General features: G+C 35.3%; 57 protein-coding genes, 6 tRNA genes, 2 riboswitches and 1 other annotated feature (1 of these 66 running past the window's edge). Of the genes, 6 read left to right on the plus strand and 57 right to left on the minus strand.

Annotated features, from left to right (window positions below; translation table 11 throughout):
- Positions 1–337 precede the first annotated feature (337 nt).
- Positions 338–412: transfer RNA gene (locus AC4CVH_RS10395), tRNA-Gln, on the plus strand.
- Between the two features lie 79 nt (positions 413–491).
- Positions 492–704: a binding site (T-box leader), on the plus strand.
- 111 nt (positions 705–815) lie between these two features.
- On the plus strand, positions 816–3248 hold the full coding sequence (gene leuS / locus AC4CVH_RS10400; RefSeq protein ID WP_490787695.1) for a leucine--tRNA ligase: 2433 nt from the start codon (positions 816–818) through the stop codon (positions 3246–3248).
- A 51-nt stretch (positions 3249–3299) separates the two neighbouring features.
- Here the strand turns inward: leuS and AC4CVH_RS10405 are convergent, their stop codons facing one another.
- Positions 3300–4088 carry a GTP pyrophosphokinase gene (locus tag AC4CVH_RS10405; protein WP_490787696.1) on the minus strand — a complete coding sequence of 263 codons (789 nt, stop codon included), beginning with the start codon at positions 4086–4088 and terminating at the stop codon, positions 3300–3302.
- Positions 4089–4221: 133 nt separating this feature from the next.
- On the opposite strand from AC4CVH_RS10405, the gene AC4CVH_RS10410 reads away from it, so the two are divergent.
- Complete coding sequence (locus tag AC4CVH_RS10410; RefSeq protein ID WP_490787697.1) at positions 4222–4926, plus strand: DUF2225 domain-containing protein; 705 nt, start codon at positions 4222–4224, stop codon at positions 4924–4926.
- Positions 4927–4986: 60 nt separating this feature from the next.
- Here AC4CVH_RS10410 and AC4CVH_RS10415 read toward each other — a convergent pair whose 3' ends face one another.
- The 5 genes from AC4CVH_RS10415 to AC4CVH_RS10435 all read right to left on the minus strand — a co-directional run bounded on the left by AC4CVH_RS10415 (position 4987) and on the right by AC4CVH_RS10435 (position 10872).
- Complete coding sequence (locus AC4CVH_RS10415; protein WP_490787698.1) at positions 4987–5673, minus strand: metallophosphoesterase; 687 nt, start codon at positions 5671–5673, stop codon at positions 4987–4989.
- 23 nt (positions 5674–5696) lie between these two features.
- Positions 5697–5963 carry an EscU/YscU/HrcU family type III secretion system export apparatus switch protein gene (locus AC4CVH_RS10420; protein ID WP_490787820.1) on the minus strand — a complete coding sequence of 89 codons (267 nt, stop codon included), beginning with the start codon at positions 5961–5963 and terminating at the stop codon, positions 5697–5699.
- Positions 5964–5975: 12 nt separating this feature from the next.
- Entirely contained in the window at positions 5976–7679 is a 1704-nt protein-coding gene (locus AC4CVH_RS10425; protein ID WP_490787699.1) for a hypothetical protein, read from the minus strand.
- Positions 7680–7823: 144 nt separating this feature from the next.
- Positions 7824–8438, minus strand: coding sequence for an ECF transporter S component (locus AC4CVH_RS10430; protein WP_490787700.1), 615 nt, complete (start codon positions 8436–8438; stop codon positions 7824–7826).
- Between the two features lie 106 nt (positions 8439–8544).
- A riboswitch (FMN riboswitch) is annotated at positions 8545–8664 on the minus strand.
- 42 nt (positions 8665–8706) lie between these two features.
- Entirely contained in the window at positions 8707–10872 is a 2166-nt protein-coding gene (locus AC4CVH_RS10435; protein WP_490787701.1) for a Tex family protein, read from the minus strand.
- A gap of 114 nt (positions 10873–10986) precedes the next feature.
- On the opposite strand from AC4CVH_RS10435, the gene AC4CVH_RS10440 reads away from it, so the two are divergent.
- Complete coding sequence (locus AC4CVH_RS10440; RefSeq protein WP_490787702.1) at positions 10987–12336, plus strand: M28 family metallopeptidase; 1350 nt, start codon at positions 10987–10989, stop codon at positions 12334–12336.
- A gap of 46 nt (positions 12337–12382) precedes the next feature.
- Here the strand turns inward: AC4CVH_RS10440 and prfB are convergent.
- The 21 genes from prfB to AC4CVH_RS10545 all read right to left on the minus strand — a co-directional run bounded on the left by prfB (position 12383) and on the right by AC4CVH_RS10545 (position 30672).
- Positions 12383–13490, minus strand: a protein-coding gene (gene prfB, locus AC4CVH_RS10445) for a peptide chain release factor 2 (protein ID WP_490787703.1) whose coding sequence is annotated in 2 segments (ribosomal slippage) — positions 12383–13411 and positions 13413–13490 — 1107 coding nt in all. Because the reading frame shifts where the segments join, the coding sequence is not laid out codon by codon here.
- Between the two features lie 12 nt (positions 13491–13502).
- A complete protein-coding gene (gene secA, locus AC4CVH_RS10450; RefSeq protein ID WP_490787704.1) occupies positions 13503–16064 on the minus strand; it encodes a preprotein translocase subunit SecA in 2562 nt (853 codons plus the stop codon).
- Between the two features lie 164 nt (positions 16065–16228).
- Positions 16229–16759: a ribosome hibernation-promoting factor, HPF/YfiA family gene (hpf, locus tag AC4CVH_RS10455; RefSeq protein WP_490787705.1), complete on the minus strand. Its 531-nt coding sequence runs from the start codon at positions 16757–16759 to the stop codon at positions 16229–16231.
- Between the two features lie 231 nt (positions 16760–16990).
- Positions 16991–17152, minus strand: coding sequence for a DUF1540 domain-containing protein (locus AC4CVH_RS10460; RefSeq protein WP_490787706.1), 162 nt, complete (start codon positions 17150–17152; stop codon positions 16991–16993).
- A gap of 110 nt (positions 17153–17262) precedes the next feature.
- Positions 17263–17457 carry a hypothetical protein gene (locus AC4CVH_RS10465; protein WP_490787707.1) on the minus strand — a complete coding sequence of 65 codons (195 nt, stop codon included), beginning with the start codon at positions 17455–17457 and terminating at the stop codon, positions 17263–17265.
- Between the two features lie 131 nt (positions 17458–17588).
- Entirely contained in the window at positions 17589–17822 is a 234-nt protein-coding gene (locus AC4CVH_RS10470) for a hypothetical protein (RefSeq protein ID WP_490787708.1), read from the minus strand.
- A 232-nt stretch (positions 17823–18054) separates the two neighbouring features.
- Entirely contained in the window at positions 18055–18828 is a 774-nt protein-coding gene (locus AC4CVH_RS10475; protein WP_490787709.1) for an SDR family NAD(P)-dependent oxidoreductase, read from the minus strand.
- A 68-nt stretch (positions 18829–18896) separates the two neighbouring features.
- The gene (locus AC4CVH_RS10480) at positions 18897–19727 is read right to left on the minus strand and encodes a PTS system mannose/fructose/sorbose family transporter subunit IID (protein WP_490787710.1); all 831 of its coding nucleotides are present in this window, start codon (positions 19725–19727) and stop codon (positions 18897–18899) included.
- Positions 19728–20540 (minus strand): PTS mannose/fructose/sorbose/N-acetylgalactosamine transporter subunit IIC, encoded by an 813-nt coding sequence (locus AC4CVH_RS10485; protein WP_490787711.1) that lies wholly within the window; start codon positions 20538–20540, stop codon positions 19728–19730.
- 43 nt (positions 20541–20583) lie between these two features.
- On the minus strand, positions 20584–21063 hold the full coding sequence (locus AC4CVH_RS10490; RefSeq protein ID WP_490787712.1) for a PTS sugar transporter subunit IIB: 480 nt from the start codon (positions 21061–21063) through the stop codon (positions 20584–20586).
- A gap of 2 nt (positions 21064–21065) precedes the next feature.
- On the minus strand, positions 21066–21494 hold the full coding sequence (locus AC4CVH_RS10495) for a PTS sugar transporter subunit IIA (RefSeq protein WP_490787713.1): 429 nt from the start codon (positions 21492–21494) through the stop codon (positions 21066–21068).
- A 324-nt stretch (positions 21495–21818) separates the two neighbouring features.
- Complete coding sequence (locus AC4CVH_RS10500; protein ID WP_490787714.1) at positions 21819–24473, minus strand: sigma-54-dependent transcriptional regulator; 2655 nt, start codon at positions 24471–24473, stop codon at positions 21819–21821.
- Positions 24474–24848: 375 nt separating this feature from the next.
- Positions 24849–25532, minus strand: coding sequence for a ComF family protein (locus AC4CVH_RS10505; protein WP_490787715.1), 684 nt, complete (start codon positions 25530–25532; stop codon positions 24849–24851).
- A complete protein-coding gene (locus tag AC4CVH_RS10510; RefSeq protein WP_490787716.1) occupies positions 25505–26500 on the minus strand; it encodes a hypothetical protein in 996 nt (331 codons plus the stop codon). Before AC4CVH_RS10510 ends, AC4CVH_RS10505 begins: the two co-directional genes overlap by 28 nt.
- 10 nt (positions 26501–26510) lie before the next feature.
- A complete protein-coding gene (recD2, locus tag AC4CVH_RS10515; protein WP_490787717.1) occupies positions 26511–28745 on the minus strand; it encodes an SF1B family DNA helicase RecD2 in 2235 nt (744 codons plus the stop codon).
- A gap of 85 nt (positions 28746–28830) precedes the next feature.
- Positions 28831–30006 (minus strand): methionine adenosyltransferase, encoded by a 1176-nt coding sequence (gene metK, locus AC4CVH_RS10520; protein ID WP_490787718.1) that lies wholly within the window; start codon positions 30004–30006, stop codon positions 28831–28833.
- Between the two features lie 69 nt (positions 30007–30075).
- A riboswitch (SAM riboswitch) is annotated at positions 30076–30174 on the minus strand.
- Positions 30175–30217: 43 nt separating this feature from the next.
- A tRNA-Tyr gene (locus tag AC4CVH_RS10525) sits at positions 30218–30302 on the minus strand.
- Between the two features lie 5 nt (positions 30303–30307).
- Positions 30308–30383, minus strand: a tRNA-Thr gene (locus AC4CVH_RS10530).
- Between the two features lie 39 nt (positions 30384–30422).
- Positions 30423–30498, minus strand: a tRNA-Val gene (locus tag AC4CVH_RS10535).
- 8 nt (positions 30499–30506) lie between these two features.
- A tRNA-Tyr gene (locus tag AC4CVH_RS10540) sits at positions 30507–30591 on the minus strand.
- A 5-nt stretch (positions 30592–30596) separates the two neighbouring features.
- A tRNA-Thr gene (locus AC4CVH_RS10545) sits at positions 30597–30672 on the minus strand.
- A 289-nt stretch (positions 30673–30961) separates the two neighbouring features.
- Here AC4CVH_RS10545 and yyaC point away from each other — a divergent pair.
- A complete protein-coding gene (gene yyaC, locus AC4CVH_RS10550; protein ID WP_490787719.1) occupies positions 30962–31504 on the plus strand; it encodes a spore protease YyaC in 543 nt (180 codons plus the stop codon).
- Positions 31505–31554: 50 nt separating this feature from the next.
- On the opposite strand, the gene AC4CVH_RS10555 is transcribed toward yyaC, so the two are convergent.
- The 29 genes from AC4CVH_RS10555 to AC4CVH_RS10695 form a co-directional block, all read right to left on the minus strand.
- Positions 31555–32580, minus strand: a complete 1026-nt coding sequence (locus AC4CVH_RS10555) for a rod shape-determining protein (protein WP_490787720.1) — start codon at positions 32578–32580, stop codon at positions 31555–31557.
- Between the two features lie 97 nt (positions 32581–32677).
- On the minus strand, positions 32678–32932 hold the full coding sequence (gene spoIIID, locus AC4CVH_RS10560; RefSeq protein ID WP_490787721.1) for a sporulation transcriptional regulator SpoIIID: 255 nt from the start codon (positions 32930–32932) through the stop codon (positions 32678–32680).
- A 109-nt stretch (positions 32933–33041) separates the two neighbouring features.
- On the minus strand, positions 33042–33752 hold the full coding sequence (locus AC4CVH_RS10565) for a peptidoglycan DD-metalloendopeptidase family protein (RefSeq protein WP_490787722.1): 711 nt from the start codon (positions 33750–33752) through the stop codon (positions 33042–33044).
- A gap of 116 nt (positions 33753–33868) precedes the next feature.
- A complete protein-coding gene (gene spoIID, locus AC4CVH_RS10570) occupies positions 33869–34891 on the minus strand; it encodes a stage II sporulation protein D (protein ID WP_490787723.1) in 1023 nt (340 codons plus the stop codon).
- Positions 34892–34970: 79 nt separating this feature from the next.
- On the minus strand, positions 34971–36227 hold the full coding sequence (murA, locus tag AC4CVH_RS10575; RefSeq protein ID WP_490787724.1) for a UDP-N-acetylglucosamine 1-carboxyvinyltransferase: 1257 nt from the start codon (positions 36225–36227) through the stop codon (positions 34971–34973).
- 59 nt (positions 36228–36286) lie between these two features.
- Positions 36287–37045: a hypothetical protein gene (locus AC4CVH_RS10580; protein ID WP_490787725.1), complete on the minus strand. Its 759-nt coding sequence runs from the start codon at positions 37043–37045 to the stop codon at positions 36287–36289.
- Between the two features lie 208 nt (positions 37046–37253).
- Positions 37254–37652: a F0F1 ATP synthase subunit epsilon gene (locus AC4CVH_RS10585; RefSeq protein WP_490787726.1), complete on the minus strand. Its 399-nt coding sequence runs from the start codon at positions 37650–37652 to the stop codon at positions 37254–37256.
- Positions 37653–37678: 26 nt separating this feature from the next.
- Positions 37679–39067: a F0F1 ATP synthase subunit beta gene (gene atpD, locus AC4CVH_RS10590; RefSeq protein ID WP_490787727.1), complete on the minus strand. Its 1389-nt coding sequence runs from the start codon at positions 39065–39067 to the stop codon at positions 37679–37681.
- A 12-nt stretch (positions 39068–39079) separates the two neighbouring features.
- Entirely contained in the window at positions 39080–39931 is an 852-nt protein-coding gene (atpG, locus tag AC4CVH_RS10595) for an ATP synthase F1 subunit gamma (protein ID WP_490787728.1), read from the minus strand.
- Positions 39932–39962: 31 nt separating this feature from the next.
- Positions 39963–41471: a F0F1 ATP synthase subunit alpha gene (gene atpA, locus AC4CVH_RS10600; protein ID WP_490787729.1), complete on the minus strand. Its 1509-nt coding sequence runs from the start codon at positions 41469–41471 to the stop codon at positions 39963–39965.
- A 10-nt stretch (positions 41472–41481) separates the two neighbouring features.
- Positions 41482–42021, minus strand: coding sequence for a F0F1 ATP synthase subunit delta (locus AC4CVH_RS10605; RefSeq protein ID WP_490787730.1), 540 nt, complete (start codon positions 42019–42021; stop codon positions 41482–41484).
- Positions 42022–42023: 2 nt separating this feature from the next.
- On the minus strand, positions 42024–42503 hold the full coding sequence (locus AC4CVH_RS10610) for a F0F1 ATP synthase subunit B (RefSeq protein ID WP_490787731.1): 480 nt from the start codon (positions 42501–42503) through the stop codon (positions 42024–42026).
- A gap of 45 nt (positions 42504–42548) precedes the next feature.
- Entirely contained in the window at positions 42549–42800 is a 252-nt protein-coding gene (atpE, locus tag AC4CVH_RS10615; protein WP_490787732.1) for an ATP synthase F0 subunit C, read from the minus strand.
- A gap of 75 nt (positions 42801–42875) precedes the next feature.
- The gene (locus AC4CVH_RS10620; RefSeq protein WP_490787733.1) at positions 42876–43562 is read right to left on the minus strand and encodes a F0F1 ATP synthase subunit A; all 687 of its coding nucleotides are present in this window, start codon (positions 43560–43562) and stop codon (positions 42876–42878) included.
- A gap of 5 nt (positions 43563–43567) precedes the next feature.
- A complete protein-coding gene (locus tag AC4CVH_RS10625) occupies positions 43568–43936 on the minus strand; it encodes an ATP synthase subunit I (protein WP_490787734.1) in 369 nt (122 codons plus the stop codon).
- A 420-nt stretch (positions 43937–44356) separates the two neighbouring features.
- On the minus strand, positions 44357–45538 hold the full coding sequence (locus tag AC4CVH_RS10630) for an acetyl-CoA C-acetyltransferase (protein ID WP_490787735.1): 1182 nt from the start codon (positions 45536–45538) through the stop codon (positions 44357–44359).
- 186 nt (positions 45539–45724) lie between these two features.
- A complete protein-coding gene (gene wecB, locus AC4CVH_RS10635; protein ID WP_490787736.1) occupies positions 45725–46891 on the minus strand; it encodes a non-hydrolyzing UDP-N-acetylglucosamine 2-epimerase in 1167 nt (388 codons plus the stop codon).
- Between the two features lie 43 nt (positions 46892–46934).
- Positions 46935–47963, minus strand: coding sequence for an MraY family glycosyltransferase (locus tag AC4CVH_RS10640; protein ID WP_490787737.1), 1029 nt, complete (start codon positions 47961–47963; stop codon positions 46935–46937).
- Between the two features lie 3 nt (positions 47964–47966).
- Positions 47967–48404 carry a deoxycytidylate deaminase gene (locus AC4CVH_RS10645; protein WP_490787738.1) on the minus strand — a complete coding sequence of 146 codons (438 nt, stop codon included), beginning with the start codon at positions 48402–48404 and terminating at the stop codon, positions 47967–47969.
- Between the two features lie 132 nt (positions 48405–48536).
- Positions 48537–49166, minus strand: a complete 630-nt coding sequence (gene upp / locus AC4CVH_RS10650) for a uracil phosphoribosyltransferase (RefSeq protein ID WP_490787739.1) — start codon at positions 49164–49166, stop codon at positions 48537–48539.
- A 33-nt stretch (positions 49167–49199) separates the two neighbouring features.
- Positions 49200–49649 carry a ribose 5-phosphate isomerase B gene (gene rpiB, locus AC4CVH_RS10655; protein WP_490787740.1) on the minus strand — a complete coding sequence of 150 codons (450 nt, stop codon included), beginning with the start codon at positions 49647–49649 and terminating at the stop codon, positions 49200–49202.
- Between the two features lie 82 nt (positions 49650–49731).
- On the minus strand, positions 49732–50190 hold the full coding sequence (locus tag AC4CVH_RS10660) for a low molecular weight protein arginine phosphatase (protein ID WP_490787741.1): 459 nt from the start codon (positions 50188–50190) through the stop codon (positions 49732–49734).
- 37 nt (positions 50191–50227) lie between these two features.
- On the minus strand, positions 50228–51280 hold the full coding sequence (locus AC4CVH_RS10665) for an L-threonylcarbamoyladenylate synthase (RefSeq protein ID WP_490787742.1): 1053 nt from the start codon (positions 51278–51280) through the stop codon (positions 50228–50230).
- Between the two features lie 29 nt (positions 51281–51309).
- Positions 51310–51972 (minus strand): ZIP family metal transporter, encoded by a 663-nt coding sequence (locus AC4CVH_RS10670; protein WP_490787821.1) that lies wholly within the window; start codon positions 51970–51972, stop codon positions 51310–51312.
- 110 nt (positions 51973–52082) lie between these two features.
- Complete coding sequence (locus tag AC4CVH_RS10675; RefSeq protein ID WP_490787743.1) at positions 52083–52724, minus strand: hypothetical protein; 642 nt, start codon at positions 52722–52724, stop codon at positions 52083–52085.
- 51 nt (positions 52725–52775) lie between these two features.
- Positions 52776–53846 carry a peptide chain release factor 1 gene (prfA, locus tag AC4CVH_RS10680; RefSeq protein ID WP_490787744.1) on the minus strand — a complete coding sequence of 357 codons (1071 nt, stop codon included), beginning with the start codon at positions 53844–53846 and terminating at the stop codon, positions 52776–52778.
- Positions 53847–53925: 79 nt separating this feature from the next.
- Entirely contained in the window at positions 53926–54789 is an 864-nt protein-coding gene (gene prmC, locus AC4CVH_RS10685) for a peptide chain release factor N(5)-glutamine methyltransferase (protein ID WP_490787745.1), read from the minus strand.
- A gap of 44 nt (positions 54790–54833) precedes the next feature.
- On the minus strand, positions 54834–55754 hold the full coding sequence (locus AC4CVH_RS10690) for a DUF1385 domain-containing protein (protein WP_490787746.1): 921 nt from the start codon (positions 55752–55754) through the stop codon (positions 54834–54836).
- Complete coding sequence (locus AC4CVH_RS10695; RefSeq protein ID WP_490787747.1) at positions 55754–56377, minus strand: thymidine kinase; 624 nt, start codon at positions 56375–56377, stop codon at positions 55754–55756. Before AC4CVH_RS10695 ends, AC4CVH_RS10690 begins: the two co-directional genes overlap by 1 nt.
- Before the next feature lie 182 nt (positions 56378–56559).
- On the opposite strand from AC4CVH_RS10695, the gene rpmE reads away from it, so the two are divergent.
- Positions 56560–56772: a 50S ribosomal protein L31 gene (rpmE, locus tag AC4CVH_RS10700; RefSeq protein ID WP_490787748.1), complete on the plus strand. Its 213-nt coding sequence runs from the start codon at positions 56560–56562 to the stop codon at positions 56770–56772.
- 59 nt (positions 56773–56831) lie between these two features.
- Here the strand turns inward: rpmE and rho are convergent, their stop codons facing one another.
- A protein-coding gene (gene rho, locus AC4CVH_RS10705) for a transcription termination factor Rho (RefSeq protein WP_490787749.1) crosses the window boundary here: on the minus strand, positions 56832–57671 show its 3' portion. Its footprint extends 708 nt past the window's final position; only the last 840 of its 1548 coding nucleotides appear in the window; its start codon lies off the right edge, out of view; it ends in the stop codon at positions 56832–56834.

Genomic DNA, 57671 nt, shown 5'->3' on the forward strand with positions numbered 1-57671 from the left:
CCTTTTTCCTTATATCCCTTAATCATTCTGTTTATATGTCTAACAGTGCAGCCTAACTCAATTGCAGCTCTCTGCTTGTTACCATTACTATCTATTAACTTCTTAATAACTTTATATTTTAATTCTTCATTCATTTTTAAATATACCTTTCTAATCATGTCCACCTCATTTCTTTGTCATGAGGTTTATTATATTATAAATTTGCTTTTTGGGACATAATCAACTTTGGTATACTAAGACATTATCATCTTTCGTTCATAAAATATTTATTAAATTTTGCATTTGCTATTGACATATTATCTTAAAATGATATAATATTTTATGTCGATTGCAGTAATGCCCATTCGCCAAATGGTAAGGCACCTGTCTCTGGAACAGGCATCTGTTGGTTCGAATCCAGCATGGGCAGCCAAAGAACTCTTTTAGAGTTCTTTTTTTAAATTGTTCTTGACAAAATGTTTATATATATTATAAAATTTGAGATAAGTTAATAATTGGCTTTGAATAAGGAATAGTAATATTTATATCACTAAAGAGAGCTGTTGCCAGGTGAAAGACAGTGTTGATTTTAAAATATGAACTCACCTTAGGAGCTTATCTGATAAAAAGCAGGTACGGTGGTAAAATCCGTTATATTTTAAGGGAAATCATTTTGTTGATTTAACTAGAGTGGTACCGCGGGAATCAAACTTTTCGTCTCTTTTTAGAGATGGAAAGTTTTTTATATTATCCCTACAATATTAATTCTATTTGTAATTATACCTTATAATACCTGTCACACTACAGCAAATCAATATAAACAAAGGAGAGATTTTATGTATAGTACCAAGATTGATAAGAAGTGGCAAGACAAGTGGGAAAAAACAAAACTCTATAAATTTGATGATACAAATCTTGATAAAAAACTTTATACACTGGAGATGTTTTCCTACCCTTCCGGCAGCAGACTTCATGCAGGTCACTGGTTCAATTACGCTCCCGTAGACTCCTGGGCACGACTTAAAAGAATGCAGGGATATAATGTATTTCAGCCAATGGGCTTTGACTCATTTGGACTTCCTGCTGAAAATTACGCTATAAAAACAGGAATACATCCAAGTGATTCAACTGAAAAAAATATAGAAACAATGGAAAAACAGCTTAAATCCATGGGTGCAATGTTCAATTGGGAAAATGAAGTAATAACCTGCCGTCCCGACTACTATAAATGGAATCAGTGGCTGTTTCTCGAGCTATACAAACACGGTCTGGCATACAGAAAAAATGCACCTGTAAACTGGTGCCCAAGCTGCAAAACCGTACTTGCAAATGAACAGGTTCAGGAAGGCTGCTGTGAAAGATGCGGAACAGAGGTAACAAAGAAAGATCTTACACAATGGTTCTTTAAAATAACGGACTACGCTGAAGAACTTCTTAAAGACCTAGACAATCTTGACTGGCCTGAAACTACAAAAGCAATGCAAAAACACTGGATAGGCAAATCAACAGGTACAAATGTAACCTTCAAGGTAGCAGATTCCGATTTGGAATTCAGCGTTTTTACAACAAGGGTAGATACATTGTTCGGAGTTACCTACGTAGTACTTTCACCTGAAAATACTCTGGTAGACAAGTTAACAAAAGCTGCATATAAAACACAGATTGAGGAATACAAAGAGTCTGCCAAAAAGCAAAGTGAAATCGAAAGGCAGTCTATCACAAGGGAAAAAACCGGTGTATTCACGGGTTCTTATGCAATAAACCCTATAAACGGCAGAAAAGTGCCTATATGGGTCGGTGATTATGTATTGAATACATACGGTACAGGTTCAGTAATGGCTGTTCCTGCACATGATGAAAGAGATTTCGATTTTGCAACAAAATATAATCTTCCTATTGAAAGAGTAATCGAAGGAGGAGACTCCCTTCCATACGTAAAACACGGCAAGATGATAAACAGCGGTGAATTCGACGGTTTGACAACAAATAAGGGCAAAAAAGCAATAACTGAAAAACTTGAAAGTATTGCTCTTGGCTCCGGCAAAGTAAATTACAGACTTAGAGACTGGCTTGTATCGAGACAAAGATACTGGGGTACTCCAATCCCTGTAGTTTACTGTGAAAAGTGCGGCGTGGTACCTGTTCCGGAAGATAAACTTCCTGTAGAGCTTCCATACAATGTTGAATTTTCTCCTGATGGAAAATCGCCTCTTTTAAAGTCGGAGGAATTCATGAACACAACATGCCCACACTGCGGCGGACCTGCAAAACGTGAAGCGGATACTCTCGATACCTTCGTATGTTCTTCATGGTATTATTTAAGGTACGTTGACAATAAAAACAACAGCGAAGCATTTAACAAGGAAAAAATAGATAAAATGCTTCCTGTCGACATGTATGTCGGAGGCAGAGAACATGCCTGCATGCACCTTTTATATGCCAGATTTATAACAAAAGCCTTAAGGGACATGGGCTTCCTTAACTTTGACGAACCTTTTCTATCTTTAAGACATCAAGGTATAATACTCGGTCCGGATGGTCAGAAAATGAGTAAATCAAAAGGCAATACAGTATCCCCGGATGATTGCATAGAAAAATACGGTGCTGATGTATTCAGAATGTATCTCATGTTCGGATTTGACTACTCCGAAGGTGGTGCATGGAGCGATGACGGAATTAAATCCATGAGCAAATTTGTAGACAGAGTAGAAAGATTAATTGAGAAGTCGAAAGATATTGTTCAAAGTGGTAAAAACAGTAAAGATTCCATGGATGAACCGGAAAAAGAATTGAACTATGTGAGAAATTTTTCAATAAAATCAGTTTCAGAGGACACAAACAAATTTCAATTCAACACATCCATAGCAAGAATAATGGAATTTACAAATGCACTTTCGAAGTATCTGAAGAATACTACAATAAATACATCTTTGCTGAAGGACACTATAATTGACTTTTTAAAGATACTTGCACCTTTCGCTCCACATTTTTCAGAAGAACAATGGGAATCACTCGGTTTTGATTATTCTATATTCAATAACAAGTGGCCTGAATTCCACAAAAACGCACTAGTAAAATCAAGCATTGAAATTGCATTGCAGGTAAATGGTAAAATCAAATGCAAGATAAATATTCCTAGTGACATGTCTGAAGATGACATCAAGACAGAGGCCCTTGCAGAGGAAACTATAAAAACTGCAGTTTCAGGAAAATCAATTAAAAAAGTTATAGTAGTAAAAGGCCGTCTCGTAAACATAGTTGCAAAATAGATCATAATAAGCCGTCAGAGCTATAAATACATACCCTGACGGCTTGTTTTATTAATTATACATTTTTATTATTTTTTCAGTTTCTTCAAGAAGATCCACAAGTTCATAAATCTCACCTTCCTCAAGAAGCTTGCTCAATTTTTTCTGATATCTTGTGGAATCTGAAAATTTCCCCATGGAAGATAAAGTAATTGTATTGTTCATTATATCTGATACAAGGCTTGATTTTACCTCGAATAATTTTTGAGCATCTTTTATTTCGTCTTTTATCCCAAGCATTTGTTCATCAAGCTTAAACGTCAAATCTGCTGTACTCTTCAGTTTATCTTTTATAAATGCAGGTATCTCATGCTTATATTTATAATTAAGAGAGTGTTCTATGGTTGCCCAAAAATTCATTGCAAGAGTTCTTATCTGAATTTCCGCAAGTATTTCCTGCTGTCCTTCTGCCATATTTATAGGGTATTTTATTATAACATGATAACTTCTATATCCACTGCGTTTAACATTTGTCACATAGTCTTTTTCATATACTATGCTCATGTCTTTCCTATTCCTAAGTATTTCAACAACTCTTCCTATGTCATCCACAAACTGGCACATAACCCTTATCCCTGCAATGTCCTCCATTTCATATTTTATTCTGTAAAATGGCATGTTGAATTTATGTGCCTTTTCAAGTATGCTTGAAACCTCCTTCACCCTTCCAGTTACAAACTCTATGGGTGAGTACTCATTTCTTCGCCTATACTCCCGTCTTATGCTCTTTATCTTTACTTTCAATTCTTCAACCGCCTGCTGATACGGTATCAAAAATGTTTTCCATTCTCCTATTGCCATATTTTTCACTCCCATGATAACATATCCTATATTGCACTCTTTATGGTAAATCAAAATCAAAGTTATGTTAAATTTATATTTTTTTTGCTATAATTAAATTATACTATTATTTATAATAAAGGTGGAATCCTAGATGTCTAAAAAAGAAGACAATATAATTTTATTTAACCCTGAAGAGCAGATATCTATGTTATATAATAAAAACTTAGTATGCCCAGTATGTGGAACACAATTCAAAGCAAAGGCTATAAAAAAAGGTTCTTACAGAATACTCGAGAAGGACTCGGATTTCTTCATAAGATACTCCAGAATCAGTCCTTACTTTTATGATGTATGGTTATGTGACAACTGCGGCTATGCTGCAATAAAAACAGACTTTGAAAATTTAAGTGAGTATGATGCCCAAACAATAAAGAAAAAAATCTCATCTAAATGGCAGTCTAAAAATTATCCTGAAGTATATGATATAAATATTGCAATTCAAAGATATAAAATGGCCCTTTTAAATTACTATGTAATCAATTCAAGAAGCAGTAAAAAAGCAATCAGCTATCTAAAAATCGCATGGATGTACAGACTCAAAAATGATTCAGAAAACGAACAAACTTTTCTAAAAAAATCACTTGATAATTTTTCTTCTGCATATTACAATGAAAATTTTCCAATATGCGGTATGGACAACTATACTACCATGTATCTCATAGGTGAACTTACAAGACGTTGTGGAAATCCAGAAGGATCCACAATATGGTTCAGCAGAGTCATAACATCAAAAATGGGTTCTGAAAAAATAAAAGATCTGGCCCGAACCCAAAAGGATATTATAAAGCGGCTGTAGATAATGATTTTAGGGAAACAAGCCTTTTCAAAGAACTTGTTTCCCCAGTTTTTATAAAAATCACAGTATTTTTATAGGATCAAATTTCAAATAATCCGCTGATGTAAGTATATATTCGACATTATCGATTTTACCTACAACCGCTTTTGAAATAGCCTCTCCGTGAATATGCCCGTATATAACTTTTTCAACAGCATATTCCTCAAATATATGTGTGAACTCGGAACTCATAAATTTCTCGCCTATTGGCGGATAATGCATTGACACAATGATCTTCTCATAGCCGGCTTTTCTTGCTGCATCCAAAGAATTTTTAAGTCTGAGCGCTTCTCTTTTATAAATTTTCTCATCATGCGGAGTAAAATTCTCACTTTGTGGGCAATTCCATCCTCTCGTACCACACAGCGCATAATCTCCATATGTAAAAAAGTTATTCTGTATAAAATCCATATCGGGATAAAGTCCATTTAGTTTTTTTATTCCCGTCCACCAGTAATCATGATTACCTTTTACAAGTATCTTCCTTCCAGGAAGACCGTGAATCCACTCAAGATCATCCAATCCACCCGTCATATGCATGGCCCAAGATATATCACCGGATATAATCACTGTATCCTCATCGCATATTTTATCAGTCCAGTTTTTTCTTATTCTTGTATCGTGCTGAAACCAATCTGCTCCAAACACATCCATCGGTTTGCCCCCACTTGCATCCAGGTGCAAATCAGATATAGCAAATAATGCCACTTAATCACCTTCTATACAACTAACTACTTTTTGTTCATCTTGTCATCTACACCTACTATATAGGCTATTACTCTGGCGACTGCATCATATAGTTCAAAAGGTATGCTGTCACCTACGTCTATGTTTACTAAAAGGTCTGCAAGCTCCTTGTCATAAACCACCGGTACATTTGCCTCCGATGCCTTCTCCAATATATTGTCAGCTATCTGTCCCACACCAGCGGCACTTACTATAGGTGCTTCATACCCATCATCATATTTCAAAGCTGCTGCCTTTTTCTTATACATAATCAATACCTCACATTACGCTCTAGTATTTATTGTTCCCATATTGGAATTTTGAAAAAAGTCCCTGCATGTGGATATACTCATCTCTTCTTCTTTTTCATCAAAATCGACATCTATATTATATCCTAACTCCGACAGGCTCTCCAGTATTTTTTTGCTGTAATTTTCTAAAATTCCTACAAAGGATTTATAACTTTTGATATTTACATGCATGTTATTGTTGTTCACTGTCAGATAGGCATCTACAGTTCCAAGATTTTGCGTGTTTACAGACGCAGCTATCTTTACATTTTTGCTGTCAATTTTTTTTCCCCTTTTTCTATCGTCCTTTATAATAAGCTTGCACCCATAATCACTATCCTGAAGTTTAAAAGGCAAATCCATGTAATAATATGAATTTGAAACTGTATTGAATACCTTGAAATCATTCATATTATTTTTTAACACAGATGCAAGATTGGTATTTTTAACATGACCTGAATCACTGGTATTATCAATGTCACTGATAATCCGCTGTATGGTATCCGCCATCTCTTTGGTTTTCAAATTCACCTGTTTTTTTATATTGTTTGCCATGTCCTTTATAAAATCCCCGGACATATCTTTTGAATTGTCCTTCATTCCATATTCACTGATCATATTCTTTATTATAGATGCTGCCTTGTCAAACTTGGTATTTTCTTTTGCCGAGGATATCTGCTGTTTTGGCTCATAGTCATCAGATTCAACTTTCAGCTCAACTTTTGATTGAGACTTTGATTCAATCTTTGATTCGATTTGATCTTTAGATATTTTTTCGCTGCTTAATGAATCTTTTTTTTCACTTGTTTGTAATTTATCATCTTTACTTGTCTGAATCTTGTCCTGTACTTTAATTTCTTCTTCACCTAAATTTGCAGTCACATTTTCAACACCGTTCTTACTATTTACAGGCCCTGAATTATCTCCCTTTACTTCTTCCTGCTTTACCGAAGCTATTTCCTTAAACCCCTGTTCAATTTCAAACTTGCCAATAGCTTTCTCCAAATTCGATATTTCACCATATATAGCCGAAGGCTTCTTGAACACTTTATTGAAACTTTCTATATTTTCTGTGTTGAAATCTATATTGTTCTCAATAAAAGTAAATACATCTTTAGTATCAAGTTTAGAAAAATCGTCAAAAAATTTTCCAAGAGTTCGTGAAATATCCTTTCCCTCAATGCTTTCAGGATTTATATTTTTGCTTGATAAATATTTTTGTATAAAATTATTTTTTTCACCATCATCCGCCTGTAACTTCTGTGAAAATTCAACAAGTGTTTTTATATTTGAAATGTTCTCTTTTGTAAGTGGAATATTGTGCTTTACCATATTCCTTATAATGTCATAATCCTTGTCGGTCAAGTTTGCTGAATTTTCCTTTATAAACAACTCTACAGCATCATTTATATTCTGGGATGATTTTTCATCTCCAACCACAATACTCAACTTGAGTTTTCCATCTTCAAAACCTTCAACTTTAAACTTTAAAAGATCGCTAAGGGATATTTCTCCCGGATTGTCTATACTGGCTGAAAATTGCCAGCCGTCAAGAAGTCTTAAAAGCAAACTGCCTGAATCTTTGTTGAGTTCTACCACTCTTGCTAGAAATTTTTCTCCGATTTCAAATGAAAGTTTTGTGGATACTCTTTTATTTTCAACATTATAGGCACTGTTTATATTCCATATACCTGCCACATCAACCACCCTTTACACAAAATACTTTTTTTGCGAACAAAGCATACTTATTTATCGTACACAAATTAGATTTCATAAACAAAAATTCAGTACTTCATAAAACAAAGTACTGAATTTTTCAGATGAACAATTTTTTCGCAAAAGCTATGCAGCTTGTTTTCCATTTCTATGTTCCCTCTTAAGCATAGGTGCAACACTTTTATACAATAAGAGTGTAAGCCCTGTAAGTATCACTCCTTTAAGCAAATTAAAAGGTGCAATTGACCAAAAGAGCAACGTTTTTACTCCCGTTACATTCCCATTTAGCTTTGAAGCTATTTCAACCATCTGGCTTATAGGAAAATTAAATGCCTTCTCGTAAAGCGGAAGAAGTATAAAATAGTTTGATACACACGCTGCAGCAGTCATCATAATTGTACCCGCTATCAAACTTAAAACTGCAGTGGTCTTTGATTTTCGAAGTTTATAAATAACTCCCACCGTAACTACAAAAACCGAACCTACTATAAAGTTTGCAAGTTCTCCCACAAATGCCGTCTGACTTGCAAATATTCCGTGAAGCAAGTTTTTCAAAAATTCTATAATTATTCCTGAAAGCGGACCGAATGCAAAAGTTCCAATCAAAGCAGGAAGATCGCTTATATCTATTTTCATAAATGATGGGAAAATCGGCAGTGCGAACTCAAAGAACATTAGAACCGTAGCAATTACGCTTAAAAGTGATATTTTAACCAATCTGTTTAATTTTACATCTTTCATAATCATGCCTCCTATTTTGAAGTATAATCTCCTATGATAATACCTTAAGAGGTTGAAGTACAATAAAAAAGCTCTGACATAAAGTCAGGGCTACCTAAAATCATACTTTATACTTCTCCCATCCAGACTATACTGTCGGCCTCGGAATCTCACCGAATCATACCACATAACATGGCTCGCGGGCTATACCGCCGGTGGGGAATCTCACCCCGCCCTGAAGATTATCTTTTAATTTATGATTTTATTATAATACTTTTTTAGTATATAATCAATAATTTTTCTGTTTCATGCTAAGTGAAATTCTTTTTCTTTTTTCATCTACTTCAAGAACTGTAACATTTATTACATCACCGACTTTTACAACATCAAGAGGATGTTTTATAAACTTATCCGACATCTGGCTTATGTGTACAAGTCCATCCTGATGAACCCCTATATCTACAAAAGCACCAAAATCAGCTACATTTCTAACTGTTCCAGTAAGTGACATTCCAGGTTTCAATTGCTTCATATCAACTATTCCTGTCTTTAGAACAGGTTTCGGCATCTCTTCTCTAGGATCTCTCCCCGGTTTTTTTATTTCACTTATTATATCTTTTAAGGTCGGAACTCCACAATCAAGTTTTTCGGCCAGACCTTCTATACCCACTCTCTCAATTCTTCCATCTATGTCGGAAAGTTTTGATTGTTTCAAATCCTCTATAGTATATCCTATACAGTCAAGAAGCTGTCTTGCCGCATCATATGACTCAGGGTGAACCGATGTATTGTCAAGAGGCTCACTGCTCTCCATAACCCTCAAAAAACCTGCACACTGCTCAAATGCTTTCCCTCCAAGTCTTTTTACCTTCATAAGCTCTTTTCTGTTTTTAAACTTTCCATTTTGTTCTCTGTATTCTACTATATTGCCTGCTATTGATGTATTTATTCCTGATACATAGGAAAGAAGCGATGGCGTTGCTATGTTTAGATCCACCCCCACGCTGTTGACACAATCTTCAACCACGCCTTTCAATGATTCATCCAGCTTTTTCTGGGTTACATCATGCTGGTACTGTCCAACACCTATTGATTTAGGATCTATCTTAACAAGTTCTGCAAGCGGATCCTGAAGTCTTCTTCCTATGGATATGGCTCCCCTAAGAGAGACATTCACATCCGGATAATCTTTTGCCGCAAGCTCCGATGCGGAATATACCGATGCTCCTGCTTCGGACACTATTACATAATAAAGATCCATGCCTTTTTCTTCTTTTACCTCTTTTATAATCTTCGATATGACTTCTTCTGATTCTCGGCTTGCCGTACCATTTCCAAGTGAAACCACATCCACATTGTATTTGTATACCATGTCTTTAAGTTTTCTTACAGTTCCATCCACATCGTTCTGCGGTGCTGTGGGATAAACTATTTCCGTTCCCAAAAGTTTTCCCGTATCATCAAGTACTGCTATTTTACATCCATTTCTAAAACCCGGATCATATCCCATTACATTTTTTCCTTTTATAGGCGGCTGCATAAGGAGTGCCTTCAAATTCGCCTTGAATATTTTTATGGCGCCTTCTTCACCCATGCAGGTAAGTTCTGATCTTATTTCCCTTTCTATTGAAGGGTATATAAGTCTCTTTAGTGAATCATCGACGCTTTTTTCTATATAAACATCTGTAATTCTGTTATTTTTCCTGCACCTGTTCTTTAAATAATCTGAAATTGTATCCATGTTGCACTTCACTTTTACCGACAGAATCTTGTCATTCTCTCCCCTGTTTATAGCCAGTACTCTATGAGGTGGAATGGATTTTACATTTTCACGATAATCATAATACATTTCATAAGGGGTAGGTTCCTTGCTTTCACCTGAAGTTTCAATAATCCCGTTGTCATGTACAAATTTTCTTATCCACTTTCTATATTGTGCATTGTCGGATATTACCTCACTTATTATATCCATGGCACCATTTAATGCATCTTCCCCGGATTCAACCCCTTTTTCCGGATTTACAAACTTCTCTGCAAACATGCTTATGTCACCATCGAACTTTCCATCAAAAATAGCCTCGGAAAGCGGTTTCAGACCCTTTTCCTGCGCTATAGTGGCCCTAGTTCTCTTCTTTGGTTTGTATGGTCTATATATATCTTCAACTTCAGTAAGTGTAACAGATTTTTCTATAGATGCCTTAAGCTCACTTGTGAGCTTTCCCTGTTCATCTATTATCCTCGTTACATCATCTTTTCTAGTTTGAAGATTTCTAAGATAGGAAAGCCTCTCTGAAAGTTTTCTAAGTGTTACATCACTCATACTTCCAGTAAGTTCCTTTCTGTATCTTGCTATAAACGGCAGTGTATTGCCGGAATCTATCAATTCAATTACATTGTTTATGTACTTTTCATTAACTCCCAATTCCAATGATAAAGTTTTTACTATATCTGTCATATCTTCCTCCCAGTTATAAATAATCAACTAAAAATATATTACAACAGTTATATGCACTTTTGCAAATTAATATATATTTATGTATAAACCATTATTTCGGGAGCACAATCGTAAATGAGAAAAACGGTGTTTTATATAATCATAATCCAGCTTTGTCTTTTAAGTTCATTGAGTTTCGATAACCTATGTTCGACATCACCTCCAAATATGCAGGATATCAAAAATACAGCGTCCTATCTGTCCTCGGACAAATTTAACGGAAGACTCGCAGGCACACTAGAAAATTATGAAACAGCAGACTTTATAAAAAACTCTTTCAAGGAAGAAGGTCTTGTACCCTATAGCAAAAATTATCTTGAAAAATTCAATGTACTCTATCCCAAGAGAACAGAGGGTGAACCTATACTTTCAATAAAAGACAGAAATGGTTCCCCAATAAAAGAATATACCTATGGAAGAGACTATAAAGAAGACATGCTTAATTTCAGGGAAAATTCGGTATCTTTCAGCAAAAATAATATTTCACTATGGAGGGACAATTCTTTTCAAGTAAAAAAGGGAAGCAATGAATTTTTATTCTACAATCCTCCTGAGGACAATCTAAACTTCAGAAGTTCATTTATTGCAAACTCACCCCAGTCAATGTATATAATGATAACCAAAAAAACTGCACAGGATATAAATAAATATATTAAATCCGGGTATATCGTAAATTGTTTTATACCTTTTAAAAACAGCTTTACATCCATATACAATGTAGTAGGACGCATAAAAGGCGAGGACCCTTCCCTTCCACCGCTTGTCCTAAGTGCTCACTTTGATCACCTTGGCAGTGATGCTGCCGGTACAGTTTATGACGGTGCCCTGGACAATGCTTCGGGAACTTCCTTCCTGCTTGGCCTTGTAAAATATATAAAATCTCTCGGCCAGCCTAAACGAGACATAATAATCGCCTCTTTCAATGCCGAAGAATTCGGGTGCCTTGGTTCAAAGAACTTTGCACGTAAATATAAAAATTATTTAAAAGGTGCAAAAGTTATAAATTTTGACATGATAGGCAGTAATAAAAATGTCCCTGTTTCTATTATGTCTGGAAAGTGGGACAATAAAGACTACCTATTTGTAAATGAGATTGCCGACATATGCACACAAAAGGGCACGAATTTTAAATATGAATTTCAAAATTCAAGTGATCACGAGTATTTTAGAGCTTATGGAATAGATGCCGTTACCTTGTCTGATGCGGATACTTCGAGAATTCACACTCCTTATGATAAATCACTTTTTATAAATACAAAATCCATAGACAGGTCATTTGACATAGTCTCAACTGAAATACTCGACTTTGCCTTTTACAATTCTCCACTTTTAATTTACTGCAGGGAAATCTGCTTAATTTCTTCTATTTCTCTTTTAATATTAAGTTTTTTATATATAAAATTTTGTAAATTAAAGCGCACTTAAAAAACGAAACGGAGATTTTAAATCTGCGTTTCGTTTTTTTCACATATTATTTTACTTTACCTTTCAGGTATGCAATTATAAAATTATCTATATTACCGTCCATTACGGAATCTACATTTGTATTTTCCTCTCCGGTTCTATGGTCTTTTACCATATTATATGGATGAAATACATAAGACCTTATCTGACTTCCCCAGCCCATATCCTTAAGTTCTCCTGTAAGGTCTTCCACCTTTTCCTTATGGGCTCTTTCCTTAAGTTCTACAAGCTTTGATTTTAACATGAGAAGCGCAGTCTCCCTGTTTTGATGCTGACTTCTCTCATTTTGGCATTGGACTACTATACCTGTAGGAACATGAGTTATTCTAACCGCAGATTCAGTCTTGTTGACATGCTGTCCCCCCGCTCCGCTGGACCTGTATGTATCTACTTTCAGATCCTCGGGTCTTATTTTTATGTCCTGGTCTTTTGTAAGTTCGGGAAGAACTTCAGCCGATGCAAAGGAAGTCTGTCTCTTTCCATTCGCATTAAATGGAGATATTCTCACAAGCCTGTGTATTCCTTTTTCCGCCTTTAGATATCCATAGGCAAACTCACCTGTTACCTTGAGTGACACACTTTTTATTCCTGCGTCTTCTGCAGGAAGCATATCAAGGACTTCTACTTGATATCCGGATTTTTCCGCCCATCTTGTATACATCCTGAGAAGCATGCTGGTCCAGTCCTGTGCATCTGTACCTCCTACTCCTACGTGTAAATTCAATATAGCATTGTTTCTGTCGTATTTTCCTGAAAGCAGCATCTGTATCTTGAACTTTTCAACAGAGTTTTCTATGTCATCCACTTCATCTTGTATATCCTTCACAGAAGTTGTGTCATCCTCTTCCAGCGAAATTTTAGAAAGTATTTCCACATCCTCTATTCTTTCATGCAGTTTGGAATAAAAATTTATCTTTTCCTCAACCATCTTTTCTTCTGCACATATTTTCTGCGCACTTTCAGGATCATCCCAAAAATCCTGCTCCTGCATTTTCATTTGAAGTTCCTGTATTTTCAGTCTGCAATTATCCAGGTCAAAGAGACTCCTTTACTTCAACCAAAGATTTTTTCAATAAATTTATCCTAGACATTACTTCTTCCAATTCAACTATCATGCAATCAACTCCCTAATCATTATCCGCTGCTTTTTTTCCACAGCAATTCTTGTATTTCTTGCCGCTGCCGCAAGGACATGGATCATTTCTGCCAACAGTCTTCTTTTTTCTTATAGGCGTTCTCTTCTGAGGTTCAGCATCGCCCTGATTGGTGCTTAAATTTTTCGCAACCCTTTCTCTTTCAGGCGCCCTTTCAATCTTGACATGGAAAAGATATTTAACAGTATCCATTTTTATATTATAGATCATCTCGTCAAACATCTTACTTCCCTCAAACTGATATGCCTGGGCAGGTTCCTGCTGTCTGTAGGCTTTAAGGCCTATGGCACGCTTCAAATGTTCCATGTCATCTATATGATCCATCCATTTTGTATCAACTACCTTGAGAAGTATTACCCTCTCTATCTCCCTCATCTGTTCGGACGTGAACTCTTCTTCCTTCTCATCGTATATCCTGTTTCCAAGTTCAACATATTTATCTATTATCTCTTCATCTGAAAGATCCGCTATATCATCAAATTTAACTTCACCTTCCGGAACATATATCTCTTCCATATAGCTTATAAGCTTCTTTATCTCTTGATCAAATTCATCCTCTTCTTCAGATATATGTGATTTCACAATATCTTCAACAAGGCTCTCAAACATATTTTTAATCTGATCTTTGAGGTCTATTCCTTCAAGTACTTCCGATCTCTGTCTATAAATTATCTCCCTCTGTTTACTTACTACATCATCATATTGGAGAAGAGTCTTTCTTATATCAAAGTTGTTTCCTTCAACCTTCTTCTGGGCATTTTCTATTGCATTTGTAACAAGTTTGCTTTCTATGGCCTCATCATCGGCAAGGCCCAGTTTATCAACCATGCCCTGAAGTCTGTCAGAACCAAATATTCTCATAAGGTCATCTTCAAGGGAAACATAAAATCTTGACTGTCCCGGATCACCCTGACGTCCTGAACGTCCTCTGAGCTGATTATCAATTCTCCTTGATTCATGTCTTTCAGTTCCTATTATTTTAAGTCCTCCAAGGGCTACGACCCCTTTGCCGAGCTTTATGTCGGTACCACGGCCGGCCATGTTTGTTGCAATTGTCACTGAATTTTTTTCACCGGCATGTGAAATTATTTCTGCTTCCTTTTCATGATACTTGGCATTCAAAACCTGATGAGGAATTCCTCTCTTTTTCAGCATGTCGGATAGAAGTTCTGACTTTTCTATGCTGACTGTTCCTACAAGAACCGGCTGACCTTTCTTGTAAGTTTCACTTATTTCATCTGCTATGGCATTAAACTTGCCCTTTGCCGTTTTATATACAAGATCCGGAAGATCTTCCCTTATTACAGGCTCGTGAGTAGGAATTACAATTACATCAAGGCCATATATCTCCCTGAATTCATTTTCCTCTGTCTGTGCAGTACCTGTCATACCTGAAAGTTTATCAAATATTCTAAAATAATTCTGATATGTTATTGTAGCCAGTGTTTTGGACTCTCTCTCTACTTTTACTCCCTCTTTTGCCTCTATTGCCTGATGAAGACCATCGCTGTATCTTCTTCCCTCCATCATTCTTCCTGTAAACTCATCTACTATAAGTACTTCTCCGCCTCTAACCATATAGTCCTTGTCGCATCTCATTATATAATTCGCTTTCAATGCCTGAACTACATGATGCTGAAGTTCCATGTTTTCCGGATCAGCATAATTTTCGAGATGGAAAAACTGCTCAGCTTTTTCAATACCCCGAGCTGTAAGTAGCACTGCATTTGCCTTTTCATCTACGGTAAAATCTCCCTTGTCTTTTTCATCTTCTATTTTCTCATCAACATCTTTTTGTTTTTTCAATGTCTTTGCAAAGTGATCTGCAACTTTATAGAATTCAGTTGATTTTTCTCCCTCTCCTGAAATTATAAGAGGTGTTCTCGCCTCATCTATCAAAATCGAGTCAACCTCATCGACTATGGCAAAGTGCAGTTTTCTCTGGACCCTTTCTTCTTTGTAAACAACCATGTTGTCCCTCAGATAATCAAATCCAAACTCACTGTTCGTTCCGTATGTTATATCACAATTGTAGGCTTCCTGCCTCTGGGATTGATCCATATCATGGAGTATAACTCCAACCTTGAGTCCCAAAAACTCATAAACAGGAGCCATTGAATCTCTATCTCTCTTTGCAAGGTAGTCATTTACTGTAACTATGTGGACTCCCTTTCCTTCAAGTGCATTCAAATACGCAGGTGCCGTTGCAACCAACGTTTTACCTTCACCTGTTTTCATCTCAGCTATTCTTCCCTGATGAAGTACAACTCCACCTATAAGCTGTTCTTTATAATGTTTAAGACCTATGGTTCTTGATGCGGTCTCTCTAACTACTGCAAAAGCTTCAGGCAATATATCGTCTAAAGTCTCTCCTTTGCTCAATCTTTCTTTAAATTCATCAGTTTTGGCTCTAAGATCCATATCACTTAATTTCTGCATTGTCTCATCAAATTTATCTATCTTTTCCACCAAAGGAACAACCCTGTTTACCTCTCTGTCGCTATATGAGCCAAATATTTTTCGAAAAAGTTTCATTATTTTCATCCTCACATGTGTTTTTATATATATTTATACTTTATAAATTATATCACCTAATTATAGGGTCTTCAACTAATTAGAAAATAGTTTACTTAAGCTTAAAATTTATCCTCTACATAAAAAAAAAGAGGAAGATATTACTTCCCCTTTAAATATGCATTTTAAAACTCCGGTTCTATAAGCCCATAATTTCCATCTTTTCTTTTATAAACTACATTTACCTCTCCACTTTCAGCAGCTTCATAAACAAAAAAATTATGTCCTAAAAGTTCCATTTGAAGAACTGCTTCTTCTGCCGACATTGGCTTTATTGCAAACTTTTTAGTCCTAACTATTTTATTTTCATCTTTTTCATCATCCCTCTGATCAGGTATAAACTGGAATCTTAATGATTCTGAAGAACGTTTTCTTTTAAGAAGTTTTGTTTTTTGTTTCCTTATCTGTCCTTCGATTTTATCAACTACCAGATCAATAGAAGCATACATATCGTTGTTTCTTTCTTCACCTCTAAGTATAACTCCTCCAACGGGAATAGTAACTTCAACGATCTGAGAATTTTTCTGTACACCTAACGTAACATGCGCTTCCACATCCGGCTTGAAATATTTCTCAAGTTTTGAAAGTTTCTTGTCTACAGCACCTTTCAGCGCATCAGTTACCGCTATGTTTTTTCCATTTACAGTTATCTTCATGTTCCCAGCCCCTCTCTGTTTACCTATATGTTTATTTATATTCTAATACTGTTTGACACAAAATACAATACCACAACACAGAGTCTCTTGAATTCTAACAAAAACATACAACAGAGTCTAAAAATTAGGTTTTGTTGTATGTTTGCAGTTCCTGTTTTTTGAATGATTTAAATAGAAATGCAGTTCCAATCCAGAAAGGCTGGGTTGAAACTGCATTAACCTCAGTTGAAACTATCTACAGGGTTTAAAAGTCTTACAACATGTATCATCACTTGTATTTGCATTTTTCCCAGACATAGGGTTTACTTCAACTGCATCGGCATTACAACAGTTGCTCTTCCAATAATGACATGAATCCACACTACATTTTATTTTCATATTAGGAGTATCCATAATTAAAAACCACCTTTCTTTTATATAAGTTTACACAAATTAGTATGGCTCAAAATGCAAACATTATTCCTCTCTAAATTAATTTCTAATAAAACATTGCACTAAACTTCCTAATCTGGATTATTTTTTTGGAACTCCTCATAGATGTTTTTAAAATCTTCACTGTCCTTTTCAACAAAAACACATTTGTCTGGCTCGTCCTTTATTATGACTGCACCTGAAGTATCATCAAATATACAATACCTTGAATCTCCATAATCCATTTTTTTGCATCCACACTGCCAGCATTCACCACTTATTTTCATTATGTCATCTCCATTTTTTATTTATAATTTTTATAATCTATTATAAATAAAATTCTTGTAAATGTTAACACCAAATTTCAAAAAATAAAAACCTTGGAACTTAGCCAAGGCTGCAATTAAAAGATTCAAAGTCACACCTGAATATTTTTTACTTTATCCTGCTTGTAAATATCTCCACAGTCATGCAAAAATTCCATTTTATTCAAGCTCAAAAAATTAACATATGAAAGTAAAAAGCTTATACCGATAAGAAGCACCGCAAATGAACCTGTTATTGCAGCCAATCCAGCACCTGCATTTAAACACACGGTTATAAAAGATCCGAGCAACCCGGCCAAAGTAAAAATTATGCCTATGATTTTCATTAAATACCACTTTCCTCTCAACATAAATAACAATATTGTTTTCTAACATCATATTACTCACATATTATTACTTTGTCGACATTTCCAAATCTTGATATAGTCCTGAATTTTTGCATGGAAATATTTACATCATGATTTTATATAATTTGTCTTCATTATAATTGATATCTGACAGGTAAAGACTCTATAGAAAATTCTATAGAGTCCCTATCTAAAATATATCTGATTTTTTCTAGTACATACAAGATCCACCTGTGAGATTTAATGATTGTCCCGTCATATATGCTGATTGATCCGTTGCTAAAAACATAACTAAATCGGTTGCATTTTTCAAACTGCACAATTTTCCCAATGGAATGTTATTTTCAAATCTTGGCATTACCTCTTCCGCTAAAATATGTTTTTTCCTAGCATAATCTTCAGTTTGCTTGTCCCACATTGGTGTCCTTACAACTCCCGGACAAATATCATTGCAACGTATATTTTCTCTGGCAAATTCCATTGCAACTGACTGAGTCAATCCAATTACTCCAAATTTGCTGGCACAATACGCCTGATAATTGTTTGTACCCTTTTTACCCGACTGGGAGGAGAAGTTTATAATTGCCCCTCCTTTTCCAAGCATGTGAGCAACTGCTGCCTGACAGCAGAAAAACTGGCCTTTTAAATTAACATCCAGTGTTAAGTCCCAAATTTCCTCTGTGCACTCCATAAAAGGAAGAATTTTGGAAACTCCAGCTGCATTAACCCAGATATCAATACCTCCAAAAGTTTTCTCCACCAATTTTGCTCCATCAAAAACGGACTTTTTATTCGTAACATTAACTTTAACAGCCAAGGCTTCTTTTCCGGATGCTTTGATTTCTTGTACTGTTTCTTTTACTCCATCTTCATTTAAATCAAAAGCTGCTACTTTTGCTCCTTCCTCGGCGAATCTTAAAGCACATGCCCTGCCAATTCCGCTTCCTGCACCTGTGACTACTGCTACTTTTCCCTCTAATTTCATTTTTTATATCTCCCTTCACCTTACAACATAAATATACTTTTGCTGCTTATAAAGCTTACGTCATTCTTTCAAAAAATTCCTATTGCAGCACCAATTGCAGCAATAACTGTAAGTACCAGCAATACTGTTGTCGATTTCATCTTCTTTTTTAATAAAAACAGTGTAAGGAAAGTCATACTTAATGGCAGCAATCCCAATAACAGTTTATCCAATACTCCTGTTTGTATTGCCAATGTAGTAGTTCCCAATTTAAACTTCAATGGACATGACAATGTAATAAAACTAGCTGCTAGTCCCCCCAAAACAATTCCACCCATAGTCTGAGCCGTACTCATAACCTTCTGAAGCATGTTTCCTGCGAGCAACTTTTGAACCCCTTCACGTCCCAATATATATCCCTTCATCCATAAGTTATATGCAAGTACAAGCATAATTCCAGGCATGACAGTAGCATAGAAAAGTGGTCCCAGCAAATTTCCAGTTGCTCCAATACTAATTCCAAAAGATACTGTAATAGGAATCAACGTACCCTGCCAAAGTGTATCTCCAATACCAGCTATAGGTCCCATCAAACCGGTTTTCAAACTATTGATCATTTTGTCTGAAATCGGCTGTCCCTGCGCCCTTTGCTCTTCCATTGCCACAGTCATTCCACCGATTATACTACCAAAATGAGGTTCGGTATTATAAAATACCAAATGTCTCTGAAGTGCTTTTTTCATTTCTTCTTCATCATTTCCATATAATTTCTTTAATACCGGCGACAATGCATGAACAAATGCATTAGCCATCAATCTTTCATAGTTGTAATTCGAGACAGAGAAAAATGCCCACAGCCAAAATGATTTAACAACATCACTTTTCTTCAACAAACCATTCTTTTTAGTTTCCTCTTTCATTTAAGCCACCCCCTGTTTACTTATTGAAAGTTCAGTATATAGCATAGCTATTATAAATCCAATTATCGATATAGCTATAATTGGCAGCTTTAAATATACACTTGATATAAATCCAATCATGAAAAATAATAATATTCCCCTGCGGCCAATTGCCTTCAAATTCATAGCTATACCTAAAGCAGGCAATACTCCTCCGATTACTGTAAGTATGTGCAATGGAGTACCTCCCAAAGAACTAATAATTGTTGATATTGCACCGGAGCCAAAATACACTATCAATGTAACTGGTACAACTGTTATGAATGCTAGGAATAATTGCGGAGGCACTACGTTGAAAAATATAACTTTATTAACATCGCCTTCCTTTGCCGCTTTATCAGCCATGTGCACAAAAGAAATATCAACTGTCATTCTAAGTACAAAAAGCATTGTTCCAAGCAACCCAATAGGTACAGCCATAGAAATTGCAACTTGTGGAGTAACCCCTGATATAAGAGCAAATGCTGTTCCAACAGTCCCTGCCAGTCCTATATCCATTGAAATAGTTCCACCCGCCGAAATATATGCTAAATACGGTAAGTTAATTGCAGCTCCAATAATGCATCCCTTCACCGGATCTCCCAAAATAAGTCCAACTATTGTTCCAGCAACTAACGGTCTGTTAACAACTGTAGTACCTACATTACTAAGCCATGGTGTTCCATTAAACCCTAAATAATATAATAGTCCAATCAATATTGCCTGCCATAAACTAACGTGCATAAACATTCCCTGCCTTTCAAATTTTTTTATAAACCTTTTCGACTTATTCATTTGTTCCCCATGTCATAAAATATCAATTTAAATCACCTAATATTCAGTGAGCTAAAAATTGCTCTGCATTAATAGGATTTTGATCCGGGATAACCTGAATTGTAAGAGTAGTTCCGGATGCAATAATCTTTTTAAATGTCTCTCTTTCATTATCTGATGCAGAAATATTTTTATAAAACTTGCTTCTATTCGGATTAGCTCCCATACCTCCAATAATAATTTGTTTTAAATTTACTCCATTTTCTATTAACGTAAAAAATGTCTCGGGAACTTTCGCCAAAATAATTACTTTGCTGTTGTCATTTAAATTTTTAAGAAATTCTGCACCATCCAAGCAATTAAATATGTCCAATTTGACTCCTATTGGAATTGACATCGACAAAACAGATTTTAAGAAGCTGTCCTCAGCTGTTTCATCATCCACAATAACAATGTGATTACCTCCAGAATACTGAAGCCAAGCAGTCATTACTTGTCCATGAATAAGTCTGTCATCAATACGTGCTAATACAATTTCCGCCATTTCTATCTCCTCCATTTTTTATTTTTTTTTAACTCGTAAAACAATTCTTTAATTCCTTCTTTTCCTGCTTTCATAACTGATGCAGTAATCTCATCGAGCTCTTTGCCAAGCATTCTTTCGCTCAATGCTTCGATGAGCATCGGAAGATTTACACCTGTAATTGATCTATATTTACATTTTTTTAACTTTTTATAATTTACTGCCGTCTGATTATAAGGACTAGCAGCAAACAAGTCTGTAAACACCAATACACCATCGCCCTTATCCAACTCAATAATTGCATTTTTAATCGATTCACCAAATAATTCAATGTTGTCTCCATGATGTAAAGCTAGAACTTTGCAATTATCCTGTTTTCCTATAATAAGTTCGGCACTATCAAGAATACCCTCTGCCATCTTTCCATGAGTGGCAATTAATACTCCTATCATGTCATCACCTCCTGTTTTATATATTTATGAGCAAATACAATGCCAATTATATGTGCAAATGTGTGCCAAGCCAATCTATAATATCTTAGATCCCCAAAGTAATACCCTTTAGGTGTTATAAATCTTCTAAATATAATTTACACATCAACAAATGTGTGTCGTAATTTCCACTTAAACTTCCATACTGTGTCACTTTTAGGAATGTGCCATGGATAAACAAATGTGTGCCGTGATTTTATAATTTACTAACTGTGTCAAAGGTATATACTTTTATAAAAAAACTGCCATACCAATTATTCAGCATGACAGTACTAACTTGGAAACCTAAATGTATATAGCTAACATTTCAACGATATATGCAAATTCACTCTCTGGTATCAAAATTCCAAATGCATTTTCCACAAATTTAAAATTTGATTTGACATTTTCCAGTATATTCCTTTTATCTTTTACTAAATTCATTAAATTGTTATATTGAAGAGTTTCATTACATATTACCCTTTCAATCATACTCATACAATGAAACATAAATTTTATTTTTAAGCCGCTGTCCTTCTTAATTTTCAAGTCTTCCAAAATCATCTTATACACCTTATCCAACAGCAAATAAGTTTTTCGCGGATTCAAAAAAGTAAGCACTCCATCTAACAGATCCATCATTTTATCTTTGTTATAGTCAAAATAATCATATTCACTTTGCCGCACATAATCATTTTCTTTGTCTTTCAAATTACCAGATTCCTCATTAATCTTGATACCCTGTCCTATAAAGGAACTTATACTGTTTACCTCTCCAACCAATGACTCTAAATCCATATTTGGTACCATTGCTTTTCTTGCTGCTTCAATAACCATAGGAGTAGTTACCATCTTAACTGTCCTAGCTACTATTCCTGTTTTCTTCGTAATTCTTTCAGAAAATGTTGCCAGCGAACCCATATCAACTAAAAGCAGAACTTCAGACTTTCCAAGCTGTTTGACTAAATTAACAGCCTTGTTTAATGTTTCATTAACAGTCTCTTTTAGCGGCATATCTATAGCCTTAACAGTATCTATTTGAAGCAGTTCATTTGCCACTTTTGCCATACTACTTGCAGTAGAATCTCCATGAGCCAGAACCACCACTCCTATATTGCTTTTGGTATTGTTTGTTTTTAAGGCATATAAAAGCATTGCAATAAAAGCAGCTTCTTCTTCTGGAATGTTAATATCTAATTCTCTTTCCAATTTATATCTGATATTTTCAGAAATTTTATATTCATCCAGAAATTTAGCAGAATCCACCAAATTATCATTTTTATAAATATAGCTTCCTGTTTTTATCCGTTCTATTAAAGTCTCTATGTGTAATGATAAACTGTATATAATCTTTTGATCTATACGCATATTCAAATTCTTTGCCGCATCTTGCAATATCCCCTTTACTACATCAACTATTTTTTTGGGTACCAATTTGAAAATTGATCTGTCTTCCATAACAACATTGGAATGACTGTGTTTGTTGAAATACGTGTCGACTTGACTGTTAATAATTTTTTTTATTTCCACTATTGGTTTTCCCTGTTGAAAATATTTTCTAGAGTTACTTAATATACTTTTATAAAAGTCTCCGGCTGTTCTGTAACAATCATGTATTATCATCTTTCTGAAATTATTATCTGCTTTAAAATTTTTTCCATCAAATGTTAAATCTTTAACGGCATCCATATCAAAGTTTTGAATTATTTCTTCACGCTTTTTATCCAGCGTAAAAATTCCTTCTTTAATTCTGTCTGTCATTTGAGATAATTTTATATAAATTTTATTTCTACTTTCAGTAACATATTCTACAAATGCATTGGCACAAGTTATCTGTATATCGTTTTTTAATTGTCCGATATTCCCAGGACAATCGTAGAGCAAAAACAATTTTAATACCTCTGTTGAAACAGTAACAGGTACTCCGATTTTTTTGGACTCATCTTCAAAAAAACTGCATATGAGTTCCATTCTTTCGTTCAAAGATCTTTCTTTTAATCCAGGTATCTCAATTAAACAAGGTATTCTCCTTAAAAAAGTATTTAAAATTGCCTTGTCAATCTCTTCAGTGGTAGCTGCTATAATAAGCACCCTTGCTTCATGAATGCTGCTCGATTCTCCTAATCTTCTGAACTTTCCTCTGTCCATTAATGAAAAAAGCATCTCCTGACCTTCCGGAGGAAGCCTGTGAACTTCATCTAAAAACAAAATTCCACCATCCGCGGAATCAATTATTCCACCCTTATCTCTGTCTGCACCTGTAAAGGCACCCTTAATATGACCAAACAAACATGATAACAATAATTGAGGATTTCCTGCATAATCAGCACAATTAAAAATTACATATGGCGATTTTGGTTTTAATATATCAGCTTCTACAGCATACCTGTACATAATTTCCGCAAATGTAGTTTTACCAACGCCTGTTGGTCCTACAAGCAATGTATGCAATCCACTTGGTGGATACATTATCGCAGCCACAGCTTGTTTTATTTGATTTTTCAAGCTGTAATTTGCTCCTACTATACTATTAAAAATTTTGCTCACCAAATCTTTTTTGCTACTGTGCTTGTCTTCAGCAGCAGCTGTACTGCCTTCGCTTTTATAACCGTTTAATGAAGTATCAGCATCCATTGTATATTTTTTTAAAAAATTCACAAATTCTCTCTTATTCAAAAATATACATTTATTAACAGTTGTATTCAAAATAGTCTCTATAACCTTCTTTGACAGATACAAAACAGGCTTTCCTAAAATTTTGATTACTACTTTTTCTCTAACCAAATTATTCAGTTCTCTACTAACATTAGTTCTGTCAATTTTGAGGTTTGCCGATATATCCATAGCCGACAGCCCTATCTTATTCATATCACTTAGATTATCTAATGCAAATTTTTTTGAGGATTCACATATTGCATTAAAAACTTTGCCTTTACGTGTATTTCCATTTTGTTGACTCATATTCAACACCCCCTCAACCTGACCCTTTCTGAATTGCATACTATACTTCTTGGTAAACGTTTAACATAAAAAGCTCTACAATTATCACCACCATAAAAATCTTTTCCTTATATACATTTACAAAATAATCCTATTATTTTAAATAACACAAAATAGGTCAAGTTAGTTGACCTGGTCTTTGACCCCACACTCGCCTGCTGGAACTTTTGCTACCCGGATTCAACCTGTCACTAATCATTCTCTCGTATTTTAATATACGGCAGGACTTGTTTCTAAGCCGCACCATGCTCACTAGATATTTTATCCAGCTTACGTGGATCGTTTCGCCTGCGACTGGCATCGACTTTCAACCACAAACCTAACTTGACATTATAATTATACCTTACTTTTAGCACCAGTCAACACAACAATTTTCCGCGCTCCACTTTTTTTGAGTTCAAGTGCTGAAAAAAATACTGTAGCACCAGTTGTCAAAACATCGTCAACCAGCAAAATATTTTTATTACAAACAAGTTTTTTCAAAACGACTTCAAAGCTTCCATCAATATTCCTCCACCTGTCACCTTTGCTCAAGCCGATCTGGTCTTTTGTATTTTTGACCTTTATAAGACATGAAAGCACAGGTCTTTTAGTATAATCACCCAAAATACGTGCGATATATTCAGCCTGGTTATACCCTCTTTTTTTAATATCTTTAGACATCATTGGAACATATGTTATAGCCTCAAAATGAATATTGTTAAATTTTATCGTCCTGTACATGTAATCCGCTATAACTTTTCCAGCTCTAAATGAGGACTTATATTTAAGTTTTATTATAAGCTGCATCATAGTTCCTGAATAATACGCCGCACTGTAACAGCAAAGTTTCTCATTTCGATATGATATTTCCACACTGTCTCTGCAAATGGAAACATTTTTTCTACATTCCGGGCACAGCACAGCACCTTCATCAAAAATTTCCCTGCCGCAGGCAGCGCATTTTTGATCATCACAATATATAACCGAAAGTACACAATCCCATATGAACTTTATACACTTAACAATCCCATGTCCCATGCTTTTTTATTAAAATTTCTAGTTATGTTTCTGGCCTTCTCCATATTCAGCGTATCACAATTTGCCAAAAACACAACCTCTCCTTTTAAATTTTCCTCTCCTCTCTGCACACTTCCACACAAATATATAAAATCTTTATAACTAAAGTGTTTATTGTCTGCAAAATATACCATTATATCAATATGTTTCAATCCGGGTACAAAACATTCAAAATGGTTTGTAACAAATACTGCACTTTCTGCATTTTCAAATTTCGAAATTGACTCTTTATCAAATTCATCATTTAAACAAATTGTGTTTTTAAAAAAACTTCTGCAATACTGTTCCATATATTTTGAAACTCCAGATATCTTCTCCTCGTCCGGAACACATATCATAACTTTTCTTTTCATTTTTACGGACCATTTTATATAATCATATACAACAAAGGGAATTTCTTTATTTATGTCAAGCCTTGTAAGTACCGTTCTCGGTTCTATCATTGGTACACTGCTGCCATTAAGCGGCATCACGGCATACACGGCATTTTCATGTACCTTTTCAATTGAATAACATATTATCTTTCTGCATACACTGCCAAGCTTATTTAATATTGACAATATATCATTTTTGCTTCTAATTGAAAACTTGCTTATATCATCATAAATAGCAAGGTCAAAATTCCCGGATAAATTCTCAGCTGCATCATAACTACAAATTTTAAAGTTAAACTTAATCTTATTTTTTATATTGTCTATGTATAAAAAATGTCTTAAGTCAAGATATTTTTTTATATTTGACACTATACTGGCATTGTTTTTATTTTCATCCGTTATGTACAATATCTTTTTGCCCTTCAAAAGGCATTGCTCTATCACTTCAATAAATATTTCAGTTGAATTGTATGGAACAGATATTATATTTAAAAATTTGTCATTATTTCTGATCCATTTTGATATTATTCGTTTTATATTTTTGTTTTCTTCCATAAAACTCACCTTATTCCATGGAAACATTGTCTTCACTCTCCATTATATCCATTATTCTATTTTTTAATAACGAATATCTCTCAAAACTTTTATTATTATTTATCATAAACTTCAGCGCCTTTACATCCCCTACAAGAACAACCATCTGCTTTGCTCTTGTAACCGCGGTGTACAGCAAATTCCTGTTCATTAAAAAATTCGATCCCATAAACACCGGCATTATAATTACCGGGAATTCGCTCCCCTGGCTTTTGTGAATAGTCATTGCATACGCAAGCTCAATCTCATCCAAATACATATTGTCATATACAACTTTCCTGTCATCATCAAATACCACAGTTACAGTATTATTTTCATTGTCTATGCTGTATATATAACCAACATCCCCGTTGAATACTCCAAGTCCTTCTTCTCCATCCTCCGATACAGAAGTCCATTTTAAAGAATAATTGTTTCTGATTTGCATCACTTTGTCACCTGCACGGAACATGACATCTCTAAGCTTTCTCTGATTTTTTCCCTCTTTTTCAGGATTTAATGTTTCCTGAAGCTTCTTGTTTAAATTGAACACTCCAAGAAGTCCTTTCCTCATGGGGGATACTATCTGAATATCTTTTAATTTATTCCAGGACTTGTTAAACTTTGGAAGCCTTTTGTCAACAAGTTGAATTAGAATATTCAGAACTTCATTCTGATCCATCCTTTTTATAAAGTAAAAATCTTTATCCTTTACATTGATAAAAGGCATTTCTCCAGAATTAATCCTATGTGCATTGACTATAATCATACTTTCTTTGGACTGTCTGAATATTTCTTTGAGCCTTATAACCTTTATACAACCGCTGGAGATAAAATCTCGAAGCACATTACCAGGACCAACAGAGGGAAGCTGATATGCATCTCCAACTATTATAACCCTTGTTCCAGGTGAAATGGCCTTTAAAAGACTATCCATAAGCATTATATCTATCATGGAAGCTTCATCTATTATAACAACATCACATTCAAGAGGCACCCCATCTCCCTTTGAAAAAAATGCTTCCTCATCGCTTCCCGAAACTCCCATTTCAAGAAGTCTATGTATTGTCTTTGCTTCTTTCCCTGTAGATTCGGACATTCTCTTTGCCGCCCTTCCGGTTGGAGCAGCCATCATAACCTTGAACCCAAGCTTTTCAAATATTCCAGTTATACAGTTTATTATAGTAGTCTTTCCGGTTCCAGGTCCCCCTGTTATTATCTCAACTCCATTTTCAAAGGCACCTTTTATGGCCTCTATCTGAGAAGCCGCAAATTCTATATTGCTGGCTTTTTCAAAATCACAAACTTCCTTTTCAATGTCAATTTCAATTTTATCATATTTGCTGAATTCAAGATAAAGTATTTTTTTTGTAACACTCAACTCACAATAATAGTACACAGGAAGAAAAACACATATTTTCTCCCCTGACTTTTCAAGTTTTAGCTTTCCTTTAAGCGAACTGTCATATATATTTTGTTCAACATCTTCTTTGTTCGTACCCATAAGGCTTTCAGCCTCAGACACAAGCTTTTCCAGCGGCATATACGTATTTCCGAAATTGCAAAACTTGTTTACCAAATATCTCAGTCCACTTTGAATTCTAAAAGGTGAATTTGCTTCTATACCGAGGCTTCTGGCTATCCTGTCTGCAATTTTAAAGCCTATCCCTGCTATCTCATCTGTTAAAACATATGGATTTTTCTTTACTGCATCAATAGATGACGCTCCAAATTTTTTATGTATTTTTACGCATTGATTTGCACTTATACCATATGTCTGAAGGAAAATCATTATATTTCTTACTTCACTTTGTTTTGAATAGGAATCACATATAAGATTTATCTTTTTCTGTCCTATCCCCTCTATTTCTCTAAGCCTGTCAATGTGATTATCCATTATATAAAGTGTCTCTTTGCCGAACTTTTCAACTATCTTTCTCGCAGTAACCGGACCTATTCCTGATATCGCCCCTGATGAAAGATATCTTTCAATGCCGACTGTAGTATCAGGTACAACTTCCTCGGAATATTTTATCTTGAACTGCTGGCCAAAATTAGGATGCAGAACCCACTCACCAGTAAGTTTCAAATTCTGTCCCTCCATAATAAACGGGAGGTTTCCCACTACTGTTACAATACCACTTTTATTTTTCAATTTGGCAACCACATATCCATTTTCATCATTATGAAATACTACATCATCTATAATTCCCTGTATTTCTTCCATAAAGCTCCCCTATTTCTCAAAATACTATTAATATATTTCATTATAACATATCAAAAGCACGTCCCTTAAAGGTACGTGCTTTTATTTACAAATATTTCTTTATATCATCTACTTTGTTCAATTGTTCCCAAGGTACATCCAAATCCGTTCTTCCAAAATGTCCATATGCCGCAACTTGTCTATATATAGGTCTTTTTAAATCAAGTTCTCTAATGATTGCACCCGGTCTTAAATCAAAGGTTTTATTTATTATATCAACAACCTTGTCATCCGATATTTTCCCCGTTCCAAATGTATCTACCGTTATAGACACAGGTTTTGCAACTCCTATGGCATAAGCAAGCTGTATCTCGAGTTTATCAGAAACACCTGCTGCAACAAGATTTTTTGCCACCCATCTTGCAGCATATGCTGCCGATCTGTCAACTTTGGTTGGATCTTTTCCGGAAAATGCTCCTCCGCCGTGTCTTCCATATCCACCATAAGTATCTACTATTATCTTTCTTCCGGTAAGTCCCGAATCACCTTGAGGACCTCCTACGACAAATCTTCCTGTAGGATTTATAAAATATTTAGTATTCTCATCAAGAAACTTTGCAGGTATTATAGGTTTTATAACTTTTTCTATTATATCCTCTCTTATCTGCTCCTGAGTTACATGTGGATCATGCTGTGATGAAACTACAACCGTGTCTATTCTCACAGGCTTGTCATCTTCGTATTCTACAGTAACCTGAGTCTTTCCATCAGGCCTCAAATATGAAAGTGTACCGTCTTTTCTTACATCAGCCAACTTTTTTGAAAGTTTATGAGCCATATTTATTGGAAGAGGCATATATTCCGGAGTTTCGTTTGTAGCAAATCCAAACATCATTCCCTGATCTCCGGCACCTACTGCATCTACTTTGTCCATTTCTCCTGATTTAGCCTCAAAAGCTTCATTTACTCCCATTGCTATATCCGAAGACTGCTCATCTATTGAAGATATTACAGAACAAGTATCACAATCAAAACCGTATTTAGCTCTAGTATAACCTATTTCTTTTACAGTTTTTCTGACTATCTTTGGAATGTCAACATAGCACTTAGTTGATATTTCTCCCATAATCATAATCATCCCTGTAGTAGTCACTGTTTCACAAGCTACTCTTCCATCAGGATCTTGTGCCAGTATGGAATCAAGTATTGCGTCTGATATCTGATCGCACATTTTATCTGGATGTCCTTCTGTAACCGACTCAGAAGTGAATAACTTTCTCATATAATTTTACCTCCATCTGTATAAAATAAAAAACCTCTTCATAAGAAGAGGTCAATAAACATATCAACTCTCTTATCTCGCAGAAAAACTGCAGGAATTGGCACCTTAGTAAAATTACTGGTTGCCGGGTTTCATAGGGCCCTTTCCCTCCACCTCTCTCGATAAGAGTTTTAAATTGTAAAATAAAAAACACCAACTAGTGTTTTTTATATGGTGGAGGAAGATGGATTCGAACCATCGAAGTCGATGACAACAGATTTACAGTCTGCCCCCTTTAGCCACTCGGGAATTCCTCCAAATTTGGTGCTGGCAGTAGGCATCGAACCCACGACCTACTGATTACAAGTCAGTTGCTCTACCATCTGAGCTATGCCAGCTTATTCACTTGTTACATTAAAACCAAAATCCATAATTAATGGTGGGCACAACAGGGCTCGAACCTGTGACCCTCTGCTTGTAAGGCAGATGCTCTCCCAGCTGAGCTATGCGCCCATAATACTTGGTGGAGGAAGATGGATTCGAACCATCGAAGTCGATGACAACAGATTTACAGTCTGCCCCCTTTAGCCACTCGGGAATTCCTCCAAATTTGGTGCTGGCAGTAGGCATCGAACCCACGACCTACTGATTACAAGTCAGTTGCTCTACCATCTGAGCTATGCCAGCCTATTCACTACTTTAAATCAACTGCCGTACAAAGCAGCAAATACATTAACGTATGTTAGTATAACGTGTAGTTGGCTTTTTTTCAAATTCTATTTTTTCTTATATTTTGATAAACATCCTTTATTTACTCTGTATTACTTGTTTTTTCTCACAAAATCATACCTTTGCAAGTGTCATTTTTTTTGTAGTATTCTAATTTGAATCAAGCAATCATATAGATTATATATGACTTTTTAAAAACACGGATCATACATGAAAAAATAAAAAGCTTAATCAAAGAGGTGACATTGTGAACAAAATAAAAGCAAAGTATACAAATCCATTGGTATATCACAAACTAGGGAATTTTTTAAAAGATTATATAAGTAAAAATACAATCCTAGTGTGTATCGGTACAGACAGATACATAGGTGACTGCCTTGGACCTATGGTAGGTACATTACTTACATATAAACATTTTCCTCTTCCTGTCTACGGTACAATACAAGAACCTATACATGCCCTGAATATCAATAGAAAACTTGATGAAATCAAATTGAAACACAAAAACTGTAACATTCTTGGGATAGATGCCTGCCTTGGTGATACTGAAAGTATAGGAGAAATCCAAATAAGGGATTTTCCTGTCCATCCTGGAAAAGGTGTTGGAAAATCACTTCCAAATGTCGGAGAGGCTTCCATAATAGGTATCGTGGATTCAAATGCAAATAGGAATTTGTTCAGCAGTTCCAACAACATACGTCTAAATCTTATTTTATCCATGTCAAAGGTAATCCTTGACTCATTGACACATGCATATAACCTATATGAAAACTCAGATAAAATATATTAGTTAAAAAATCTAACTTATTAGAAAATTTACTAATAAATTAGATTCTTAATTTAATCAATAATAGTTATATCATCTCCAGTAAACGTAATCTCCATTTTATCAAGATATTCAAGTACTTTTCCTGTTCCAAGAGCTACACATGATACTGCATCTTCTGCAACATACACAGGCACATTTGTAGTGTTGTGTATAAGATCATTCAATCCATTCAGCAAAGCTCCTCCTCCAGTCATTATAATGCCTTTATCTGCTATATCAGCAGCAAGTTCAGGAGGAGTTTTTTCAAGTACTGCATGAGTAGTATCGGCTATTGCATTTATAGTATCTTTAAGTGCCTCTCTCATCTCATCCGAGGTCACTCTTATATTTTTAGGAAGTCCAGTGACGAGATCTCTACCTCTTATTTCCATTCCATCATCACTTCCGTCAAATGCCGATCCTATATTTATCTTCAACTCTTCCGCAGTTCTTTCACCTATCATAAGTTTTCGCTGTTTTCTTATGAATTTCATTATTGCTTCATCAAACTTGTCTCCTGCAACTTTGATTGATGATCTAACTACAATTCCTCCGAGAGAAATAACTGCTACATCTGTTGTTCCACCACCTATATCAATTACCATATTCCCTTCCGGTTTGGTTATATCTATTCCTGCACCTATGGCGGCAGCAAGCGGCTCTTCTATTAAAAATACCTTTTTTGCCCCTGCATTTTGTGCTGCATCGATTACGGCTCTTTTTTCAACTTCAGTAGCTTCGCATGGTACACAAACCACTACCCTTGGAGTAGTTCTTTTTTTACCACAAGCCTTTTCTATAAAATATTTAAGCATTTTTTCAGTTACATCATAATCGGATATTACACCATCCCTAAGCGGACGTATTGCTACAATATTTCCTGGAGTTCTTCCAATCATCTGCCATGCTTCTTCTCCCACAGCAAGTACCTTATTCTGATTCTTGTCTATCGCTACTACGGATGGTTCTTTCAATACTACACCTTTCCCCTTAATATAAACAAGGACTGTGGCAGTACCCAAATCAATTCCCATATCAGTTCCTATACTAAAAAACATTCCTTTTTCACTCCTACTATTCATTTCGTTGTGTTTGTACTGTGATTTTTATATCTATATTAATTGCATTATAATTATAATTATAATAGGAATGTTTTTAACCTTCAATAGCTTTATATTTCATTTTAGTTGCATTTCCACCTCTAATGTGCCTCTCAGCCTTATTATAATCCAATATCATCTTTGCCTGTTTGGCAATTTGAGGATTTATTTTTGGAAGTCTTTCTGTCATGTCTTTATGTATGGTGCTTTTGCTGACTCCAAAAACCTTTGCCGTTTTTCTTATTGTGGCCTTGGAACCTATTATATATTTGGCCACATCCAAAACCCTTTCTTCAATATAGTCCTTCAACTGTCATCACTCCTTTACTAAGATTACAGTTATAATCCTTGATGTTAAATTTAATTTATATTTATTTGAATATATTTACAATTTTATATTATATTATCAAATATTAGTTTTAATACTTGATGTATCTTGCTGGATCTACAAATTCATTTCCTTTCAGAACTCCAAAATGAAGATGATCACCATATTTTTCATAAGCGGATCTCAATGTTGTATTTCCAACAGTTCCTATTACCTGACCTTTTGCAATACTTTGCCCTGCAGAAACTTTCAAATTTGAATCCAGATTTGAGTAAACTGTCTTGAGCCCGTTCTGGTGGTTTATTATAACTTCCACACCATCCTGGGTGCTTTTGTTAACTTCTTCCACTGTTCCACTCATTGCCGAGAAAACCGGAGTTCCTATCTTTGCCTGTATATCATATCCAAGATTTGGTCTATAACTTCCTGTTGAATCCCAATACACCGGATCCTTGGAATAGCCCCTTGCTATGTTTCCCGCTACAGGCTTCTGAAAATCAGTACTCACGGAAGCTGATACCTTCTCAGAAGGCTCCTGTTTTTTCATGTTGGAATTTGTCTCTTTCTTAGTACTATTATTTTTCTTTACTTGAAGGGCATTATCATGTTTACTTTCCACTTTTGCAGTTTCCCTGTTCTTATTCTGTTGTGAAACAGACACTTTATTTGCATTCTGATTTCTATCATTTCTAACAGTCAAAATCGCAGCGGTTGCTGCAACACACAGACAAATAAACAGAATTACATAAAAACCCTCCTTCTTTAAAAAATCAAATGACTTCTTCATAAAATTTTTATTCATATCAACACCTCCTTTTTGTAGTTTGTCCAGTGAATTACAAAAAATACATATTTTATAAATTTTTTTGTAAAAAAAAACAGCGCCAAGGCTGTGTTGAAAAAAATTCTAAATTATATTTACTTTTTTGCTACGTCGCTGAGGCTCTCAACCTTAACTCCCGTATAATAATGACATAATATATACTTATAGTCTTTTCCCTGCTTTCCCAAGGCATCTGCACCCCACTGACTCATGCCAACATCATGTCCATATCCCAAACATTCAATAACCACATTTTCTCCCTTGAACCCTATATTAAAATTGGACGAATTAAGCTCCATAAGACTCCTGAACCGTATTCCTGATATAGTAATTCCACCGAGTTTTATCTCTTTTACAGAGCCTCCCTCATTCCTGCTTTTTATAGACACCAAATCTTCAAGATTACTGTTTGATAAATTTGCACCCTTATAACTTGAATTTACTTTTTGTATGAACTGATCTTTATCAATATACTTATATGTTTTATACTTCTTCGACTTTTCATCTCCAAAACTTTTAACACTCTTGAGATACTTTACATCTCTGTTGAAAACAGAAAGTGAACTTTCTGTCCTGCCCGAACTTACAGCAAAATAGTACGGTTCCATGACTAGCTTTCCATTATAGGCAAGTACTTGCCCCTTAGTCGAGTCAACTGCATCTTTTATCTTATCCCAGTACATCTTTCTCTTACTTTCAGGCCATTTTTCAAATCTTTCGCTTTTTGGCATAAATACCTGACATTTCGCAGTATCACACACATCTGCACCTGTATTGCCATTATATTTTCTACCTCCATACACTTCCATATGTGCAGCAGCAAAAGTCCTTGCCGCAACTGCTTGAGCCTTTAAAGCCTCGTCTGAAAATTCCGCCGGCATTTCTCCCGATACCACTCCAGTTACATAATCTTCAAGATTCATATCTTCTGTTTTCCCCTTTTTAGTTATATATACTGATATCTTTTGATTATAACTATTTCTAACTGTTTTATTATCCGATTTTCCAATGTTTCCACCTGGACCGACTATAAAAAAAGATAAAGCTATAACAAATGTTGAACACATGATAATCAGTAAAATAGTGTTTTTTAATATTGATAAACTATTTCTCTTCATTTGACTCCTCTCCAAGCATATATATACCTTATAATAATTTCTATGAGAGCAATCAAAATAATATTACTACTACATAAACTCAGCTTATTCTTTCAATATCCGCACCCAGTGCTTTCAGTTTTTTTTCTATATTGACATATCCTCTATCCACATGGTATATGTCGGATATCTCGGTTTCTCCCTCTGCTGAAAGTCCACAGAGTATCAATGCTGCCCCAGCCCTTAAATCTGTAGCCCTCACTTCAGCTCCTGTAAGTCTTGGAACGCCTTCTATAACCGCACTTCTTCCGTTTATCTTTATATTAGCTCCCATTCTTTTCATTTCTGCAACATGCATAAACCTGTTTTCAAAAATAGTTTCCGTTATTATGCTTGTGCCTTGAATCGTACATAAAAGTCCTGTTATCTGGGACTGCATATCCGTTGGAAACCCTGGATACGGCATTGTTTTTACGTCTATAGGGTTCATTCTTCTATCCCCATCAACAACTATTCCGTTTCCTTCCTGATATATATATATACCGGTTTCAGTGAGTTTTGCAATTATGGGCTTTAAATATTCAATGTTTGCACCATTTATTTTAAGCTTGCTCCTCGTAATTGCCGCTGCAATCATAAATGTGCCACACTCTATTCTGTCACTTATAGGTTTATGGGTAGTTCCTTTTAAATCTTTTACTCCTATTATTCGTATGGTATCGGTACCCGCCCCTATTATATTTGCTCCCATATTATTTAAAAATCTGCCGAGATCTCCTATCTCAGGTTCCTCTGCAGCATTTTCTATTACAGTTTCTCCTTCAGCCATAACGGCCGCCATCATTATATTTTCCGTGGCGCCGACAGATGGAAAATCAAGATATATATTATTGCCCCTAAGTCTCTCAGTTCTGGCCTCTACATATCCATGGCCAACATTTATCTCTGCTCCAAGGGCGCTCAATCCTTTTAAGTGAAGGTCTATTGGCCGTGTTCCAATATTACAGCCACCTGGAAGTGAAAGCTTAAAATGCCCAAACCTTGACAACATAGGACCCATTATGAGAAATGAAGCCCTCATCTTTTTTACAAGACTGCTGTCAGGCATTGAATCTTCAATATTTGCAGTATTTATTATTATCTTATCCAGGCTTCTGTCTATATCTATTTCAGCGCCAATACTTTTCAGGATATCACTTATAACAAATACATCTTCAAGCATTGGAACATCGTCTATTATACATTTATCCCCACTCAATATGCATCCGGCTATAATAGGTAAAACAGAATTTTTGGCTGAACTTATATTAACTTCCCCGTGAAGTTTATTTCCACCTCTAACTACTATCTTACTCATGAATTGTCCTCCATTCTATAATTTTTATTATGTTTTTTATACAATTCTCAAACAAGTCTTTAGTAAGTTTCCATTATTTCAGGTGTTCCCATTACTACATAAATGCCCGTAGAATATTTAACAACTGCAAAATTAAAGTCAATATCTTCTCCACCGCTCTTAATACTTTCATATCTCCCTGTATATGCAGTAGATGTATATCCATTTTCCAGGGCATCTGTATTTATATAGGCAGTTCCAATCTTTCTCAGAGTGCCGGCACATTTATCATAGGTTTTCTTAATATCCTTGTCTTCTGTTTTTACCTTTACATATTGAAAATATCTAATATCATTTGAAAAGTCTTTCATCCTGGAATGTACATAGGAATTAAATTGTCTAAGCAAATATTTTTTATCGTGCTTTATTATATCTACTTTCACAATATTATGGTCATCGTACTTTATGCTTTCTATATAACCATCCATAGAATTTCCATGAAATTTTATAGAATAACTTTCGTCATTCAAAGAAGTCTGTTTTTCAAGTTTATTATTAACATTGAATTTATTGAATATATGATTTGCTATTTCTTGTCTTGAGTCGAAGGTATCAAATTGCACCGTAACTCCATATTCTACTGTTTTACCAGAACATGAAGCAATAATACTACTAAATACATCCATATTTTTTCCTTGATATGATTTTTTATTCTTAAAAAGTATATTTTGGAAATGATTTTCTTCCTGAGTATCAATTTTGCATGCAAAAGCTTTAAATGATATACATGTGATAACTATAATAAAAGATATAATTATGCAAACGATTTTTTTGTTCATATAAAATCCCCCTGTCCTTTTTAGAATTATGGACATATATGAACATAATATTCACTGAAGTATATACGTTTGTATCATAAATTCAAACTACAAAGCATAAAATAATAATTATTCCTAATACCAATATATAATTTTGATATTAAATTGTGAAAATTTAATTCCACATAAAAAAGCGTACCGACAAAATCTGTCAATACGCTTTTTTCTTTTATTTTAGATTAATTCTAGCCAGGGCCCTTGCAAGTGCCATCTGTGCTCTCTTTACATCTATTCCTTTATCCCGGGTTTGCAGCCTTTTCTCAGCTCTCACCCTAGCCTCTTCAGCTCTTTTTTTATCTACTTCCTCAGGCCATTCACAGTCATCACAAAGAATTCTGAGTTCATTGTTTTTTACCTCGAGTATTCCAGTGGAAGTAAACGCCTTGAGTTTTTTGCCGTCTTTTTGAGTAATTTCAGTATCAGCAGGTTTAAGAGTAGTTATCAAAGGCATATGATTGGGAAGAATAGCAATACCACCAACTACACTTTCTGTTACTACTTCTACCACTTCTCCACTGTAAAAATCTCTCTCTGGAGTAAGTATAGTTAACTTTAAAGTTTCTGACATATTAATCTCCTTCTCCAAAATTGATATTATTTCATACTCTTGGCAGCTTCAACAACTTCCTCTATACTTCCCTTGAACAGAAAAGCTGTTTCTGGAAGTTCATCATATTTTCCCTCGAGAATTTCCTTGAAACCTCTTATTGTATCTTTTATAGGAACATATTTGCCCTGATACCCTGTAAACTGCTCTGCAACCGAGAACGGCTGGGACAAAAATCTCTGTATTCTTCTTGCCCTTACAACTACAAGCCTATCTTCCTCTGAAAGTTCATCAACACCAAGTATTGCTATAATATCCTGAAGTTCACTGTATCTCTCCAATATATGTTTTACATCAGATGCAACTTTGTAGTGTTCTTTTCCTACAACTCTAGGATCAAGTATTCTGGACGTTGATTCAAGAGGATCAACTGCCGGATAGATACCTATCTCACTTATGGATCTTGAAAGAACAGTAGTTGCATCCAAATGTGTAAACGTCGTAGCTGGTGCCGGGTCAGTCAAGTCATCCGCTGGAACATATACTGCCTGTACGGATGTAATTGATCCCTGCTTTGTAGAAGTTATTCTCTCCTGAAGAGCACCCATTTCAGTTGCAAGTGTAGGCTGGTAACCAACGGCACTAGGTATTCTTCCAAGAAGTGCCGAAACCTCAGAACCTGCCTGTGTAAATCTAAATATATTATCTATAAAAAGAAGTACATCCTGCCCCTTATCTCTAAAGTATTCAGCCATTGTAAGACCTGTAAGTGCAACCCTCATTCTGGCTCCAGGCGGTTCATTCATTTGACCGAATACAAGAGCTGTCTTGTTTATAACTCCTGAATCCTGCATTTCGTAATAAAGGTCGTTTCCTTCCCTTGTTCTTTCTCCAACACCTGTAAATACAGAAAGTCCTCCATGCTGCTTTGCTATATTGTTTATAAGTTCCTGTATAAGAACCGTTTTACCAACACCTGCACCACCAAACAGTCCTATCTTTCCACCTCTTTGATATGGTGCAAGAAGATCTATAACTTTGATTCCTGTCTCAAACATTTCCGGCTTGACGGATTGATCTTCAAAACTAGGGGCAGATCTGTGAATAGGATAATATTTATCTGTTTCCACTTCTCCCTTTTCATCAATCGGTTTTCCAAGCATGTTAAAAAGTCTTCCTAAAACAGGCTCACCTACCGGTACCGATATGGAAGCTTCAGTATCCTCTGCATCCATTCCTCTTACAAGGCCATCTGTACTTTCCATGGATATGGTTCTCACTATATCATCGCCTAAATGCTGTGCAACCTCGGCAACAACTTCCGCATCACCTTTTTTTATATTTATCGCATTATATATATTAGGAAGGTTGTTTGGACTGAATTTTATATCTACTACAGGTCCTATAACCTGAACAACTTTACCTATATTAGGCATCTATATCCCTCCTCACTTAAGGGCTTCCGCCCCTCCAACTATTTCAGTTATCTCTTGCGTTATTGCAGTTTGTCTTTCTCTATTATATTTAAGATTCAATGAATCCAACAATTCATTTGCATTCTTAGTTGCTCCATCCATAGCTGTCATTCTTGACGCCTGCTCACTGGCTTTGGAGTTAATCATATAATTAAGCATTTCCTGTTTTAGATTGGAAACAATCACATTATCAATCATTTCATCAACTTCCGGTTCAAAGTTCAACAGAACCTTGTGCTTATCTTCCTTGTGTTTTTGAAGAGGAAGTATCTTCTCAGATACAACACTCTGCCTTACCGGTGAAACAAATCGTGTATATATGACATTTACTTCTCCAACCGTTCCATTTTTATATAAATCCAACGCCTTGTATACTACTGTACTCGCTTCTTTTATGGTAGGTACATCCGATATGTCCACATACTCTGCTTCAGCACTGTAATGAAACCTTTTTAGATATATCCCAGACTTTTGTCCTACGGATATAATAACCGAATTTTCTATGTCATTTGATATTTTCGAATTCAGTTCATTTACAACATTACTGTTGAATCCACCACATAATCCAGTATCAGAATTCAAACATATATAAAGCTTCTTTTTGCTTCCATTTCCACCAATATATATATTATTATTCAATGCTTCACTTACGAACTCATCAACTATACTGCTGAAAATCTCATGATATTTGTTGTTAACTTCAAGCTTTTTTCTAACCTTCCTAAGATTGGCAGTAGCTATAAGTGACATGGCATTGGTTATCTTCTGTGTACTGGTTACAGATTTTATTCTTCTTTTTATTCCAACAAGTCCTGCTCCTGACATATTTCACCTCCTGAAAAGAAAATGCTGCCTGCTAAGCCAAGAATATCTTTTTGAATTCTTCTATAGCTTTGCCTATTTTCTCGCTTAATTCATCCGATATAACTTTCTTGTCAACTATCTCCTGACCTATCTCCTTATGGTGCGTATCCATATAGTCTAAAAACTCGCTTTCAAACTCTACGATTTTTTCAACGGGTACATCCATGAGGTAATTTCTGCTGGCTGCAAATAGTATAATTACCTGATTTTCCACAGGCATTGGCTTATACTGAGGCTGTTTTAATATTTCTGTAAGTCTCTTTCCTTTTTCAAGCCTTCTTGTGGATTCTTTATCAAGATCGGAACCAAATTGAGCAAATGATGCAAGTTCCCTGTACTGTGCAAGATCGAGTCTTAAAGTACCTGCTACCTGCTTCATAGCTTTAATTTGTGCATTACCCCCAACTCTGGATACAGATATTCCTGGATTTATTGCAGGTCTCTGGCCTGAATAAAAAAGTTCAGTTTCAAGGAATATCTGACCATCAGTTATGGAAATAACATTAGTTGGTATATATGCCGTAACATCTCCTGCCATAGTCTCTATTATAGGGAGTGCAGTAAGAGATCCTCCCCCAAGCTTATCTGAAAGCTTTGCAGCTCTCTCGAGAAGCCTTGAATGAAGATAAAATACATCTCCTGGATATGCTTCTCTTCCTGGCGGTCTTCGAAGTAAAAGAGACATCTCTCTATAAGCAACGGCGTGCTTTGAAAGATCATCATATATTATAAGAACATCCTTACCATTGTTCATAAAATACTCACCAATGGTACAACCTGCATAAGGTGCTATATACTGAAGTGGTGCTGGATCCGATGCTGTAGCAGATACCACTATTGTATAATCCATTGCATTCATTTCAGTCAGGTCGTTAACTATATGTGCAACTGTAGACTGTTTTTGTCCAATAGCCACATAAATACATATTACATCTTTTCCTTTTTGGTTGATTATGGTATCTGTCGCAATAGCTGTCTTTCCAGTCTGTCTGTCACCTATAATCAATTCTCTTTGACCTTTTCCAATTGGTATCATTGAATCTATTGCCTTGAGTCCCGTTTGAAGCGGTTCTTTAACAGACTGCCTCTCTATAACTCCAGGAGCTATAATTTCAACAGGTTTGGTATTTGATTCATCTACAGGCCCTTTTCCATCAATAGGTTTTCCAAGAGCATTTATTACTCTTCCTATCATGTCATCCCCTACAGGTACTTCTACAACTCTTCCTGTACTCTTTACTACATCTCCTTCTTTTATTCCTTCTTCGGAGCCAAGGAGTACACATCCTACATTATCCTGTTCAAGGTTCAAAGCCATGCCATACACATCATTTGGGAATTCAAGAAGTTCGTTGGCCATACAATTGTTAAGACCGTAAACTATGGCAATACCATCACCAATCTGAATTATCTTACCTGAATCAACGGTTTCTATTTTTTTCTCATATTTCTGTATTTCATCTTTTATGATTGAAGTTATTTCTTCAGGTTTTATATTCATAGGCTCACCTCTAATCTCTCTTAAGCATTATTTTTTTCATTTCTAAAAGCTTCGACTTTATAGTTCCATCTATAATATTGTTGTTTATATTTACATATACACCGCCTATTATTGATGGATCAAGCTCAGATTTTATCAATACCTTTTTTTTGTACTTTGTTTCAAGTTTTTCAATCAATGCATCCTTCTCATCTTCAGTCATTGGAACTACAGTTTTTACTTCAGCTATAAGCGTATTATGTTTCTCAAGATATATGTTATCAAATTCTCTAATGTTGCCTTCAAGCTGACTTATTCTATCTTTTTCTATAAGGAATTCCAAAAACCTAAAAATATCTTCATCGATCTTGTCCTTGAAAATGCTGTCAAATATTTTTTTCTTTTCTGATACACTTATCTCTGGATGTTCTACAATCTTGACCAGCTTAGGTTGACTCTTCACAAGTTCCAATATTTCTTTAAGTTCATTAAGACACTTCTCAACTTTTCCCTTTTCATCTGCAATTTGATAAAGTGCAAGAGCATATCTTCTATCCAAATATTCATACATGATTAAATACCTACCTTAGATATAAAGTCATTTATAAGCTTTCTATGCTGATTTTCATCAATAGAACCTTCCAAAGCTTTAGAAGACATCATAACCGCAAGTTCTACAACCTGACCTTTTATATCTGCTTCAGCCTTTTTCTTTTCTCTTTCTATATCCTTTTTAGCTCTTGTTTTGATACTGTCTGCTTCTGCTATGGCATCCATCTTCATACTATCAGATAATTTTTCTGCCTTAGCCCTGTAGTTTTCAACCAAATCTTTGCCTTTTTCTTTAGACATCTCAAGATTTTTTTGATTCTGAACCTTTAGATCCTCTGCCTCTTTCCTGTCAGCATCGGCTTTATTCAAAGTCTCTTTGACGGAATTGTTTCTTTCTTCAATTACATTGCTAACTTTATCAAAGAAAAAGTGTTTCAGTACGGCCATAAGAATCAAGAAATTTATTATGGTTGCTATAATAGTAAATGCATTTCCACTCATATCCTAAAAGCCTCCCTTCAGGCTTATTTCTTACAGAAATATTCATTATGCCCATTTTACAAATAATAAAAGTATAGCAACAAGAAGTGCATACAAAGAAGTAACTTCTGCAAATGCAAGGCCTACAAACATTGTAGATGTTACAGAACCTCTTTCCTCCGGCTGTCTTGCTATTGCTTCAACTGCCTTACCTGTAAGATTACCTATACCAATACCTCCACCAAAGCATCCTATTGCAGCCAAACCTGCACCTATCGCACACATTCCATCTAAAAAAGTTTTAGCATCAATATTCATTTTGTTCCTCCTTAAAATATAATTATAGTTTTTTAGTTCACAACAATACAATTCCCCCCGTAAAAATTACGAGGATTATTCAACATCTGCTCCCAATTTTGTATAGATCATGGTCAACATCATAAATATATACACTTGTATCATACCATCAAACATATCAAAGAAAAAATGCAGTGGTATTGGAATTACAAATGCAGCAATATGACTTAAGTATACCAGCAATTCATACAGAAGCCCAAGTATTATAGATCCTACAAGCATGTTACAAAACAACCTCAGGCAAAGTGAAATTGGAAGTGTGAATTTTTCAAGAAGATTCATTGGAAGCATCATCGGAAATGGACTTACAAGCTCCTTAGCATATCCTTTGACTCCAACTTTCATAAATGCATTTGCATTTATAACTACAAAACTGATTATTGCAAAACCAGCTGTTACATTAATATCTTTTGTTGAAGGTTCAATTCCAACAAGGCCGGTTAAATTCAGGAATAGTAGAAAAATCCCCATAGTTCCTATAAATGGAACGAAGCTTTTATACTTATCCCCCATATTTTGATGAATCAAATCATAAATAAATCCCACTACCATTTCTATTATACTTTGTCTTTTGCTTGGCACTTTCTTTAAATTCCTGGTTAATATTAAAGCCAATACAATTACTATGGCCATAATAACCCATTGCGTGACAATACTTGTACTTACACCAAAAGTATGGTTTAACAAAGTAAAAGAAAACACCACACTGGGATCTAAATTCATAGGTATCACCCCTTCCTGATTTTTTTAGTCAGCAATCCATTTAGAATAACAGCAACATAATGAAAGCTGTATCCAACTATAAAAGCTATAAAGTTATATTTATTATTACTATATAGCAATAATACAATACAAATTGTAATAACTATTCTAACAGCTGAGGATATCATAATCCACAGCTTTCCTTTTCCAGCAGCCAATATACTACCAGTTGTTACCGCGTTGGCAACAAAATTTACAAACGCTACAGACAATCCTATGACTAGAGCAAAAGTATAATTTGTAAAAAACATGAGACACAAAATTCCAATTGCGATTCCAATAAAAATATCAATTTTCAATACATTGGTTAAAATCAACTTAATCTGTTTCTCCAAACAACACTCACCTACTGTCAGTTAAATGAAATTCTCTAAATTTTAAATTTAATTAAAATCTATAACAAACATTATATAACTAAATTCGATTATAGTAGCAACATCATATTCGAACATTTTAAGTGATTTATAGTAAATAGCGCTTATTTGCTCATATTATATATAAAAATGTTAGATTTATCTCCGTAATTCTTTCATTTTAAATTCATTAAAATAAAAGCAAATAAAAAATCAAGTTTTTTATTTACTATTGATAACTAATCGTTTTCTTTATTTTTATTTGGAATACTTTATATCCATATATATATAAACTATATATTTTATTCTAAATTTTTAAAAATAAGTATATTAATTTTTTCTAAAAAAAAATTAATAAATGGGAATACTTAAAGTTCCCATTTATTAATTTTAATCTTCAAATTATCTTTCTACTATCAAAGCAGTACCCATTCCACCGCCTATGCACAATGTAGCCAATCCATATTTTGAATCTCTCTTCTGCATTTCATAAAGAAGAGTAACAAGTATTCTTGCTCCAGATGCTCCAATTGGATGTCCTAAAGCAACAGCTCCACCATTTACATTTACTTTACTCATATCAAATTTCAAATCTTTAGCAACTGCAAGACTCTGTGCTGCAAATGCTTCATTTGCTTCTATAACATCCATGTCATCTACAGTCAGATTTGATTTCTCAAGTGCCTGTTTAGTAGCATAGAAAGGTCCATATCCCATTATTCTAGGATCAAGTCCCTTTGTACCATAAGAAACTATTTTAGCAAGTGGTTTTATTCCAAGTTCTTTTGCTTTGTCTGCACTCATAACTACTATTGCTGCTGCTGCATCATTTACACCTGATGCATTACCTGCTGTTACTGTTCCGCCGTCCTTCTTAAATGCAGGTCTTAATTTTGAAAGTGTCTGTGCTGTTGTTCCAAATCTAGGGAATTCATCAGTATCAAATACTATGTCGCCTTTTTTTCTATCATGTATAGTTACAGGTACTATTTCATCCTTGAATCTTCCACTCTTTATTGCTTTTTCTGCCTTCTGCTGTGATGATGCTGAGAATTCATCCTGCATTTCTCTTGTAATTCCCCATTTTTCAGCTACATTTTCAGCAGTCATTCCCATATGATAATCATAAAATGCATCCCAAAGTCCGTCTTTTACCATTTCATCTACTATTTTACCGTCGAACATTCTCTGTCCCCATCTAGTAGTTGGAAGTACATATGGAGCCGCTGACATGTTTTCCATTCCACCTGCTATGATTATATCATCATCACCAGCTTTTATTATCTGAGCTGCCAAACTTACTGATCTCAATCCTGATCCACAAACTTTGTTAAGTGTAAAAGCTGGAACTTCCTTTGGAATTCCTGATTTTATAAGAGCTTGCCTTGCTGGATTTTGTCCAAGTCCTGCCTGCAATACATTTCCCATTATAACTTCGTCTACATCTTCTGGTTTGATATTTGCTCTTTTGATTGCCTCTTTTATAACTATAGCGCCCAAGTCAGTCGCAGGAATGCTCTTCAAGCTTCCTCCAAATTTACCTATAGCCGTTCTAGCTGCACTTGCGATAACTACTTCTCTCATGATTCATCCTCCTATATTCTCTATTTAAATTTAATAATTATAAACATTTTATATAAGTATCTTGTTAACAATTTCATTATACCCGATAATTAAAATTTTATCAATATTTTTGTTAAAAAAAAGACAATGTTTTTTAACAAAATACAGCTGGAAATCATTTCCTCCAGCTATGTTCTGTAAACCCAGCTATTTATTATTTCTAAGATAATCAAAATCTTTGTATCTTCCCTTTTCGATATCAAAATACTCAAGTATGGCATCAACAATTCTTACAGACGCCTTTCCATCTCCATAGGGGTTGATCGCCCTGCTCATTTTATCGTATTCAATTTGTGACCTGATGAGTTTGTTTGCATTTTGAATTATAACTTCCTTTGACGTACCCACTAGTTTAACCGTCCCAGCTTCAACTGCTTCAGGTCTCTCGGTTACACTCCTGAGGACAAGTACCGGTTTTCCAAGATGTGGTGCCTCCTCCTGAAGTCCACCTGAATCAGTCATAACCATATAGCATTTATTCATGAGATTATGAGTCTCATCAGTGTCAAGAGGGGGAAGCAGATGTATCCTTTCCTGACCTTCAAGCATCTTGTATACAACATTTCTTACAATTGGATTCAGATGAACTAGATATATAAGTTCCACATCCTCATTATCCTCTACAATCTTTCTAAGAGCCTCACATATGTTTTGTATCCCCTCACCCCAGTTTTCTCTTCTATGGGCTGTTACCATTATAACCTTTTTAGTTTTATAATCTATTTCATTCAATTCATTATTGTTAAATTCATAACCGTCATCAACGGTTACATTCATTGCATCTATAACCGTATTTCCTGTTACATAAATGTTTTGTTCAGATACTCCTTCTTTTAGAAGGTTATGCTTTGAATTCAATGTAGGAGAGAAATGAAGGTCAGCCATAGCTCCTGTAAGTTTTCTATTCATTTCTTCAGGAAACGGAAAATATTTATTATACGTTCTGAGTCCGGCTTCAACATGACCTACTTTAATCTTTTTGTAAAAGGCTGCAAGCGCCCCTGCAAATGTTGTCGTAGTATCTCCATGAACAAGCACAAGATCCGGTTTAACAGTTTCAAATACTTTTTCAAGTCCCTCAAGAACTCTCGTCGTTATTCCTGTAAGAGTTTGTTTTTTCTTCATTATATTCAAATCAAAATCAGGATCTATACTAAACAAAGCAAGAACTTGGTCCAGCATTTGTCTGTGCTGTGCTGTAACGCAAACTTCGTTATGTATACATTCCCTGCTTTCAAGTTCTTTCACAAGTGGGGCCATTTTTATTGCCTCAGGTCTAGTCCCAAATATAGTAATGGTTTTTAACTGTTTCATATAATATTCCCCCATCTTTAAGGATTGATTTTCATAAAAATATTTATTCTCTGTGTTTGAAAAACCCGGCTTTCCACGCTATCAAAATAAGCACTATGATTACTCCTCCCAGAACAAGATATGACCTCTGTGGATTTATCTCCATTGCAATTACAGAAAGACTTCCAAGTATAGCGCTTATTAAATATATTACTGCAACTGCCTGCCGCTGTGTAAGACCCATATCCAGCAGTCTGTGATGAAGATGTCCCCTGTCTGCCGACATAATAGGTCTGCCGTTTATCTTCCTTCTTATCATAGCAAACAATGTATCATATATGGGTATTCCAAGCGCAAGTATCGGAACTGCAATCGAAAATGCCGCCGCCGACTTTATTGCTCCTTCTATAGATATTGCTGCAAGCATGAATCCCAGAAACTGAGAGCCCGTGTCCCCCATAAATATGGATGCCGGATTAAAATTATACGGTAGGAAACCAAGTATTGCTCCCGAAAGTATAATTGTAAGAAGCGCTGCATCACTTCTTCCATTTAAAAGCGCTATTATAAAAAGAGTTGTACCGGCTATAAACGATACACCTGCCGCAAGTCCATCAAGCCCGTCAATCAAATTCACTGCATTTGTTATGCCCACCACCCATATTATAGTAAATGGTATATACATAACTCCTACATTTATGAATTCATATATATTCGACATAGGATTTGTAACAACATTTATTCTTATGCCAAAACATATTAGAATAATTGAAGATGCTATCTGAAACATAAGCTTGCACCACGGCTTTATATCATACTTGTCATCTATGAGTCCACCAATTACTATGACCGTTGCTCCAAGTAAAATTCCCTTTTGGGCGTTTGTTACAATTCCTTTATTTAATATAAGTGTGATCACAAAAGAAATATAAATGCTCAATCCGCCCAGAAGCGGTATCGGCCTATTATGTATACGCCTCTTGTCTTTAGGTACATCAATCATGCCAAATTTTACTGCGACTTTTTTCATCTGCGGAGTAAGTACAGCAGAAATTATTATTGCAATTATTGCCAACATGTATATATTGTCCATGAATTAACCTTCCTCATCCATCATATATGCCTGCCTCGTTATACGTTTCAGCTCAATATGCGGTGCATATTGAAACCAATTGATTTCGGGAGAGTACTCCTCACAAAATATAACTCTTTTTATACCACATGTAATTATAAGTTTTTGACATTCAGGGCACGGCATGTGTGTAACATATAAAAAAGCCTCTTCCCTATCTGGAGGTGCAACCTCCAAAAGGCAATTAACTTCGGCATGTATAGTTCTTACACAATGGTTGTTTTTCATAAAACAACCTTCGTCGTCACAATGCGGAAGTCCTTTTGGACTGCCATTGTAACCTGTCCCTTTGATTCTTCTGTTTTTAACAAGCACAGCACCAACATGTAATCTTGGACATGTACTTCTCTCTGCCACTTGAAATGCAATGTCCATAAAATAATTGTCCCAATCTTTCCTCATAAAAATTTTCTCCTCAGTTTAAATACATATTAATAATTATAAACTATTAAGTCGTTTTTTTAAAGAAATCATCGCATTTTTAAAACTAAGGACTCTTGAATTACATCAAGAGTCCTTAAAACTTAAATTGCTTTATTTTGTTCCATAAAGTCTGTCTCCTGCATCTCCAAGTCCCGGTATTATATATCCGTCTTCATTTAGCCTTTCATCAACGGACCCAATATATATGTCTACATCCGGATGTTCCTTCTGCACTCTTTCAATTCCTTCTGGAGCGGCAATCAAACACATAAGCCTGATTTTCTTTGCTCCTCGTCTCTTAAGAAGAGTTATGGCATCTGAAGCTGACCCCCCTGTTGCCAGCATAGGATCAGTTACAATTACATCTCTTTCACCAATATCCTGTGGTAACTTGCAAAAATATTCTACAGGTTGAAGTGTTTTTTCATCTCTATAAAGTCCTATATGTCCAACTTTGGCAGCTGGAATAAGTTTGAGCATTCCTCCTACCATTCCAAGCCCTGCTCTAAGTATTGGAACTACTGCTACCTTCTTTCCCGAAAGCATTTTACATGTAGTTTTGCATATAGGTGTTTCAATTTCAACATCTTCCGTCTGAAGATCTCTTGTGACCTCATATGCCATAAGCATAGCCACTTCTTCCACAAGTTCTCTAAAATCCTTTGATCCTGTATTTTTATCCCTTATAAGAGCCATCTTGTGAAGTATAAGGGGATGTTTTATTTGCGTTACCTTACTCATTCATATTCCTCCTTGCTGAATAGAACCTTTATTCTATTTGGCATATTTGTTTTCTATTTGTGTAATTTTATCTACTCTTCTTCCATGTCTTCCACCTAGAAACTTTGAATTCAGGAATATATCAACTATATCAAGTGCAAGACCTGGTCCCACAACTCTCTGACCGAGTGCCAGTACATTGGCATTATTGTGTTCCCTGCATGCATGAGCACTGAAAGTATCTCCGCAAAGTGCTGCCCTTACTCCATTAACCTTGTTTGCAGATATACTTATTCCTATACCAGTTCCACATACAAGAATACCAAATTCAAAATTTCCACAAGCTACTTCTTCTCCAACTTTCTGTCCATAATCAGGATAGTCACAGGAATCTTCCGAAAAAGTTCCAAAATCCTTGAATTCAATGTTCTTCTCTTCCAAATGTTTCATTATGTCCTTCTTTAAAGGGAAACCTGCGTGATCACTTCCCAAAGCAATTTTCATACAAAGCACCTCCAAAACTTTTATAAGAAACCATCTATAAACTTTTACCATGTAAAACCCGCAAAAAAAGAAGATAGAAACATTAAGCAATGCCTGTATCTTCTTTTAACCTGCCAATTAACAGTGAAATACTATAATCAAGCTCATTATAGGTAGTCTCATAATTAAATATATTACCACCAAAAGGGTCCTTTACATCGCCCTCCTGTGAAATAACTTCTTTTAAATTAAATATTTTGTCTTCAAAATCAGGAAATTGACTTCGAAGTCCGTCGCATATAGATTTTGTCATGGTAAGAACAATATATGAATCTTCTATCATATTACGTGTAAGTTGAATTGCCCTTCTTCCGCCTATATCGATTCCAAGATGTTTTTTCAGAACCTCTACCGCATTGTGTGATGCAGTACTTTCGCCAAATACAGATACTCCCGCTGACCAGGCCAGCATATAATCCGTATTGCAAGATTGATTGAATATAACTTCTGCCATACAACTTCTACAGGTATTTCCTGTACATACAAACAGAACCTTTATCACCAAACCACTCCTAATTCTTCAAATTAACAACAATATTTTAAACATCCGTAATATCAAAACCAGCAGATTTTTTGAGTCTATTCATAATTGCAACTCCAACTCCATGCTCCGAAAACGCCTCTGAAATTATCACATCAACCTTCTTGTCGTCAAATGCTCTCAAGGTTTCAAATAGATTTTTGGAAATTTGAATCATGTCGTTCCTACTTCCAAGAGATATAACCAATGCATCTTTATAATAATTTTCAGTTTGATCTGTGGCAATTACTCCTATTTTTTTATTTTCACTTATATAATTCTGCACCATTTCATTGATTTTTGCAATAGTTTTTTCCAAATTGCCTCTAACTATTTTTACTTTTGCATTAGGCGCATAGTGTCTGTATTTCATACCTGGAGCTTTCGGTCTTATATTCTTTGCCGGCTTTTCCATTATTGCAGGATCTATATATATATCTTCCTCAATCTCCTTCAGCATTTCAAGTGTTATTCTTCCCGGTCTCAATATACAGCTTGGCGAAACCGTACAGTCAATTACAGTAGATTCCACTCCGAATTCACACATATCTCCCCCGAGAATACAGTCAACTTTTCCATTCAGATCCTCTATACACCTTTCCACATCGGTGGGGCTGGGTCTTCCTGATATATTGGCAGACGGTGCTGCAACAGGTACGCCCGAACAGCTTATAAGTGCCCTTGCTATCTTGTCTGATGGCATCCTTATTCCTATACTGTCAAGTCCTGCACTTGTAGTTTTAGGAACTAAATCTGTTTTGGGAAGTATAATCGTCATCGGTCCCGGCCAAAATTTTTCCATGAATCTCCTTGCTGCATCCGGTATACCTTTAACAAGAGGTTTTATCTCCTTCAAATCCGATATATGTACAATAAGCGGATTGTCTTGAGGCCTTCCCTTTGCTGCAAATATTTTCTTCACCGCATTTTCATCAAGTGCATTTGCACCAAGACCATAAACTGTTTCAGTTGGAAATACTACAAGGCCCCCCTTTCTTATAATTTCCGAACTTTTCTTTATTACATCTTCATCTATATTGTCCTTATCAAGCAAGCAAACTTTTGTATCCATATGATTACCACCTTTGTTTATATTTGCTTTTACAATACATGTACAATTATCAATCCAAGAATTATACCTGACAGAACCCCGATAGTACTCGAAGTGCCCTCCCATGTTCTAGATGATTCCGGCATCATCTCGCCGCATACTACATAAAGCATTATTCCAGCTGCAAAAGACAGACAAATACCCAATACATTTTGGGATATTCCTGCTATAAATGCACCTAAAAAAGTTCCTACAGCTGTTGGAGACGCAGTAACAAGTGCATACAATAAAATTTTAAGTTTTCCAACATTGGAAGACATAAGCGGTGCAGCTACTGCAAGTCCCTCCGGTATATCGTGAATTGCAATTATAAGACACATTTTTATTCCAAGACTCCCGCCGGCTCTGAACCCACAGCCCATTATTATACCCTCCGGGAAATTATGTATCATAAGACCTACTGCAGCCATAAATGCAACTTTCATATGCTTGTTCATATCATGTTTTACAACTTTGCCATCAATTACTGCAACAATCAGTGATCCAATCACTGCGCCCATTACCGTATTTGTAAAACTCCACCTGTCAATTGCTTCGGGTATGAGGTCAAACACAACAACCGAAAGCATAAGTCCTGCTGCAAATCCAACTACAGTTCCAATAAATCTTCTGGAAGGTTTTTTTACCACGACTCCAAGTACTGCCCCAAGCATGGTGCCTGTAAGCGACACTATACTTCCTATTATAACTATGCCCGTAATACCAATATCCAAAGTATCACCTATATTAATTAATTATGTTCTATATTTATGCTGCTTTGAACTCATTTATAATTATTTGCAGTTAAATTGTGTCTTCCCGAATTGTCTCTGTAAAATTTTATCACGTCTATGGCATCTTCAGTAAAATGTGCATATACACAATTCTTATAAATACAGTCGAGAAGCGGATACTTTTTTATTCCCGCCCTCTTGATTACAGTGTAGTAAAATTGCTTGTCAGGATATATACTTTTGAGTCTGCTGTACTCACCAGCTGCATAGGAATGCTTCTTGAGGAAGTTTACATTAACCGGTATTATTCTGTTGCTTCTGAATTTTGAATCCGTCAGTACTATAATTTTAAAGTCAGGGACTTCTATATTTTTATCATCCTTGTAAATATCTCTTTCTACATGTACTGCCATTACATTCCTGCATGTTAAAACAAGCTTACTTTTTTTTACCCCTAGAATTATTTTCAACCTGCAACCATCACAATTAAATAGGAGCAATTCATTGTTGACTTTCATTATAAATGCTAAAAGTATTAGAACTTCTATAATCGCAAGATAAATTATGTAGAATGCATAAATTTTTCTTGAAAATACAAGTGCTGCAGGCAAAATAAAAAAAATAAGACCCATTGACAGCATAAATCTCCTATAGGATTTTCTTTGCTTTCTTATGGCCTTATCTATATTCATATTATCCCGCTCCAATAAGGACAGCGGTTTTCAACTCCTCCCATTTATTTCCTATTCGCCCATGTTTTCCATTTTCTCTGCCTGATCTGCCGTTATAAGTGCATCTACTACCTCATCAATATCTCCGTCTAAAAATGAATCAAGTTTATACAGTGTAAGCCCTATTCTATGATCGGTAATTCTGCCCTGAGGAAAATTATATGTCCTTATTCTCTCGCTCCTGTCACCTGTTCCAACCTGGCTTCGTCTATCTTCCGCAATACTCTGGCTTCTTTCCTCTTCGGCCCTCTCATATAATCTTGATTTGAGTACTTTCATGGCCTTTTCCTTGTTTTTAAGTTGTGATTTTTCATCCTGACACGATACTACAAGGCCTGTAGGAAGATGAGTAATTCTAACTGCTGAATCCGTTGTATTTACGCATTGACCACCGTGTCCTGAAGCTCTGAATACATCTATTCTTACATCACCAGGATCAATCTCTATATCAACATCATCAACTTCAGGAAGTACCGCTACAGTTGCAGTTGACGTGTGGATTCTTCCGCTGGACTCTGTATTTGGAACCCTTTGAACCCTGTGCGTTCCACTTTCATATTTTAATCTGCTGTAGGCTCCATTACCTTTTACCATGAACACTATTTCTTTAAAGCCGCCTATGTCTGTCGCATTTATACTTATTGTCTCAATGCTCCATCCTCTTCTCTCTGTATATCTAGTATACATCCTTGTAATATCAGCTGCAAACAGTGCCGCTTCCTCTCCTCCTGCTCCAGCCCTTACTTCTACGAATACATTTTTCGAGTCATTTGGATCTTTCGGCAAAAGTAAAATTTTCAATTCTTCCTGTACATCCGAAATACTTGAAGTCAGGGATTTTATCTCCTCCTGCTCCATTTCCCTCATTTCCTTGTCCGTTTCTTCCTTCAGCATTTGTTTATTGTCTTCCAAATCACTTTTAGCCTTCTTATATTCTCTATATTTTCCAACTATTGTTTCCATCTCCGCATGTTCCTTGCAGAGCTTCCGCCACTCTTTCTGATCCTTTATTATTGAAGGATCACTTATCTTAATAGACAATTCTTCATACTTATTCTCTATAAAATCAAGTCTTTCCAGCATATTTTTATCACTCCGTATAAATATTTTCACAACTTATTATTATAGCATACTGTTTTCAACTATATCAAACCCGTAATATTTAGAACCTTCCAAACACCACCCTGTCTCTTCCTGCTAAATCTTTCACACTATTTATATCAGAAAATCCACTGTTTCTAAGTATATTTTCAACTGCTTCCCTTTCGTCACAGCCTATCTCAAACATTATCATTCCACCCTTATTCAAAAGTCCTATGCTCTGTGACACTATTTTTCTGTAAAATTTAAGTCCGTCTTTTCCTCCACACAATGCATTATACGGTTCATAATTTTTTACATCCTCCATAAGAGTAGGAATAACTTCTTCTTTTATATAAGGTGGATTCGAAACTATAATGTCAAACTTTTCACCTTCAAGTATAAAGCTCTGAAGCAAATCACTTCGTACAAGATTTACCTTGTCCTGAATAGAAAACTTCATTATGTTTTCCCTTGTAACCTCACACGCTTCCAAAAACTTATCACAGCAAGTTACATTTATCTTTTCAATTAGACAGGCTATTGATATACCAATTACACCACTGCCGCAACACAAATCACAGACTTTTTCATATTCATTTCTATTTATCTGCTCAATTGCATTTTCAACAAGTGTCTCCGTATCAGGTCTTGGAATTAAAACCCCTTCTTTTATATAAAAGTTTAATCCCATAAATTCACACTCGCCAAGTATATATTTTACAGGCATCCTTTTTTCCCTAAGTCTCAAAAGCTCATAATACTTTTCTATATCTTCCTCATCTATTTCATAATCTCTGTTTATAATCAAAAATAATTTATCTTTTTTTAAAATTTTTCCGAGAAGAAGCTGGGCGTCAAGCTTATAACTGTCTATTCCCTTAAGTTTCAACCTCTGATATCCATAATTCAAGAGTTGGCCTACGGTAGTTCTAACTTTTTCCATTTCAATTCTCCATTTCAAATAAATTAAGTTTATTATATAGACTTTTACTTTTTATCACAATCTATTCCCTGTGCCGACTTTAAGGCTGCTATTGCAACTTCAAGTTGATCATAGTCCGGTTCCCTTGTTGTCAGCTTTTGAAGCATTAGTCCTGGATACGAAAGTATTTTTGACAATCCACTCCTACTTTTCCCCAGCCACTTTATCAATTCGTAAGTTATTCCTGAAACAAGCGGAAACATAACCAACCTATATATAAGCCTTTCCCATATATCTTCCCATCCTGTAAATGAGAAAATTACTATACTCACTATCATTACAAGGAAAATAAAATTGGTACCGCATCTTGGATGAAGTCTTCCAAATTTTTTGGCATTTTCCGGTGTAAGCTCGACTTCATTCTCGTAACAGAATATAGTTTTGTGTTCAGCTCCATGATACTCAAAAAGTCTGCGTATGTCTGACATTCTACCAATAATACATATATACACCAAAAATATAGTTACCCTTATTATTCCTTCTATCAAATTCAATAAAACAACATTTTCTATATTAAATTTTCTAAAAACATTTGCAGTAAACGTCGGGAACAGAAAAAAAATTAACATGGCTATAAAAAAAGATATAAAAATGGTTAATCCAAGCATTATATCATCGGTCCTGTCCTTAAATATTTTATTAAGCCACATATCAACTTTTCCTGATCCTACTTCCTCGTCTTCAAAAAACGATGCAGAATAATCAATGGTTTTTATGCCAATTATCATAGACTCCAAAAGTCCAACAAAGCCTCTTATTATAGGTAACGAAAAAAGTTTGTTCTTCTTGTTACAAGGTACACTGTCTTCTCTGCAAACAACAATTTTTCCGTCTGATTTTCTAACAGCAGTTGCAATTCCGTTTAAGCCTCTCATCATAACCCCTTCTATGACGGCCTGACCTCCCACGGACGTCAATCTCGACATTACACCACCCCGTCTTGATACTTATTTGTACAATTTTCATGTTCTTTTTTATAACTCAAATAACATTTTCCACACAGTGGTTCATATTCAACATTATTTTCTTTATCTATAGCCACCTGTTTTCCTTCGAATACAAATCTGCTGTTTATTTTTCTTCCGTTAAATACAGCCTTCTTTCCACACCTGCATATCGTCTTGAGTTCTTCAATACTATGTGCAATCAAAAGCAGTCTTTCGCTGCCTTCAAATCCATTCATTCTGAAGTCTGTTCTTATACCATAGCATATTACCGGTATATCATCCAATACTGCTATTTCAAACATTTCATCTATCTGCTCTCTTGTAAAAAACTGAGCTTCATCTGCAAGTATGCAATCTAATTTTCCATTGTTTTGTTTCCATTTGTTTATACTATATCTTATATTGTCATTTTTCTCAATAATCATATCAACTTCTCTTGAAATTCCAAGGCGTGATATTACACTGTCCCCACCTTTTGTATCAGTTCTGGGCTTTATTAGAAAAACCTTCATACCTCTTTCCTCATAATTATATGCCACTTGAAGCAGATTTGTAGACTTTCCACAGTTCATGGCTCCATATCTAAAATATAATTTACTCATATATTTTCCTTCTTCTAGTTTTATATATTTAAACAAATATTATTTTAACAAAACATGGTGATTTATTAAAGCACTTATGTAAAATAAAACACAATCCAGGGTTTATTGACTTAAAAAAAATGACATGATATAATCGAATAGTTAATATGAAAATGCGTTTGAATGCGAAAGAGGTGAAAAACATGAAAAAAGGCATACATCCTGAATACTACCATGATGCTGTAGTTAAGTGTGCATGTGGAAACACTTTCACAACCGGCTCAACACAAAAGGAACTGAAAGTGGAAATATGCTCTAAATGCCATCCTTTCTTCACTGGTAAACAGAAAATAGTTGATGCAGGCGGAAGAGTTGACAGATTCTTAAAGAAATTTAACTTGAAGAATGAACAGTAGAATTATACTTAACTTGAAATCATCAAAACCTGTCCTTTATATGGGCAGGTTTTTTTAATTTATTTAATATTGCTTATATCTCTTTCCTTGTCGAATTTTTTGGAATTTATACCAATCTTTCCTGTAAATCCAACAAACTCTCTGTTGTTCTTTGTTTTAGTCAGAAGATTTATAAGCTGTTCAGTTACATTTTGATTATTATTTTCATCATACAATACTTTTCTTATGTTAAAGGCCGCATCTTTTTCCTCCTGTGTCTTGAAAAGCAAGTCGTCTCTCCTTGTTCCCGATTTATATATATCAATTGCAGGGAAAATTCTTCTTTCTTGAAGTTTTCTATTAAGATGAACTTCCATATTGCCTGTACCTTTAAATTCCTCAAATATCATGTCATCCATCCTGCTACCAGTTTCAATTAAAGCCGTAGCCAAAATAGTCAAACTACCGCCTTCTTCTATATTTCTGGCAGCTCCAAAAAACTTCTTTGGCATTATAAGTGCTCCTGGATCAAGTCCTCCTGAAAGAGTTCTACCCGTTGGAGTTATTGTAAGATTATATGCTCTGGAAAGCCTTGTAATACTATCAAGAAGTATAACTACATCCTGACCCTGTTCCACCATTCTTTTTGCCCTCTCAAGAACCATGTAGGCAACCTTTGTATGATGTTCGGGTTCTTCATCAAAAGTCGAATATATTACTTCGCCTCTTATGGATCGTTGCATGTCGGTAACTTCTTCTGGTCTTTCATCTATAAGAACTACTATAAGTTTTATTTGAGGATGATTAACAGATATACTTTGTGCTATTTTCTTTAGGAGGGTAGTCTTTCCAGCCTTCGGAGGCGCTACTATAATACCCCTCTGTCCTTTTCCTATCGGCGATATGATGTCCATAAGCCT

This window comes from Clostridium pabulibutyricum, assembly GCF_058242705.1.

Excerpts from the sequence above, each read along its gene's own strand:
- AC4CVH_RS10565 (WP_490787722.1), bottom strand. The coding sequence starts at position 33,752 with ATGAATAAAAATTTTATGAAGAAGTCATTTGATTTTTTAAAGAAGGAG.
- leuS (WP_490787695.1), top strand. The coding sequence starts at position 816 with ATGTATAGTACCAAGATTGATAAGAAGTGGCAAGACAAGTGGGAAAAA.
- rpiB (WP_490787740.1), bottom strand. The coding sequence starts at position 49,649 with ATGAAAATTGCTTTGGGAAGTGATCACGCAGGTTTCCCTTTAAAGAAG.
- AC4CVH_RS10620 (WP_490787733.1), bottom strand. The coding sequence starts at position 43,562 with ATGAATTTAGATCCCAGTGTGGTGTTTTCTTTTACTTTGTTAAACCAT.
- AC4CVH_RS10480 (WP_490787710.1), bottom strand. The coding sequence starts at position 19,727 with ATGAAAGAGGAAACTAAAAAGAATGGTTTGTTGAAGAAAAGTGATGTT.
- hpf (WP_490787705.1), bottom strand. The coding sequence starts at position 16,759 with ATGAAGATAACTGTAAATGGAAAAAACATAGCGGTAACTGATGCGCTG.
- AC4CVH_RS10585 (WP_490787726.1), bottom strand. The coding sequence starts at position 37,652 with ATGTCAGAAACTTTAAAGTTAACTATACTTACTCCAGAGAGAGATTTT.
- prmC (WP_490787745.1), bottom strand. The coding sequence starts at position 54,789 with ATGGAAAAAGTTAGAACTACCGTAGGCCAACTCTTGAATTATGGATAT.
- AC4CVH_RS10460 (WP_490787706.1), bottom strand. The coding sequence starts at position 17,152 with ATGGATACTCCTAATATGAAAATAAAATGTAGTGTGGATTCATGTCAT.
- AC4CVH_RS10580 (WP_490787725.1), bottom strand. The coding sequence starts at position 37,045 with ATGAACAAAAAAATCGTTTGCATAATTATATCTTTTATTATAGTTATC.
- AC4CVH_RS10610 (WP_490787731.1), bottom strand. The coding sequence starts at position 42,503 with ATGAGTGGAAATGCATTTACTATTATAGCAACCATAATAAATTTCTTG.
- AC4CVH_RS10495 (WP_490787713.1), bottom strand. The coding sequence starts at position 21,494 with ATGATAGGAGTATTAATTGCCACTCATGGAAAGATGGCAGAGGGTATT.
- AC4CVH_RS10430 (WP_490787700.1), bottom strand. The coding sequence starts at position 8,438 with ATGAAAGATGTAAAATTAAACAGATTGGTTAAAATATCACTTTTAAGC.
- atpD (WP_490787727.1), bottom strand. The coding sequence starts at position 39,067 with ATGCCTAATATAGGTAAAGTTGTTCAGGTTATAGGACCTGTAGTAGAT.
- atpE (WP_490787732.1), bottom strand. The coding sequence starts at position 42,800 with ATGAATATTGATGCTAAAACTTTTTTAGATGGAATGTGTGCGATAGGT.
- AC4CVH_RS10500 (WP_490787714.1), bottom strand. The coding sequence starts at position 24,473 with ATGAGTCAACAAAATGGAAATACACGTAAAGGCAAAGTTTTTAATGCA.
- AC4CVH_RS10490 (WP_490787712.1), bottom strand. The coding sequence starts at position 21,063 with ATGGCGGAAATTGTATTAGCACGTATTGATGACAGACTTATTCATGGA.
- upp (WP_490787739.1), bottom strand. The coding sequence starts at position 49,166 with ATGAGTAAGGTAACGCAAATAAAACATCCCCTTATACTTCACAAGATG.
- AC4CVH_RS10505 (WP_490787715.1), bottom strand. The coding sequence starts at position 25,532 with ATGGGACATGGGATTGTTAAGTGTATAAAGTTCATATGGGATTGTGTA.
- AC4CVH_RS10675 (WP_490787743.1), bottom strand. The coding sequence starts at position 52,724 with ATGAATATAGATAAGGCCATAAGAAAGCAAAGAAAATCCTATAGGAGA.
- AC4CVH_RS10555 (WP_490787720.1), bottom strand. The coding sequence starts at position 32,580 with ATGTTTTTTAGTATAGGAACTGATATGGGAATTGATTTGGGTACTGCC.
- spoIID (WP_490787723.1), bottom strand. The coding sequence starts at position 34,891 with ATGAAGAGAAATAGTTTATCAATATTAAAAAACACTATTTTACTGATT.
- AC4CVH_RS10645 (WP_490787738.1), bottom strand. The coding sequence starts at position 48,404 with ATGAGGAAAGATTGGGACAATTATTTTATGGACATTGCATTTCAAGTG.
- rpmE (WP_490787748.1), top strand. The coding sequence starts at position 56,560 with ATGAAAAAAGGCATACATCCTGAATACTACCATGATGCTGTAGTTAAG.
- AC4CVH_RS10475 (WP_490787709.1), bottom strand. The coding sequence starts at position 18,828 with ATGAAATTAGAGGGAAAAGTAGCAGTAGTCACAGGTGCAGGAAGCGGA.
- AC4CVH_RS10695 (WP_490787747.1), bottom strand. The coding sequence starts at position 56,377 with ATGAGTAAATTATATTTTAGATATGGAGCCATGAACTGTGGAAAGTCT.
- wecB (WP_490787736.1), bottom strand. The coding sequence starts at position 46,891 with ATGAAACAGTTAAAAACCATTACTATATTTGGGACTAGACCTGAGGCA.
- AC4CVH_RS10485 (WP_490787711.1), bottom strand. The coding sequence starts at position 20,540 with ATGAATAAGTCGAAAAGGTTTATAAAAAAATTTGAAAGGCAGGGAATG.
- AC4CVH_RS10605 (WP_490787730.1), bottom strand. The coding sequence starts at position 42,021 with ATGTATGAATATTTGGATAGAAGATATGCTCTTGCACTTTATCAAATT.
- AC4CVH_RS10640 (WP_490787737.1), bottom strand. The coding sequence starts at position 47,963 with ATGGACAATATATACATGTTGGCAATAATTGCAATAATAATTTCTGCT.
- AC4CVH_RS10405 (WP_490787696.1), bottom strand. The coding sequence starts at position 4,088 with ATGGCAATAGGAGAATGGAAAACATTTTTGATACCGTATCAGCAGGCG.
- AC4CVH_RS10435 (WP_490787701.1), bottom strand. The coding sequence starts at position 10,872 with ATGACAGATATAGTAAAAACTTTATCATTGGAATTGGGAGTTAATGAA.
- metK (WP_490787718.1), bottom strand. The coding sequence starts at position 30,006 with ATGAGAAAGTTATTCACTTCTGAGTCGGTTACAGAAGGACATCCAGAT.
- AC4CVH_RS10510 (WP_490787716.1), bottom strand. The coding sequence starts at position 26,500 with ATGGAAGAAAACAAAAATATAAAACGAATAATATCAAAATGGATCAGA.
- AC4CVH_RS10470 (WP_490787708.1), bottom strand. The coding sequence starts at position 17,822 with ATGAAAATCATAGGCATAATTTTTACTTTGGCCGGGTTGCTCGGATCT.
- atpA (WP_490787729.1), bottom strand. The coding sequence starts at position 41,471 with ATGAATATAAAACCTGAAGAAATAACTTCAATCATAAAAGATGAAATA.
- murA (WP_490787724.1), bottom strand. The coding sequence starts at position 36,227 with ATGAGTAAGATAGTAGTTAGAGGTGGAAATAAACTTCACGGGGAAGTT.
- AC4CVH_RS10630 (WP_490787735.1), bottom strand. The coding sequence starts at position 45,538 with ATGAGAGAAGTAGTTATCGCAAGTGCAGCTAGAACGGCTATAGGTAAA.
- AC4CVH_RS10670 (WP_490787821.1), bottom strand. The coding sequence starts at position 51,972 with ATGCTTGGGGCAGTACTTGGAGTCGTGGTAAAAAAACCTTCCAGAAGA.
- secA (WP_490787704.1), bottom strand. The coding sequence starts at position 16,064 with ATGAAACTTTTTCGAAAAATATTTGGCTCATATAGCGACAGAGAGGTA.
- AC4CVH_RS10410 (WP_490787697.1), top strand. The coding sequence starts at position 4,222 with ATGTCTAAAAAAGAAGACAATATAATTTTATTTAACCCTGAAGAGCAG.
- AC4CVH_RS10440 (WP_490787702.1), top strand. The coding sequence starts at position 10,987 with ATGAGAAAAACGGTGTTTTATATAATCATAATCCAGCTTTGTCTTTTA.
- atpG (WP_490787728.1), bottom strand. The coding sequence starts at position 39,931 with ATGTCAGGAGCAGGACTTGTTGGAATAAAAAGAAGAATAAAATCTGTA.
- AC4CVH_RS10690 (WP_490787746.1), bottom strand. The coding sequence starts at position 55,754 with ATGTCGAGATTGACGTCCGTGGGAGGTCAGGCCGTCATAGAAGGGGTT.
- prfA (WP_490787744.1), bottom strand. The coding sequence starts at position 53,846 with ATGCTGGAAAGACTTGATTTTATAGAGAATAAGTATGAAGAATTGTCT.
- recD2 (WP_490787717.1), bottom strand. The coding sequence starts at position 28,745 with ATGGAAGAAATACAGGGAATTATAGATGATGTAGTATTTCATAATGAT.
- AC4CVH_RS10465 (WP_490787707.1), bottom strand. The coding sequence starts at position 17,457 with ATGAAAATAAGTGGTGAATGCTGGCAGTGTGGATGCAAAAAAATGGAT.
- AC4CVH_RS10665 (WP_490787742.1), bottom strand. The coding sequence starts at position 51,280 with ATGGATACAAAAGTTTGCTTGCTTGATAAGGACAATATAGATGAAGAT.